Origin of the sequence: Trichocoleus desertorum AS-A10, assembly GCF_039962155.1 — a bacterium.
In the GTDB taxonomy this organism is placed as follows: Bacteria; Cyanobacteriota; Cyanobacteriia; order FACHB-46; family FACHB-46; genus Trichocoleus.
On record NZ_JAMPKN010000006.1, the window covers coordinates 57,672 to 115,342 of the forward strand.

The window sequence follows — 57,671 nt, forward strand, 5'->3', positions numbered from 1 at the left end:
AAAGCATGATTGGATCTTTTTTCTAGATGCTGATGAGGTGGTAGATACGGAGTTAGCGATCGCAATTTCAGCTTGGAAAACGGGTTTGGAGCCAACCACTAAAGCTCTCTCTGTGAAACGGGTTGGAGACTTTTTTGGCAAATGGTTGGATAGCCGAGCCGAAGCCCATGTGCGCTTGTATGACAAAACTCAATGTCGAATTAAAGATGTGCTCGTTCATGAAGGGCCTGATGTCAAAGACGACCCTGTGACGTTGTTGCCAGGAACTTTATGGCATCAAGGATTTCGAGATATGAGTGATCTAGTAATTCGATTTAATAAATATACTGATTTGGATGCTAACCAAGCTCATTTGTTAGGCAATAAATTTAGTTTAATTAGATTGCTATTAAAGCCACCTGCAAAGTTTTTGCAGCAATATCTTTGGTATGGCATGTATCGCCAAGGTTTAGCAGGTTTTACATTAGCTAGTTTGTGGAGTTATTACATTTTTCTCAAGGAAATCAAGCTCTATGAAATTGATTGGCGAGCTAAAGGGGAGACTCAACCAGAACCAAAAGAATTTGGCTTGCCTGTGACACCGACTCATCAAGTTCAAGCTTAAGTTTTTCGTACCTTTTTAGTTATTAACTACTTCACAAGCTCATGCAAATTCGCTCCTCCAGAGCAGCCACAAAAAGCTTTAACTTTGGGTTGAAACCAGCCCCTGCTTGGATGGCAATCCTGGGTTTTACCTTGTTTTCAGCCTTATGTCTGGTGGTGAAATCAGGGCTACTCAGAATTGCCTTTCCTGGGGGCGCTTTTCTGGTGGGATTGTTTCTCTATGGGCGTTATCCCTTGCTCTATCTAGGCTTTACCTGGTGGATTGCGTTTTTGTCGCCTTGGGTGCGACGCATGGTGGATTACAACAGTGGTTGGGTGGACCCAAGTACTATCTTGCTGGCTCCTTTTTTGGTCATGTTAGTGACCCTAGCAACTTTGGTGCGATCGCTGCCTAGAGCTGCACGCCAGGGAGGTTTGCCCTTTATTTTGGCTTTTGTGGGAGTCATCTACGGTTTTTTGGTGGGGCTGATCAAATACCCGCCAACGGCTGTAGTAGTCCCCATGCTGAACTGGTTCACCCCGATCCTGTTTGGGTTTCATCTATTCGTCAATTGGCGAAGTTATCCTAGTTACCGCCAAAGCTTAGAGCGCATATTTCTTTGGGGCGTTTTAGTTTCAGGGGCTTACGGCGTGTATCAATATTTGGTGGCACCGCAATGGGACCGATTTTGGCTAGTCAATTCTAAGGCTATTGCCTTTGGTACCCCAGAACCATTGGGCATCCGGGTCTTTAGCATCATGAACTCTCCTGGCCCCTTCGCCACAGTCATGCTGGCAGGCTTAATGTTGCTGCTAAGCGGCAAAGGCAAGCTGCGATTTTTTGCCTCTGGAGTGGGCTATTTGTCGTTTCTGTTGTCTCTGGTCCGCTCGGCTTGGCTTGGTTGGGGAGTCGCGATGTTGACCTTTTTGCCATCCCTGAAACCAAAGCTACAGATGCGTCTGGTAGTGACGATTGTGGTGATGGCGCTTTGCATTATTCCGCTCGCCAACCTTGATCCGTTTGCCGACACGATTGGAGCCCGTTTGCAGTCTCTCACGAATACCAAAGGAGATGTCAGCTATAGCCAGCGCAGCGAGGGCTATGCCGCGACCTTGAGTTTAGCGCTCTCCCAATTTCTCGGCCAAGGCTTAGGGTTTGTCCTGGAAGGCACCAGTTTGGGTAGTAATGACAGCGGCATTTTGAGTATGTTTTTCTCGCTCGGTTGGTTCGGGACCATTCCTTATTTAGGTGGCATTATTTTGCTGCTGTTTAGCTTATTTCAGTCTGTCGATATTCGGGCCGATACCTTTGCCAGTGCGGCTCGTGCGATCAGTTTGGGTGTATTTGCTCAAATTGGCCTAGGCAGCGTCACATTGGCTCTTTCAGGAGTTGTGTTCTGGGGGTTTGCGGGTATGGCTCTGGCTGCTAGCCAATACCATCGCTACCAGCGGTTAACAGCTTTGCAGTCAGGATGAAAAGTTTAGAAAAAGCGATCGCGACTCTCTCATTCTTGATCGCGCTGGATTTCACTTAGTTTCAGGAGAAATGAATGAAAGATGCTTCAAATTATCCTGCGACTGCAATCAGTCCAGTACAGTTAGGCACTTCAGCTAAGGTAGTAATCTCAGGTTCATCTACTAAGAAAAAGCTAGAACTAATTCAGGCTTGTCGAGGTATTGCAGCGCTGTTGGTGGTGTTGTTTCACGTCACTGAATTTAACCTGCAAAAGTTAAATCAAAACTTCCTGGCAGGGCTATTTGCTTTTGGAGGTTCAGGCGTTGATTTCTTTTTTGTGTTGAGTGGATTTATTATCTTCTTCGCTCATCAAGCTGATATTGGACAGAAGAAGAAACTTAATGCTTTCATGGTTAAACGAGTTATTCGTGTGTACCCCCTCTATTGGATCATCACCCTGGCTTTGTTGCCAATTTACTTCTTGATCCCCTCATTTGGTAAAGGCTACGAGCGGGATTTAGGTGTAATTTTGAAGTCACTTTTGTTAGTGCCTCAAGAAAATTTTCCTGTTTTAATCGTTGGCTGGACCCTAACTCACGAAATTTTCTTCTACTTTATCTTTGGTTTAGCAATTTGGCTCACACCTAAAGTTTCTCGATTTGTGCTTTGTAGTTGGCTAGGTGGAACTTTGACCTTTTTCTGGTTGACTGTCAGCGATCGCGCCTCCTCTGTACAGCCACCCCTGCTCTTGAACTTTATTTTTAATCCGCACAATCTAGAATTTGCCTTTGGTTGTTTGGCGGCTTATTGGGTAGTAGGGAAAAGAATAAAACCAGGAGCAATCTACTTAATTGCAGGAGTAGTATTATTTATCACTTCGGGGTTAGGTGATAACTACACAAACGTAGAAATTCCTGATGTGATTGCTTATGGGTTACCCTCGATGTTAGTTGTATTAGGGGCAGCCTCGATTGATTTGAATCAAGGCTGGAAAACTCCCACTTGGCTGAACGGATTAGGAGATGCTTCCTACTCGATTTATTTAGTGCATTATCCCTGTTTGGCTGCCTGTTTTAAGGTGGCGATCGCGCTAAATCTTGTCAGTTTATTTGGGAATTTCCTCACCATGAGCCTGTTGACTGTGATCGCAGTCATTGTTGGTTGGTTGACCTACTTGTATCTTGAAAAACCGTTAATTACTTGGCTACGGCGTAAGTTAGTTCCGAAGCAATCTGCTTGGGTTAATGCTCAATAACTTCAGTTGAATTCAGTGTTGATAAAAAACCAGCTTATTTAGTTCTGAATTGATTCTGGCGTTTCTAAGGATTTCTTATGAAGATTCTCTTCTTAGATCAAAGCGGCAAGCCAGGAGGGGCAGAATTATGTCTGCTGGATATTGCGAAACCCTATCGCGATCGCTGTTTAGTCGCTTTATTGGCAGATGGCCCCTTCCGGGATCTCCTAGAGCAACATCAGATTCCGGTACAGGTGCTTAGCTCTGAAGGCATCCAAGTGCGAAAAGATAGCGGTTGGCGGCAAGGCTTTGGTAGCTTGGCTCAACTCCTGCCCCTAATTACCCAAGTGGTGCAGTTGAGCCGCAACTACGACTTGATCTATGCCAATACCCAGAAAGCTCTTGTTGTGGGAGCTTTGGCTGCTTGGCTCAGTCGTCGGCCTTTGGTTTATCACTTGCATGATATTCTCTCACCCGACCACTTCAGTTCCATGAATCGGCGGCTTGCAGTCACTTTGGCAAACCGGTTTGCCTCCTTAGTGATTGCCAACTCAGAAGCGAGCCAAACCGCTTTTATTGCGGCGGGTGGTCGTGCTGAGTTAACCCAAGTCATTTATAACGGCTTTGAACCCCAAATCTATCAGTCTTCCAATGCTGAGGCTGTGCAATTGCGGCAGCAACTGGGTTTGGAGGGGCAGTTTGTAGTGGGTCATTTTAGTCGGCTTTCGCCTTGGAAGGGGCAACATGTCTTGCTGGAGGCTTTGGCGCACTGCCCACAGGATGTCATGGCTTTATTTGTCGGTGACGCTTTATTTGGAGAGCAGCAATATGTCGAACAACTGCATCAACAAGTCAACGCGCTCGGTTTACAAAAACGGGTGCGTTTTTTAGGGTTTCGTTCTGATGTCGTGACCCTGATGAAATCTTGTGACCTGATTGCTCACACGTCCACAGCTCCAGAACCGTTTGGGCGGGTAATTGTAGAAGCCATGCTCTGCGGCAAACCAGTGGTTGCTGCTAAATCGGGCGGTGCGATCGAATTAATTACGCCTGAGGTTGATGGTTGGCTAGCGACTCCTGGAAATCCTCAACAACTGGCAGCTGTGATTAATCTCTGTCGGAATCAACCAGAACGCTCCAGCGCGATCGCCCATCACGCTCAAATCCAAGCTAGTCAACGCTTTAACCTGGACATCATCAACCAAAAAATTGCTCAACTCCTAGGGCAGACCCTCGCACGAGTCCCGCAGGTTTAATTACACCTAGCCCCTTCCTCGTTATTCGCAAGTTGCCAGCTTATGAAGTTTTCCCTTGCTTATTCCATGAAACGCTACCGTTATTCCTTACTAGCCTTACTCAGTGCTCTACTACTTGCCTGTACCGCTTCCTGGTCTCCCTCGCAGGCCCAATTACAACCAGAGCAGGCTCGCAGTGCTGACTCATTCGTGAACTCGATTGGCGTGGCAACTCATCTACGCTATGTTGACACTGCCTATGGCAACTACGACACGATTATCAGGCCCAAATTGCAAGAGTTGGGAGTGCGCCATATTCGTGACGGAGGTAAGAACTCAGAGTTTTACCGCCGACTCAACGATTTAGCTACCCTGGGAATCAAATCAACTTTAGTGATGGATTCTAGAGATGGCATTACGCCTGCCAATGTTGTTGCAGAGGCGATTCAACCTGTCTTGTCCTCGATTGAAGCAGTCGAAGGGCCAAATGAGTGGGATGTGAATCCTCAAGCAACTTATAAAAACCAAGCTTTTCCGGAAGGGCTGCGGGCTTACCAAGATGAACTGTATGCCGCAGTCAAGGCAGATCCAACGACAGCCGCATTACCTGTGCTCATGCCTTCCTTGGCCATTCCCTACTATGCTCCTCGCTTAGGCTCCCTGACTTCGGCGGATCTGGGCAATATGCATAGCTATGCGGGGGGCAACTTGCCCAGCCAGGACCTAGACACAAAGTGGGTGCCTTTGACTCAGGCAGTCACGGGGGTAGCTAAGCCAATTGTGGCGACAGAATGCGGTTGGCATAATGCCACCAGCGATCTCAAAGCGTCTCAGCCAGGGATTTCGGAACTTGCAGCAGCTAAATACGTCCCTAGACTCTATCTGGAGTATTTTAATCGGGGCATCCAGCGATCGTTCCTTTACGAACTCATCAACGAGCGCCAGGGCACTACCCAAGAACAGAACTTTGGTCTGCTCCGGAACAATGGCTCTGCTAAACCTGCCTTTGACTCCCTAAAGAACTTGATTGCTTTGCTAAAAGATCCGGGTTCTGAGTTTGCTCCGCAGGCTCTGAGCTACAGCTTGAGCGGCAGCAGTGCTCCCCTAAGTCCCGCTGTGCATCATACGCTGCTGCAAAAACGGGATGGTCGATTTTATTTAGCGCTGTGGCAAGAGGTTTCTAGTTTTGATTTGCAAACGAAACTGGATGTTTACGTTCCTCAGCAGACCGTGACTGTAACTCTGGGAACGCGAGTGCGTCAGGCAACCACCTACAAACCGTTAGCGTCTGTCGCTCCTGTACAGCGATACGCCAATCCCAAGCAATTAAACTTGACTATCTCTGATCATCCGCTCGTGATTGAGCTAGTTCCAGCGTAAGTGAACCGATAACCCAAGCAACTGGAGGATTCTATGCCTGTAACCTTGCGATCGCAGCAACCATCTGTGAGCTTATTTATCCCTAACTTAGCGGGGGGCGGAGCAGAGCGAGCGATGTTGCACTTGGCTCAAGGCTTTGCGGCAAGAGGCTTAAAAACTGATCTAGTGCTGGCTCAAGGAGAAGGTGCTTATCTCGATAAGGTGCCTGCCAATGTCCGTCTGATTAACCTCAAAGCCAAGTCCCCTGTCATCGTTTCTAAAACTTGGGCGCTCAGACGCTACTTGCAGCAAGAAAAACCCGATTTCTTGCTCTCAGCTTTAGATATCGCTAGTTCCGCAACCTTGGCCCAGCGCTTAGCAGGGGTGCCAACTCGGATTGTGATGTGTGTGCAAACCAATCTCTCGCAGCAGTTTCAAGATAGGCATGGAGGGACTGGCAACGTTCGGCCTTTTTTAGTGCGGCAGTTTTATCCTTGGGCCGATGCGATCGTGGCTGCTTCTCAAGGAACAGCGAGAGATGTGGCGCAGATGGCAGGCTTGCCTGAGGATAAGGTGCAAGTCATCTACAATCCAGTCGTGATGCCAAATTTGGTCGAGAAAATTAAAGCACCGATTGATCATCCCTGGTTTGCGGCTGGAGAACCTCCGGTAGTTTTGGGGGTGGGGCGGTTAGTCAAGCAGAAAGATTTTCTCACCTTAGTCCGCGCTTTTGATTTGGTGCGACAACGCCATCCCGCCCGATTGATGATTTTGGGAGAAGCCGATCCACGCGAGCCTCTGGTGAAGCCAGAGTTGGAAGCTTTGATTCAAGAGTTAGGCTTGCAAGATAATATAGCGTTGCCTGGCTTTGTCGAAAACCCTTATGCCTACATGGCACAGTCAGCCGTGTTTGTGCTCTCCTCGATCTATGAAGGATTCGGCAATGTGGTGGCAGAAGCCTTGGCCGCAGGTACTTCTGTCGTTTCGACAGATTGCGAAAGTGGCCCCGCAGAGATCTTGAGCAATGGCAAATATGGTCGCTTGGCTCCTGTTGGTGACTTTAAAGCTTTGGCAGATGGAATTATTGCCGCGCTAGAGCAACCAACCGATGCTGAAGTGTTACAGCAGCGGGCCAATGCTTTTGCTATGGACAATATCGTGGGGCAATATCTGGATGTGCTGGAGAACCTCAGCCGCCAAGATGCTCTTCAAGCTAGCTAATCTACAAGACAGCTAAGTCGTTGAGCAGAGAACGTGATGCGAATTCTCCATATCCTGAATGATGTCCGAGAACTCGGAAACGGCATTATCAATGTGGCGATCGATCTGGCCTGTTTGCAAGCCAAAGCGGGGCTTGAGGTAGCCGTAGCCTCTGATGGTGGCGAGTACGAAACCCTTTTAGCAGACTGCGGTGTCACACATTTCCCCTTGAATCAGCAGCGGCAACTGGGGAATTTCCTCCGAGCTACCAAGGAATACCGAGCGATCGCCCAAACGTTCCAACCGGATATTGTACATGCCCACATGATGACTGGAGTGGTTTTGGCGCGCTGCTTACGCAGATTTGGCAACTATAAGCTAGTTTCTACCGTTCATAACGAGTTTCAGCGCAGCGCTACTTTAATGGGCGTGGCTGATCGCGTGATTGCAGTGAGCCAAGCGGTGGCTGATTCAATGGTGCGCCGAGGCATTCCGCAGAGGAAGCTGCGAGTAATTCGCAATGGCACTTTGGGTAGTCCTCGCCAGCGTTCTTCTTCTCTCCCTGCGATCTCTCTCCAGCATCCCGCGATCGCTACCGTGGCAGGAATGTATCAGCGCAAAGGCATTACAGAATTGATTACGGCTTTTGCTCAAATTGCCGCAGATTTCCCGGAGGCACATCTGTATTTAATTGGCGAGGGGCCTGACCGCCAGATGTTTGAAGCCCAAGCTCAGGCTACGCCAGTATCAGAGCGCATCCATTTTCTAGGGTTTCAACCCCAACCCCAAAGATATTTGCAAGCCACGGATATTTTTGTGTTGGCTTCTCATCAAGAACCATTTGGCTTGGTGCTGTCGGAGGCGCGGGAAGCGGGATGCGCCATCATCGCCAGCAATGTAGATGGTATCCCAGAAGCATTAGATCAAGGGGCCGCAGGTTTATTAGTTCACCCTAAAGATAGTGCAGCGATCGCGGCAGCTTTATTAGAATTGCTTCAGTGTTCTCAGCAGTTGCAAGCCTGGAAGGAACAGGCCCAACGCAACTTAGCTTGGTTGAGTGTGTCACGTGTGCATCAAGAAATTTTAGCAGTCTACCAAGAGCTGATAGCAGAACGCGATCGCTCTAAAGCATTTACCAGCTTTGAATTGTAATATTTGCTGTTTCCTTCGTTGAATTCAGGCACTGGCTTGAAGGCGGGTCTCTATCTAGTCAAGTAGAACAACTCGTTAAACCAGACATCCTATGTAGACCTGTCCCCCGTCTCCTCTCCTTCAGGAGAGGGGTGCTGTAGGCGGGGTGAGGTTGGCATGGACAAATCTCACTCATCCAGTACTTCAGCCATAACCCATGAGTTTTCAGTCTCCGCTTGTTTCAGTGATTATCCCTGCATATAACACTGAACTCTATATTGGCCCAGCTTTGGAATCAGTTCTGTCACAAACGTATCAAAACATTGAAGTTTTGGTAGTAGATGATGGATCGCAAGATCGAACTGCCGAAATTGTTGAATCTTTTGTGCAAAGAGATCCGCGCGTGCAGCTACTGAGGCAGAAGAATGCTGGAGTGGCAGCGGCTCGGAACCTAGCGATCGCCCACTCTCAAGGAGAATACATTGCCCCGATCGATGCCGATGATATTTGGTATCCCGAAAAGCTAGAAAAACAAGTGCAATGTATGTTGCGATCGGGTCCAGAAGTAGGGCTCGTGTATACCTGGTCGGTGCACATTGATGAAGCAGGATTAATCATTGGTAAATATAACTTGGAACGAGCTTATAAACCGGAAGGCTCTATCTATCCCATCCTGGTTTATTCCAACTTTTTGGATAATGCTAGTAACCCACTGATCCGTCGCACTTGCCTAGATCGAGTGGGAGGATTTAATCCAGAATTGCGGGCGCAAAATGCTCAAGGCTGCGAAGATTGGGAGTTGTATTTACGCATCGCTGATGCTTATGAATTTCGCGTTGTGCCTGAGTTTTTAGTTGGGTATCGTCAGTTGTTAGGAAGCATGGCCAGCAATTGTCGAGCGATGGCTAAATCTTATCAGTTGGTCATAGCGGAAGTACAAGCTCACCACCCAGAGATTCCACAGACAATTTATCGCTGGTCTAGGGGATGTTTCTATCACTATTTGATGGGTAAAAGCTATAAATCTGGAGCGCACTGGCACACATTAGAGTGGCTGGCTCTGACGCTCAAGGATGATCTGAGCTTGCTACTGCGTCCTGGCTTGTATCCGATGATCCTGACCTGCTTACTCAAAATTGCCGCTAAACCAGTTACCTCCTTGATTTGGCCTGATCATCGTTCCTGGCTAGAATTTAGACAGCGTTTTAGATTACCGCCGCGTCCGCTAACGATTGAAGAGATTAACAATCAGGAGACAAAGCCTCTGCCAATTCTGAAACCCTACGATTGGGTACTTTTATGGCGTTGGACAAAAGCAATGAAAATTTGTCAACAGCTTGCCTCTATCAAATCAAAAAAATTACAAGAATTGCTGCTTTCGCATTAAACTTTTAGCAAAATAGGAATTTATGAAAGAGGCGAAAGCAATCAGAAAATTGTTTCCTTTATTGAAGCTGTATCCTTGGGCAATCCCAGTTATTGTAGTCTTGGGAATTTTAGCTTCTCTCTCTGAAGGATTAGGAATTAGTTTATTTATTCCTTTATTGCAAAGTTTTGATGCTGGCACGGCTCAAACTACTCAGAGTAATGTCTTGATTGCTTTTTTTGATCGAATTTTTGCTCAAATTCCGATTCAAAACCGTTTACCCATTACTGCTGGATTTATCTTTGGCAGCGTTTTGCTGAAAAATGCTTTGTTATATGGCAATACTCTCCTATTTTCCTGGTTGAATTGGCGGATTAGCTATCAGTTGCGTTCGGGTATTTTTAGACAGCTATTAAGTGTTAGCTATAGCTTTTTGGAGCGTTATCCATCGGGTAAGTTTCTCAGTACTTTAGATAACGAAACCTGGCGCACTAGTCAAGCGCTATCTGTACTGGTGGGTCTCATTATTAGTAGCTGCACAGTCGTTATGTTTACAATTTTGCTGCTGCTCATTTCCTGGAAGCTGACGCTTTTGGTAGCAGCGGTCATGCTACTAATTTCCAGCATGATTCAATTTATGACTCGCCAAGTTAAGCAGTTGGGCAAGCAGGCTGAGAAGGCAAACGCCGTCTTTGTGCAACGGGTGTGGGAAGGATTGCTAGGGATGCGAGTGATTCGGGAGTTTGGCCGCGAATCCTATGAACAAGCTCGCTTCGATCAAGCTTCTCGGCAAGTTTGTCACTCCTTTATGGAACTCGATCGCATTTCTGGAGCAGTCTATCCACTCTCTGAAGTGCTTTCAACTGGCTTGCTAGCTGGCATTCTAGTAATCGCTTTGCAGCAACAAGTGAATCTGCCCACTTTGCTGACCTTTGTATTTATGCTCTATCGGCTGCAACCCCAGATGCGGCATGTAGATGGAGCGCGAGTCAATTTGATGTCGCTCACCACGGCGATCGATGATGTGATGTCTCTGCTCGATCGCAGTGATAAGCCTTATATCCGCTCTGGCAAAACTCGGTTTACAGGGTTGCGTCAGGCGATCGCATTTCGAGCCGTAGATTTTTGTTATGGAGCGGGCGAAAAGACAGCGCTACAAAATATCTCGATCTGTATCCCTAAAGGTAAAACAACGGCGATTGTGGGGCCTTCTGGAGCGGGTAAATCTACTTTGATCAGCCTGATTTGTCGGTTTTATGACCCCACTAGTGGCGAAATTGAGATTGATGGTCAGCCTTTGCCACAGCTCAATCTGGCCGACTGGCGCGATCGCATTGCAGTGGTCAGTCAGAGCGTGCATATCTTTAGCACCACGATCTATGAGAACATTGCCTACGGTCGGCCCGAGGCAACAGAGGCGGAAGTGGTCGCGGTTGCTAAACAAGCCAATGCTCATGAATTTATCAGCCAACTACCTCAGGGATATCAAACTCAGGTAGGCGATCAGGGAGTGCGGCTGTCAGGTGGTCAACGCCAACGCCTGGCTCTAGCTCGCGCCATTATTCGGAACCCCGAAATCTTGATTCTAGATGAAGCCACCAATGCCCTCGACAGTATCTCTGAGCATTTGATCCAGGAAGCCATCAATGCTCTGAGCCAGCGTTGCACCTTGATTGTGATTGCCCATCGTCTCTCGACAATTGAGCAAGCCGACCAGATTATTGTGATTGAGGAGGGACAGGTGACAGAGCAAGGAACAATGATGGAACTGCTCAAGCGCGATCGCTTATTCGCCCAGTTATATCGCTTGCAATATCGCAATGCTCAGCTCTAGGAATGGTGCTATACCAATTCTCTAAACTCAAATTACAGATTATTGTAGGGGCGAACGGCCGTTCGCCCCTATTCTTACAACGGATTAAATCAGTGAGTTTATGTATCTCTATCGCTGTGTGACAACACCCGATTCACGCCGCTGAGAATGGCTAACAATGATGCAGTGACGATGTTGGAATGAATGCCCACGCCATGCAACGAACCAGAGATGCGATCGCTCGTGACTTCGACATAGGCGATCGCTGCTGAGTCACTGCCTTGGTTGAGGGAATGCTCCTCGTAATGATCAACGCGGATGTCCAGGTTCAAAGCCTGGAGGAAGGCATCGATTGGACCATTGCCTTGCCCTTGTAGTGTGGCTGGCTGGCCATCCCTCTCCAATGTCACGCTGATCATCTGTTGTGAATCCACTTCTGCGAGGTGATGAGCGAGATATTTGAGGGGTGAAACAGCTTGCAAATATTCCTGCTCAAACAACTTCCAGAGATCTGCTGCGCCCATCTCCTGACCATGTGTATCTACGGCTTGCTGCACAATACGGCTGAACTCGATCTGTAAGCGTCGAGGCAACACCAAGTTATAGTCTCGCTCTAACAAGAAGGCAATTCCACCTTTGCCAGACTGGCTATTCACTCGAATTACAGATTCATAAGTGCGTCCGACATCGGCTGGATCAAGTGGTAAGTAAGGAATTTCCCAGATATCCTCCGATGACTGTGCTGCGAATCCTTTTTTGATCGCATCTTGATGAGAACCGGAGAAGGCTGTGAAAACTAAATCACCGACATAGGGATGGCGAGGATGAATGGGGAGTTGCGTGCAGTCTTCAACCAGCCTGGCGACTTGATTAATTTGGGAGAACTCTAGACCTGGATCAACGCCTTGGGTGTAGAGATTGAGGGCGAGCGTCACCAAATCTACGTTACCTGTACGTTCACCGTTGCCGAATAGACAGCCTTCGACGCGATCGGCCCCTGCCATTTGGGCCAACTCTGCTGCCGCGATCGCACAACCCCGGTCATTATGAGGATGCACACTCAAAATCACGTTGTCTCGCATGGTTAGATGACGATGTATCCACTCCACCTGATCTGCAAAGATATTGGGAGTTGACACTTCCACCGTGGCAGGGAGATTGATGATAGCTTTGCGTTCGGGAGTGGGTTGCCAAACTTCTAGCACCGCATTACAGATCTCCTTGGCAAAGTCCAACTCTGTCGAGGTAAAGACTTCAGGAGAATATTGGAATTGCCAGTTGGTGTCTGCTTGCTCGGCAGCGAGTTCGTTAAAGAGTTGGGCGGCGGTGACTGCGAGGTCAATAGTACCGGGGCGATCGAGTCCAAACACAACGCGACGGAAAACGGGAGCGGTGGCGTTGTAGAGATGCACGATCGCGCGTTTGGCACCACGTAGAGACTCAAAAGTTCGACGGATCAAACTTTCGCGGGCAGGCGTCAAAACCTGAATCGTGACATCATCGGGAATCAAGTTTTGCTCAATTAGGTGGCGCACAAAGTCGAAGTCAGTTTGTGAGGCGGAGGGGAACGCAACTTCGATTTCTTTGAAGCCAATCTGCACCAGCAAATTGAACATCTGTAATTTTTGCTCTCCGTTCATCGGCTCAATCAGCGCTTGATTACCATCGCGCAAGTCGGTGCTGAGCCAGATGGGAGGTTGGGAAATGATATTGTCGGGCCAGGTACGATCGCGTAAGGCGACTGGGGGAAAGGAGCGGTATTTGTTAGCAGGCTGTTTCAACATGAGCGACAAATCCTTAATTTTTGCGGTTGATGAGGTGTTGTGGCGGTGGTAATTAAAAGATTGGGGTTGTCAGATTGCAATGTAGGTTGCCACTCAGTCCGAGCCTGACAACCCACCCACAGTCGCAGTAATGCCTCAAATGTTTGTTGCAGTTGCATTGAGAGATCTCCAGTCACGTTAAGACAATGGATAGCTAAATATTCTGAAACTCTAAAACCAAGTGCTTGGGGGCACCTGCCCCCAAACCCCCGTTGAGGGACGCAGCCGTCCCTCAGACCCCCTGCAGAAGGATGGTTAGATTGGAAAAAAAACTAGATTCAGCTCACAGAATTATTTGCGCGCAAGGCGCAGCAGCAGTCCCAGCCCTAAGAGTAGGGTTGAGGGCTGGCGTAGCGATCGCTGCTGTGTGCGCATAAGACAAAGTTGGTATGACTGCTTGTATCCTAACGGCAAGCGATCGCTGGGTCAAGAGATGATGGTTGAGCCAGAAGTTAGAGCCCTAGCAACCTAAAGAGGCCAAAGACATTACTTAGAGGTGATAGAACGTTCCCTACGGTATCGGAGATACCTGCTAGAGAGGAGCGACCAATAATGACTGTGTCGTTATTGCGGAGGGGTGGGTTGCTATTGTTATTCAAGCCTTGTGCCAGGTTAACTGAAATGACTCGCTTGGACACGGTACCGTCAGGATTGAGGCGAATCAGAGTCACGGCACTTTGCTTGGCGCGACGTTTGTTGAAACCACCTGCTGCTAAGACTGCTTGGTTGAGTGGGGTATTGGGTGGTACTTCTACGGCTCCTGGTTTGACCACTTCACCTACGATATTGACGGTGATCTTATCGGGGGAGAAGCTGGCGGCAGCGAGTTCGGTGGCTTCCTTGGCACTCATGGCGGTGGCAGTTGGAATCACAATCGTGTCGCCATCTTGTAGGGGGAGATCTTGCCGCAGATCGCCTCCTGCTAAAAGTTGCCAGAAGTCAATTTTGGTAACTTGAGCAGGGCCAGAATTGGTGCGACGACGCAGTTCAATATTACGAATATCGGCAGTTTGGGTGATGCCGCCAGCGACCTGAATCGCCTTAGTAATGGTCGGAATTTTTTGTTGAGTATTGGTGTTGATGCCAGTCTCATTATCAGTTGCGCCACTAATAATATAAGGGCCTGGACGCTGCACCTGGCCCACAATGGCAACTTTGAGGGGACGAGTTTCAGTCGTAGAAAAACTCGCAGAGGCTAACTGCGATGCTTCATCTAAATTGATGCTTTCAGAGGCGGGAATGAAGATACTGTCGCCATCCCGCAAGGCAACATCTTGATTGATATCCCCTGTTTTTAAGAGCTGCCACAGGTCAACATTGAGCACAGCAGCACCAGTACTGCCAGGTCTAGCTCGGCGAATTTGTACACGACGCACATCTGCCGCTTGGGTAATGCCACCTGCAAGTTCGATCATCCTTGTGACTGAAGTTGCGCCAATGTCGGTAGCTGAGGCTTCTGGCTTGGTAGCGTAAGAACCAGGACGATTGACTTCACCCGCGATCGCGACTTTGATGGGGCGAGCTGCTAATAAACTAATCGTAACTAGAGGCTGTCTGAGATAAGGCGCAAATTTAGCGCCAATGTCGTTAGAAGCTTGCTTTAAGGTTTTGCCTTGCACCGAGACGGCACCCACTTGGGGTAGGTTTACAGTGCCACTCGGCAAGACAAGAAACTCGCCGCTGTACTCTGGGACTTCAAAGAAATCAACTCGAATGCGATCGCCCGCTCCCAAAATGTACCCAGCGTCTCCGGTTGTTGCTGCACTCGGTTGTAGATTGGGGACTGTCTGGGCAAATTGCGCCACACCGGGAGCAGGCCAGGCAATCAAGCCCACCAGCGCCAATAATACTAGCTGCTTTGCGGCTTTGACCCGTTGCTGGGGTCGTCCAGATTGTTGAGTTGGTCCCAGCGCTATGGCTTGGAGATACCACCGGATTGGGGATTCTAAGCTTGAGCGATTCATTGACACCTCCACAAATGGCTAGTTAAGAGTTGGGCTTACGACTAAAAGCTGGCACCCTAAGCACTGCCATCAAGACAAACAAAATGGAGAACTTTCGTAGCAATTTAGTTTGTCCAGTCTCCCCTAGGTTTGAAGAATTCGAGGTTCTAAAGTTCCCAAAACGCAGTAACTCGCGATGTGGGGATCGTAGGTTAGAGAAGCGATTACCTAAGTTAATCCTATAGAGGGGTGGCTATAAATCTTATTTCTATTTAGATCAGATATAGGCTTTCATCTACAGATCATGGATGACTTTAAGGTTGATATAGTACTCTTTCTCATTCGCAGCGGCTTCGAGTTTGGCGAAGACTTCTCTATGGATGCGAATGGTGACTTGATCATCGGCAATCCAGATACTTTTTCAGCTTTAACAGAGTTATTAGATTCTTTGAAGGATTAATTGCTAGGGCAAACGAGTGAAGGGATGCAGCGGTTCTCTCGTTGGTGGCATGAGCAAGTTTTGGTGTAGCTCCGCAGGCAACTAAAGCCAGTCAGTGATCCTAGAAATGCAGGTTTAACCAAACTGCGCGCAATGAGTAAAGTGGCAGTATTGCGGAGCTAATTTAGGCCAAATAACTGAATAGAAGTAAACCAGAAATACCTAAGCTGAGCTTATGAGTTGAGCCAGGTAGGCTTTGGTGTAGAGCTATGTTGCTTCCAGTTATTCCTGAATTAACAATTCATCGTTTTAAATTTCTAGGGGTTCAAGGTGACTTGCAAGATGGGATGCGGCACCGCTCGGAGCTTTATCGCCACGTCGCTTCCTTTGAAATTGAGCAACATCGTCAGGCATACGCTTTAGGAATTGACTTGGCTCAACATGGGGGTAAAACGGTTTTAACCCGTTCTCAAGGTAGTTGTGCCGTCTGGGTTAGCCTACGATCGCGCTGCGGTATGACCAAATAGCTCACATTCGTATCATCCTGACTAGCTAGCGAGACCCTGCTGGGCTACGACGGCCAGGAATCCTTCGGGACCTAACGGCGTAGAAGGACATAGTGACGGGAGGCTGAGGGGTAGGATTAGCTTCAGGAGCAGCGGCTGGTGGCTCTGGGTTGGATTCTGAGTTGGACTTGACCCAAGGGAAGAAGCTGAGAACTGTCTGCTTGAAGTTCATGGAGTTGACCTCACTGATGCACGTTGAACTTGGTGGAAGTTCTATAGCTTGAGTAAATCTCGCTAGCAGCAAGTGAGGTGCGGTGGTTGATCCAGAACTTCAATTGGCTGATTCAGGATGGCGATCGCAGGCCTAAACTCTGGGTTTTGCTGAAGTGGAACTGTGACAGTTGGCAAATTGGTAAGGTTGGCTGATTTTGAGAAGTTGGTTGCCTCCTTTTTGAAACTCGTAAGAAACTAGCTGGATTTCTGTCTGGTTGCCTTGTTGCTGGAAATGATCCAGTACGGGTTGGAGATGGGGAGAGGTTGCACCAGAAATATCTAAAATTGGGAAGATACGAACTTCGGTGGCAACTCGACAAAGTTCTGCGATCGCTTGGATGTGAAACTCGGTTGAGAGCTGATCGGAGTAGGTGAATAGCAGGTGGGAGCAGAGGGCTAGGTCAAACTGCTGGTTTGAAAAAGGGAGATGGGGGAGCTCGGCGGTGAGGTAGCGTCCTGCCGCAAAGCCCATTGGAAAATCTTGGAGAAATTGGTTCATCGCAGCCATGCGGACTTCTCCTAGTTTTTCGGGAGAGGCGATCGCGTTCCAGATGTAGCTGTCCCGGTTGGCTGTAACACCATTGATGATTTGCGGGTAGGTTTCCTGAATGCGTTGGGAGATTTCCTCGGTACTGAATTGATAAATCGGGTCGCAGGAGATGACGGCATAACCTTGGCAGGTCATTTCAGCATTGAAGCTAGCGGGGCCACTGCCACAGTCTAAGATTTTGCGGCTGAGGTCTGTGGCGGTCAGATTAAACATAGCGATGTATTCGCTTAGCGATCGCCCCCAAGGCACAATAGTTTCTAATTTAATGCCCACTTGCTACACCTCCCTTTTCACTCTTCTCTCCCTATTGAATCAGTTCCCCTTTCAAGACAGTAACCGCTTGCCCAGCAATGGCAACGCGATCGCCTTGGCAATGAACTCGCAATACCCCACCACGGGGAGAAGCTTGGTAAGCCAAAAACTCATCTTTTTTGAGGCATTCTTGCCAATAGGGGCCAAGGCAGCAATGGGCGGAACCTGTTACTGGATCTTCGTCAATACCTGATTGGGGGGCAAAGAAACGGGAGACAAAATCGTACTCTCCAGCATCAGCTCGGCTAGTGACAATGATGCCTCGGACAGGAAATGTTTTGAGTAAAGTCAGATTGGGTTGGAGATCGCGGACTACTACCTCTGACTCTAGTTCGACTAAATAATCAATTTGGTTGCTACCGACATAAAGTAAATTTGTGACACCGAGAGCAGCAGCTAGATCTGGTGGAGGCGCGATCGCGGTGGCGGGTTGAGCGGGAAAGTTGAGCACAATCCAGTCTCCTTGGCGCTGGGCGGTGAGGAGTCCGCTGCGAGTATGAAATTGTGCTTCTTGGTCAGGTTTTAGATATCCCAATTCCCACAACGCATGAGCGCTAGCTAGAGTAGCATGACCGCACAGATCAACTTCAACGGTAGGGGTGAACCAACGGAGATTAAAGCCATCTTCCTGTTGCAGCAGAAAAGCGGTTTCCGATAAGTTCATTTCTCTGGCAACGTTTTGCATCCATTGATCATCTCGTGACTCAGGTAAGACGCAAATAGCGGCAGGGTTGCCACTAAAGGGTTGATTGGTAAATGCGTCTACCTGCGTAATTGTCAGTCCCATAAATGTTCCAGTTTCTTGACCTGAATGACTCAGCAACATTTAAGAGCCTATCGGAAAACTGGGTTTATCTGTAGTAATGCTCCTCAATCCACATGCGAATTTCCGCTTCTGTGCCAAAGGAAACATAGTCGCCGTTGTTGGGGTTGTAGCCATGCCAATAGAGATTTCCCTGGCGATCGCTTTTCTGCCAAACTCGAATCTCTGTATAACGAGCAATCACTCGCCTCAATGATTGCCACAGGTTAGAGAGATATTGAGATGTTGAAGAAGTAAATCTTAAGGTTTTCATGATGAACCTCACGAAAGGTAATTCAAGTTCTTGTTAATTACTATGGATGGTGTTGTAATTGACTGAAAAGGTACAAAAATGAATCAATTTGACTAGTACAGTTTTTAATCCTAAAAATTGTTCAAGTGCAGCAATTACTTGGTAGTTTGAAGTGATTTCTGATTGGCTGTAGTAGGGAGGAAATCTGAATGTTTGTAGTGGGACTGATTCTTCTAAGCTAAGTAAACTGTTAAAGATTGACCTCGTTCAGAAGATTCATGCGATCGGGGGATGTGTGCAAGAGTAAGGTTGGGTTCTACTGAATCGTAAGCTAGGCTTTGATTTGGATTTAGCTTTGGCTATTCAGGTTTGGGTGAGGATTGTCAGAAAAGTTTGAAACTTAGAGATAGTAACTAATACAGTTGTGCAAGTCCAAAAACTGTTCTAGTAGAAACTGAGCAAAACTGTACCAGGTTAATTTGAAAAGAATCATATATATTTCGATTTGTGGCAGCTAGTAATGCTTGAATTCTGCTTAGAGCTGTTAGTAGATTTCGGCTCCAACTGTTTTTAACTGCTGCTTCTGTTACTGGAGCGAGTGATGAGAATTCCGTTAGACCGACAGTCACCAAAACCTGTTTATTTGCAAATCCGCGATCGCCTTCGTCATTTGATTCAATCAGGAGCGATGCAGCCAGGAGAACGCCTGCCGTCGATTCGGATGTTGGCTGAAAATGCTCAAGTCAACAAACTGACAGTGATTGAAGCTTATGGCGTGTTAGAGGCGGATGGTTTGGTGTCTGCTCGTCAAGGTGCGGGATATTTTGTCAACTCTTCCTCCATTCCCGCCCCTAAATTGGAGCCTACCTTTGCTCCAGCGCAGGATGTGATCATTCCGCAACAACGTAGCATCTCTTTTTTTGATGTCTACGCGGACTCGATGCTGGCGCAAACCCAAAAGGGTGTGATCAATTTGGGCTGTGGTTTCCCTCGGCCACCAGAGTCAGAGGATTTGCGGCGGATTGCTAGACGCGCGATCGCAGATATAGACACAGCTTTATTCAATTATGATTTGCCTCAAGGGCGCTTGGTGCTGCGGAAACAGATTGCCCAAATGCTGGTGTGGCAACAGGGGTTACAAGTTTCGACAGACAACATCATCATTACCAGCGGTTCCAAGCAAGGGCTGTCCTTGGTGATGCATTACTATGTGCAACCGGGAGATTGGGTGATTGTGGAGAGTCCCACCTATCATGGGGCGATCGCAGTCCTAGAGAATTTGGGTGCGAGAGTGATTGGCATCCCGATGACCGCAACCGGGATGAATTTGGAACTGCTAGAACAATATCTTGGCAGTCATCGCCCGAAGCTGATTTACACGATTAGCACGCTGCACAATCCTACTGGGATTACAACTTCCCAAGCGCATCGGCAACGGTTGTTAGAGTTAGCAGAACAGTATGCCTGCCCCATTTTGGAAGATAACGCCTATGAAGGGCTGAATTTTGAGCCTGTGCCTGCTCCGATTAAGGCGATCGATCGCCAGGATTTAGTCACTTACATTGGCACTTTTTCTAAAACACTGATGCCTGGATTACGAGTCGGCTACATGGTGGTAACGGGTAAGCATTACCGCCCGCTGGTGGAGCGCAAGTTGCTGAATGATCTGCATGTCTCTACCGTCTCCCAAGCCATCATCAGTGAATATTTAGCCTCTGGTCACTATCGGCGGCATCTCAACCATCTCCGCACCGAGAATCTACAAAGTCGCAATGCCATGTTGCAGATGCTAGAACGCTATTTCCCTCAAGAAGCCTCTTGGACTGTACCGAATGGCGGGCTGTTTCTCTGGGTGCATTTACCATCTCAATTACCAATGGAGATCATCCGCCAAGAAGCGATCGCCCAAAAAGTCGTGATGTCCTGCGGCTCTCTCTTCTTTCCTGACCAAAAGGGCTACACCGCTATGCGCTTAAATTACTCCTCTACACCCGCCGAAATTGAGCGAGGCATTTCGGTCTTAGGTCAACTACTGAAAAAGTATTTGTAATTTGCAGACGAACTGATATTCGTTAGCCAAAGTTTGGGAGAGGGCATCTTATGAAAGACGTTGCTGCAATTTCTCCAAACTCCACTCATGACATCCTCACAACCTGATCTTCTAAAACCCGCTAAGCAAGGCAACATAGAAGCGATCGCCGCTTTAATGAATCGGTTATTACAGCCTAAAAATATTACTGCCAAGGCATCTCTTAAAGACAACTGCCTGCAAGTGATGCTCGAATCAGAACAAGTCCCTAACCAGCAAGTCCTAGTTGAGTTTGTGCGAAAAAGCACAGTGGTTTTGGGATTAGAGTCTATTCAAAAGCTCCGTGTTTATGGAAGACAAATTGGTGAGGATTTTCCAGCGTGGCAACAAGAGCTAGATGTATCTCAAGCAACCCTCTCTCTAGCCTCTAGTATTGATTCTGAGCAAATTTCGCTGGAGGAAATGGCTCTAGCAATATCAGAAGTAACGTCAATCCTGAAAAGCTCACCTGAAACAGCATCCCAACCACAAAAATCAGAACAGCCGCAGCGATCGCTTTGGGGTTCAGTCTTTGGCGCAGTGACAGGTGCGGCGGGAACTGTTGGAAGTGTAGCGACTCACGCAAGTAGCGCTGTGGTTGGGACGGCAGTTGGGGCAGCGGGAGCGGTTGGAAGTGCAGCGACTCATGCGGGTGGTGCGATTGTAGGCACTGCGGTTGGCATTGGTAGTGCGGTTGGAAATACTGCTGCTCAAGCAGGTGGCGCTGTTGTAGGTACTGCCGTTGGTGCAGGTGGCGCGATTGGAAATGCTGCTGTCCAAGCGGGTGGAGCAGTGGTTGGAACGGCGGTTGGTGTTGGCGGAGCAGTGGGCAATGCTGCTTGGCATGCAACTGATGGAATTGGCTACGTCCTTGATACGATTAGCCACAGCCCACAGTTGCAGGAACTGACAAAAGCGGTAAAAGTTGACTGGCTGGTTAGGATTATTGATCAAGTTGATGTCGTTAAGGCTGAAACGCATGTCAAAAATCTTCAACGGAAATATCCTCAAGAAAAACCGAGCGATATTGCCCACCGTCTCATGCTAGAAAAAGCGCTGTATGTAGGTGGCTCCGGATTAAGCAGTAGTTTAGTACCAGGATTTGCGGCGGCTCTATTTGCAGTAGACTTAGCAGCAACCACTGCCATTCAAGCTGAGATGGGTTATCAAATTGCTTGTGCTTATGGTTTTGACCTCAACGAACCAGCCCGCAAAGGAGAGATTGTGGCCGTTTTTGGACTGGCGTTGGGTGGTAGCTATGCCCTCAAAGCTGGCCTTGGCTTCCTGCGTAATATTCCGATGGCTGGCGCTGTAATTGGTGCAAGTAGTAATGCAGCCGCTCTTTATGCCGTTGGCTATGCCGCTTGTCATTTCTATGAAGCTAAGCTCAATCCAACTAGTCCTGATGCCAAAGCAGCCGCTTCTCCCGTTGAGAGCGAAGAGTATCTAAAGCAAGTAGTGGCTCAGCAAGCTGTCATGGATCAGATCCTAGCCCACCTCATTTTGGCAGGTAATCCTAGCAAGACTTGGCAGCAGATTCTACCAGAACTGCAAACTTTAAGCTTGAGTCCAACTTCTCTAGAGGCGATCGCTGTTCATATCAAATCACCAATAGCTCTGGAAACATTGTTAAATCAGCTTGAACCTGACTTTGCAGTACCCTTAATTGCGTTAAGCCAGAAAATTGCTGAACTTGATGGTGTAACTACGCCAGAAGAAGCACAGATGATTGAACAAATAAAAACAAAGTTTCCTATTGAAGCCGCATTTTCTGAATAGTTCATCATTAGCGGCGGTCGCCTTACTTGACGCTGACAAACCGTTCTTTGGCGATCGCTCTCCGTTGCAGCAGTTCTTCGCGTCAGGAGACAGAGAGTGGGACAATACCGCGAATAACTTGCACAAGAAGTGCAGTATCCAAAGGCTGTTTGAGATACGGCGACTGGTAGAGTACAGAAATCACGACTTGTTTGATCTCGGCACTCTAAATCCTTCTGGGCTGTAACTAGTTAAAATCCTAAGGTTTGCAACCATTTGTGAGTAAGATGTGGCGACTGAGTTGGGTGGTAGCAGGGTTAGGAAGTTTGGCGATCGCCCTGCTGGTATTCGCTGGAACCCCATCTGCCCAATCTCCCACGTCGCAAACTGTGTCGCCTACCTCGCCTCAACCTCAACAGAGCTTGCCATTGCAATACAAAACTTACACCTTGGCGCATAGCGTGGTGCATACCCTGCTGATTCCGGCGCAAAGTTCATTTGTAGTAGTTCCAGCCCTGTCAGAAAGCGTTGATACTTTGGACAGTTTTGCCAAACAATATGGCGCGATCGCAGTTCTAAACGGTGGCTTCTTTGACCCAACCAATCAGAAATCAACTTCTTATGTGATCCTAGAAGGCAAATTAGCAGCCGATCCAAAACTAAATGAGCGCTTAGTCAACAACCCAGATCTATCTCCTTACCTAAGCCAAATTTTTAACCGCACCGAGTTTCGTCGCTATCAATGTGGTTCCACTTTTCGCTATGATATTGCTCCACACAACGCACCTCTCCCTGCCAACTGCCAGCTAATCGATGCTTTGGGCGGTGGCCCTCGCCTGCTCCCAGACCTGACCGCACAGCCAGAAGGATTTGTGGATACCGTCAATGGAGAAGTGATTCGAGATCCATTAGGCAGCAACCAACCCAACGCCAGAACCGCGATCGCCCTCACCCAAACAGGAGATGTGCTTTGGGTCATGGTGGCTCAAAAGTCAGAATCCCCTACTGATTCAGGCATGACCTTCACCGAATTGATCGCCTTTCTGAAAACCCTAGGCATAGAACAAGCCATGAACCTAGATGGAGGTAGCTCATCCTCCTTTTATTACAAAGGCAAAACTTGGTACGGCAAAGTTGGCACCGAAGGAGATCCCGTTCAGCGTCCAGTTAAATCTGTCTTGCTAGTGCTGCCAAATTAGCGTTGTCAAGATCGAGCGATCGCCTGATCCCCTATTGAAAACACCTTCACCACTAAACCCTTTTGGAGGGGGTCTGGGGGACGCAACCGTCCCTCAGCGGGGGGTTGGGGGCGCTCGCCCCCAAGCTCTTGGTTTTTCAAAGAATGTCATATCCAAAAGCGATCGCAAATTAGACTGCAACCCTCGATGCGATAGAGATAAAATCTGCCCGTTTATATAGACTGACAGATTTAATATCACCCACACATTAAGCCCAGAGAGAGTGATACTGCTCGCCTAGGAAAGCCAAACTAGACCAATAAAACCATTCGGAAAGCTGCCATGCGTTGGGAATTTGGTCGTAGAAGCGAAAACGTTGAAGATCGGCGTGGTTCTAGAGTTTCTGGCCCCCTCGTTGGCGGCGGTATTGGTTCCATTCTTTTAGCGCTGGTCGTGGCGTTTCTAGGCGGTGACCCCAGCGTGATTCTGGATCAAGCAGCTCCCTCAGGCGATCGCTCCTACCCCGACTCCCCCCAAACGACCAATTCCCCAACGCAAGACAAAATGGCTGACTTCGTTTCAGTCGTGCTTGCCGACACCGAAGATACCTGGAATCAAATTTTCCAGCAGGCAGGCGAAAATTACGTTGAACCTAAACTCGTGCTGTTTTCGGGGGCCGTGGAATCTGCTTGTGGCTACGCCGAAGCAGCAGTCGGGCCATTTTATTGCCCTAGAGATCAAAAAGTTTACATCGACTTGAGTTTCTACGAAGACCTGCAAAATCGTTTTGACGCACCCGGAGACTTTGCTCAGGCTTATGTCGTCGCCCATGAAGTAGGCCATCACGTCCAGAACTTGCTGGGTATCTCCGATAAAGTGCGATCGCTCCAAAGCCAAGCCAGGAGTAAAGTAGAAGTCAATCAACTCTCTGTGCGCTTAGAACTACAGGCCGATTGTTTTGCAGGCGTTTGGGCCAACCAAGCCAACCGTTCCCGCCAAGTTTTAGAAACAGGTGACATCGAGGAAGCCCTAACTGCTGCGAGTAGCATCGGTGACGATCGCTTACAAAGCCGCTCTAAAGGTTATGTAGTGCCTGAATCCTTCACACACGGGAGTGCGGCACAACGAGTCGAATGGTTTCGCCGGGGTGTTCAGAGTGGCGACCCCGATCAATGCAATACCTTCGCTGCTAATAGTCTGTAATTCGTTACGGCTCGACTACCTTGTAACTCGAAACTTTGAAACTGCGTAGGCAGCTTTTGTAAACATGGCCGCACCCTTTGGGGTAGCGGTTTTTTGCGTATTGGCTTTAGAAGTACCACTAACCCAGCTTCTAGCTGAACCTGTGATCGCCTTTCCATCGAGGCTTGAAGGCGTAGTTAAGCCATGCTTATAACTGACCCCAGAAAAATGACTAGCAGAAAATTGCAAAAGTGTTGCAATTTGTAAATAATCTGTTACATTAATTTACATAGAGCAACAAAGGGAACCAAAACATGCGCTACACCACCGACGAACACGGCGTTCTCAACAACTACGCAGTAGAGCCTGCCATGTACTACTCAGAATATCCCTCCCCAGCACAACAGCAGCGTTATCTGTTCCAAGCCGCGATCGCTGTTCTTTTGGTTGCAACTTCTGTATTTGTCGCTCTTTCGGCTAGCTAACATCGCTGCTGAACTTGTATAAAAATCGCTAGCTAGCATACGACTTCCCAGCCTCAGTCTTTGACTGGGGCTTTTAGTTTTGGACAAACATCAAAGGCTAATTAAACAAAAAAATCTCCAGCCTTACGACTGGAGAACTGTGTGAGATCGCGCTTCGGAGAAACAGGTAGTTAGTCTATGACCAATGCGGTAGTGCCCCTAACTAGACTGCTAACTAGCGAGTTAACAGCAAATCTTGGTCTGTGACGGAAGAGAAAGCAGCTTCTTTAGGCAGCTCAGTCAACAGAATTTCGGGATGCTCCAACTCCGGATGTTCTAGTAGCAAAGCATGTAGCCTCGGATTTGCTTCCAAGAAGCCACTACGCCTGTGATTGCTGGTCACAGTTAAACGCCCGGTGACGGTAGAAAGCAGTGTGGCTAGGGTTTGGTACGGCTTCATAGGCGGTTGAAGAATCCCAATTGCCATTATTATTCCGGGCGATCGCGAGCAATGTAGAATCGTAAGCTACAAAAAGCAATCGCCTTTCTTTAACTTGTGGTTCAAAATCACTCAAAAGCGCTCTCTGACTTGCTATACCAGTATTGACAGTTTTCTGGATTTTCGAGATCAACCATTAAGGAGTGTTGCGATGCCTACCTATCCAGGAATTTCGAGTGAAGCATTTCGGCATCCCCTGGATCGCCAAGCAGAACAGGCTTTACGCAATGTCCCTGGCTTTGATCTCGTGGCACGGAAGTTTGTAGAATTCCTCTACGAACGGCCCCAACTGATTTATCTCATGGGCAATGGCATTCAAGTTGGTCCCCGTCAGTACGCCTCGATTTATCACATTTTTCGCGAATGTGTCCGTGACCTAGACATCTACCCAGAACCTTCCCTGTTTGTGGTGCAAAATCCTCTGGCCAATAGTTATGCCTTGGGAGAAGAGCATCCTTATATCGTCCTTCACACAGGACTGCTGGACTTACTCACCGATGCAGAAATTCGGGTAGTGCTAGCCCATGAATTAGGTCACATCAAATGCGGTCATACCACTTTGATCCAGATGGCAAACTGGGCGATTCAGATGGTGGCGGCGATCGGAGAAATGACGATGGGTTTGGGCAATATCGTTGGTAGTGGGTTAATCTATGCCTTTTACGAATGGCGACGCAAAGCCGAACTGACCTCCGATCGCGCCGCACTCCTAGCCACCGATGACCTGACGCTAGTGATGCAAACCATGATGAAAATCGCGGGCGGCAGTAGCAAGCATCTACAAGAATGCAGCTTGAATGAATTTATTCGTCAGTCCGAAAGCTACCAAGAGCTAGACCAAGATGGTCTGAATCAGATTTACAAGTTTTTGCTCTATAACGGCAACGGTTCTCAAGGCTCGATGCTTAGCCATCCATTCCCGGTTGAGCGCATCCGCTACATCCGCGAATGGGCCAGCTCAGAAGAGTACCGTCAAATTCGCCAAGGACACTATCAACACGCCGAAGCCGCAGGGGCCGTCAATACTTCTGCCAAATCCTCCCAAGCCGAAGCAGAGGAGTTACGGCGGCAATTGGCGGAACTACAAAAAGAGATCAATCGGATTCGACGGGACAAGTAGACCAAGATAAATAGAGCGATCGCAGGTGATTTCAGTCTAGAGCGATCGCCTTTGCTAAGTCGATTCAGCCCATCAGAATCACATTGTCAATGACGTGAATAATGCCGTTATCGGCTTCGATGTCGGGAGCAACCACCGTGGCGTTTTTGACTTCAAAGCCATCGGACAGATCAAGGCGAATCGGTGAACCTTCTACCGAAGTCAGAGAGTCTACCTTAGCCAAGTCAGCTTGAGTCCATTTCCCCGACACGACATGATAAGTCAGGATTCGCGCCAGCTGCGGGATATTTTGCAACAGCGTGTGGATGGTGCCAGGAGGGAGCTTGGCGAAGGCGGCATCATTCGGCGCAAAAACGGTAAACGGTCCTGGGCTTTTAAGCGTTTCAACGAGACCAGCCGCTTGTACTGCTGCCACCAACGTATTAAAGGAGCCTGCACCTACTGCAATATCAACAATGTCTGCCATAGCGTTTGGAGTTGAAGGGATAGGAACTAAAGAACAATAGGGTTGTAGGGGTGAAGCATTCGGCTAGGTATGTGTAAAACTCCTCGAAGGAGCCTCACCCGAATGCTTCACCCGCTTTCTCGGTGAAACATTTGTGAATGAGTCTGCTTAGCGATAGGACTGGGACTGAACATCTCGCAAGCGAGCTTCTGGACGCTTAAAGCGATCGATCTGGGCTTCAAAGAATTCTCGGTTGGCTTGCAAATGCTTCGGGTTCTGATCATCTAAGGGATAAAGCAACGCTGTCCGTAGCGCTTGAATCACCGCTGAGGTGACACAATACATCGATCGCTGGAAGCTCACCCCTAGCTGGATCAGCATGTCATCTTCGCCTCGGCAATGCTTCTGGTAATAGTCCACCAAGTAAGGTGGCAGAAAGTGCAACATATCTTGCATCAGTAATGTGGGAGGAATCCCTGCTGTTCCTACCGGGTTCACATCGGCGTAAAGAATACCGTAGTGGAAATCTTTTTGCTCGGCTGGCACTTGCTCAGCTTGAGCGTTGTAGGACTTGGTGCCTCGGAAGGGGGCGGTGCGGTAAAACACAGCTTCCACATAAGGGAGCGCGGCTTCATATAGCCAGGTAAAACCGCAAGATTTGGGGATGATTTCGTAGCATTCTCCGCCGATATAAACGTGGTGGTAGATGGGTCGTCCTGCTACGGCAAAGATACCATTCACCAAGAAAGTCATTGCTTCTGGGACGCTAGTGATTTCGCCGCAATCGTAGCGATCGCTCATCTCAAAGAACACCGGAGCCATCACTTCCCAGAACAACCCTAGGTTGGCGTAGTAAGACAACTGCCGCACCTGCTCAATAAACATTTCTGGGAACAGCTTGTAGAGGCCCAGCATGGCAGGGTTGCCTTTGAAGTAAGCCTTGATGGCGCGATCGGCGGCGGCTTTATATTCGGGAGTGTCGAGATAGGGGTCAAACTTGCCACCCATGCCCCGATGCCACAACATTGCCCGCATACAAGCTTCGGCAAATTCCATGTTGACGCGATCGTGCAACAGGTGATGGAACAACTTAGGCATCTGGGTAGTTTCGCCCTTCTGCATGAATGCTAGGAGTTCTGGATGGGCGGTTGCTTCCCCTCGCCAAATCCGCAAATCGGCGTCATCTCCGGCGTAGTGATTGTGCAGGTCTAAATATTCTTGGGGTAAAAAGTACTTGAAAAAGGGCAAGGGATTGAGGAAAACCCGCTCGGCAATGTAAAGGAGATCGCGCCAGTAGAAATCCATCGGCACTGCATAGGCTTTGTAGATACCGATAATTTGCATCAGGTTTTCTGGCGTATCAGGCAGCATGGCACCACCCGCTTCTAACCGATGAATCACCTCGGCAAATTCATGGTTAGAAGGAGGCAGTTTGGTTGCGGTTGCAGTTGTCATGTTGCAGATCTCCTTTCCGGGATAGGGATTAATTCAAGAAGCTGTAGTTAAGCGATCGCGTCGTATGTTCAGGGCGTGAACTTTGCTCAGGACATCATGAGTCCACTGTTCTCTAATCGGATTGAGCGGCTGGAGGGGTGAGAGCGACCTGCTGTGGGCTATGCTCGGCCACCATTGCTACGAGCGAATTGGTGGTGTTTTGGCTCCAGCGCACTAGGGCATTTGGTTGCACCCCTAATAGAACAATTAACGCGACTAGGGCGATCGCTGGAATTTTTTCTTCCCAGGTGACTTTAGGCAGGTAGCTGAGTTTGCCTTCTAAACGACCAAACAAAGCTCGGTTAATCAAAATCACAAAATAAACTGAGGTCAGCCCTGTGCTGGCTAAGCAGAGCAGCGTTTGCGCCGAAAATCTACTGTAGCTGCCTTGGAAGCTGAGAAACTCACCGACAAATCCGACCATTCCAGGAATTCCAGCACTCGCCATTGTCCCCAGGATTAAGGCTCCACTGATCAGTGGCAATCCCCGCTTGGGGTTCAACAATCCTTGCAGTTGGGTTAACTCGCGGCTGCCCGTTTTAGCCTCAATCACACCCACTAGATAGAACAGGAGGGCCAAGATTAAGCCGTGAGCCACCATCTGGCAGACCGCACCCAAAAGGCTCAGTTCCGTAGCAGCCGCACTGGCCAGCAAAACATAGCTGAGGTGGGAGACCGAGCTGTAGGCGATCATCTTCTTCATGTCGGTTTGGGCGATTGCGACTAAAGCCCCATACAGAGCGGTGACGACAGCAGCGTTAGCCAGCCAAGGTGCCACCACATTCCAAGCATCCGGGAACAAGCTGAGGCCGAAGCGGATCAAGCCATAGGTGCCCAGTTTGGAAACAATGCCGCCTAACAAAATCGAAACAGGCGTGGAAGCTTCGACATAGGCATCCGGTAGCCAAGTATGAAACGGTACCAGCGGCATTTTGATGCCAAAGCCCAAGATTAAAATCGAGAGCAATATGAGTTGCAGTCCCATTGGTAAGGTAGAAGCCAGCGCTTCCACTTCCACCGTAAAGGTGCTGGAGCCACTCGCCCAAGCCCAAGCTAAGAATCCAACCAGCAAGACAATTCCAGAGAGCGCTTGGTAGATCAGAAACTTGGTCGCTGCATAGCCTCGGCGATCGCCACCCCAAATCACGATGAGTAAATAGATGGGAATCAGCTCTATCTCATAGAACAAGAAGAATAACAGCAAGTTCTGAGCGAGGAAGGCTCCTGCCACCGCCGCACTGAGTAGGAAGATCAGCGAATAAAACAGCCGAGGGCGGGACACTTGCTCCGGTGTACTTTGGATCGCGATCCAGATCAGCAATCCATTCATCACTACCAATGGCAGTGACAAGCCATCAACTCCGAGCCGATAATCTAAGCCCAGCGGAGCAATCCAACTAATATGTTCTTGAAATTGCAGACCTGATGCTTGAAAGTCGAACTTGAGCGCTAAGAACACCGTAACGAGGAAAGTCAGACCCGCGATCGCCCAAGCCACAAAACGCGATCGCTGCGGGCTCCAGGTTTGCGGCCAAAATCCGATTAAAGCAGCGCCCAACACAGGCAGCCAAATGATTGTACTGAGCATGACGCGATTTACTCCAGCAAGATGAATCAATTAAACGAGCGTGATCGTTCCAGCATCTAAGTCGTAGTAAGCGCCCACCACTTTCAGTTGGCCTGATGCGATCAGATCGGCTAGTACTGTGGAGGCTTTGAGCTTGCTAGCTTGCAGCGACACATTGGCCTTCACTGACTTTGCCAGCGGATCACCTGTAAACTTGTTAGCGCGACTTAGAGCAGGTTTAATCGCATCGATCAAGCTGCCAATTTGTCCTGGCACCTGGGCACCCTTCATTGTGGCTTCTACAGCTCCACATCGTTCGTGACCGATTACCATAATTACTTTGGTTCCGAGCACCGCCGCCCCAAACTCCAAACTGCCAATCTCTTCAGGAGTTGCGACATTACCTGCAACGCGGCAGACAAATAAATCGCCAAATCCCTGGTCAAAAACAATCTCAGAAGGGATGCGTGAATCCGCACAGCTTAGAACAGCAGCAAAGGGATTTTGGCCTTTAGCAACTTCCTGGATTCTGGCCCAATCTTGACGAGGCTTTTCCAGTTTGCGGGTAACAAAGCGCTTGTTGCCATCCATTAATAGTTTCAGCGCTTGATCGGGAGTGAGGTCCTTTTTGTCAACTTTGGGCTTGGCAGCAGCGGGTTGAGCGGCTGGTTTGGCAACTGCTGGCTCCTTTGCTTGGGACTTAGCACCTAAGCCCACGGCGATCGCCCCACTACCTAAAGCACCTGCTCCAAACTTCAACATGTTGCGGCGAGAAAACTGTGATTGCTGCTGAGCCATGACTGTTTATCCTTTTATGCTTACAAATGCTGTCAACGAGGAACTAAAAACGATGGGGTCTAGAAAGACCAACTGACTAGAAATCCGATCGCAATCAAACTAAAAACCACCAACAGAACATATAACTGCGACTGACCAGATGCGGTATATCGCAACGCTTGGCCACTAAACAAAGTCACAAAACCGACTGCATTCACCGCGCCATCGACCACATGGCGATCGAACCAAGCCGTTAACCGAGCGCTGTAATTCACCAAGCTCACAATGGTCAGTTGATAGAGCCGCTGAATGTAAAAGTCGTGGGCAAAGAACTCTTGCAGAGGTTGCCAGAACAACTTGACAGGCTTGGGTAATGCGTTGCCAAGATAAATTGCGCCACCTAAACTACCGCCTAACACACTCGACCAAACGATCAACGGAGCTAATTGTTTGTTCAGGTCTGCCCAGTTTGGCAATAGATTAAATTGCTCTAACACCAAAGGCAGCAACAAGGTGAAGACAGTCAGCACAGTCATGGGTAAAGCCATCGGCCAACTTACTTCTGGCGATCGCTCAGTCATTGCGGTTGGCTGGCCACCAAACGTTAGGCCAAAGACGCGCATCAAACTGAAGGTCGTCAGCCCATTCACGATTAACAACACACCTACTAACCAAGGTCGGGTTGTCCACAGAGAATCGGCTAGCTGCAACAATCCCCAAAAACCGCCGAATGGAGGGAGCGCAATCAACCCACTGCCACCGACTAGCAAAGCTAAACCGGAGATGGGTCGCCGAGACCACAAACCGCCTAGCTGGGTTAAGTCTTGGCTAATCGTGGTCCAAATCACCGCTCCTGCGGCCATAAACAACAGGGCGAACGAACAGGACTGAGTTAACAGCAGTAACTGAGCTGCCTCTGGGTGTTGAGTGCCCACTGCAATAAACACCAAGCCCATGTAAGCGCTAACCAAGTAAGACAGCGCCCGCTTGATGTCAATTTGGGCGATCGCAATTAACGAAGCTCCTAGAGCTGTCGCAGTCCCGAACACTACCAAAGCCGTTAAAGCCACGGGAGAGAGGGCTAAAACAGGTTGCAGTTTGATCAGCACATAAGCCCCTGCCCCGACTACCACTGAGTTCCGCAAAATTGAAGCGGGGATTGGCGCTTCCATCGCTTCATCTAGCCACAGTTGAAAGGGGAATTGGGCACATTTACCTAGTGGGCCTGAAATCAGCGCCAAGCCTAGTAGTGTCGCACTTAAGGGAGAAAGATTGGCAGTTGCAGCCCATTCTCCTAGCTCTGTAAAATTCCAGGTGCCTGCTAAAGGGAAAAGTGCGATTACGCCCATAAAGAGGATTAAATCGCCGACTCGCTTCGTCCAGAAGGCATCTCTGGCTCCAGTCATTACCAATGGCTGTGCGAACCAAAATCCGACTAAAAGGTAGGTTGCCAGGGTTAGCAGTTCTAGAAAAACGTAACTAAAAAACAAAGAGTTACAGAGAGCTAGACTGCATACCCCCGCTTCAAAAAAGCCCATCAGGGCAAAAAAGCGAGCCCAACCCCAGTCCATCTCCAGATAGCCGATCGCAAAGAGTTGGGTGAGTAAGTTCAGCCCAGTGACGACGGCGATCGCGCTAAGAGTCACCGGGGATACCAAGAATGCAAGATCAATTTGCAAACCTGCGGCATGTAGCCAAGGGAAAAAGATTTGTTGAGGCGCTTGTTGTCCGATCGACCAAAGGGCCAACAGACTGTGGCCAAACGCCAAAGTGGTCATTAGTAGGTTGAGATAGCCTGCGGGCCGTGGACCGACGCGGTCTAGCAAGCCTGGTGACCAAGGAATCGCCAGTACCGTGCCCACTAAGGCATAGCAAGGAATCAACCAGATGCTCTCCAAGAGAAGCTGGCTCATAGCAAGTGCCTAATTGTGAAAAAACAGCAGTTAAAACGAGTTAACTACTTGCAAGCTCAGGGGGCACCCGACAGATAGCTTGGAAGCAATCAACTAGTTCGCTCTATGAGCATCATAGAGTGACTTCGTTATAAGTAAAAGTCAATATGTCAAATATTTTCCATAGACTTAAGTCTATGGAAAACCCTTTTATTAATGCAAAATTGTGATTGCTTAAATAGTTATGCCCAAAGGCAGTAGTAAATCACGCATGTTTTAAGGATTGCAATATAGACATTGGGCTGGGTCGACAGTTGTTAAACCGTTGGGAAAGAGAACTTCTTCAGAAGAATGACATTTTTGGCATTCATATCTCACGCTGCGAGTCAACCGAGTTGGGGAGTGACAATGGGCACAAAGTAGACCTGGTAGAGCCTCTACGATCGCAAATCCAGGGCAACCGCATTGAGGACAAACCTGACGAATGTTTCTCACCAAGTCTTCAGTTGCAGCAGCGATCGCCTGCATCCGAGTGGGATTATGCATGGCTCGCATGTCGGTTTCGATATGGATTCGGCTTGAGGTGGATTGGGCCACAGCTTGCATCACGGCTTCGTAAAGTGCTGTTTCTGTCCCGATTCCCTTAAAGATTGCCGACGGATTTTTAGTGTAGCGATCGCTCATCACAATCAAGCCATGAGTCGGAAATCCCGCTTTGATAGCAAAGGCTTGAGCTTCTGCATAGCTGGTGATTGTTTGCCAGGCAAAATTAGTTTCTGTGGAAAGGGTTTGTCCCACAATTTCGATTTCTTGCCGTTGATCCAACAACAAAACAATTTCGCGATCGCAAGACACCCAAGGAATTTGTGGGTGAGGTCCAAAGGCTCCTTCACTCGCGATCGCCAGTGTTTCTCCAGTTAGAGCTAGGGCTTGCTTTGCCTTTAATCGGGCTGTTTCCAGTTGACTTCCGGGACGATTTTGCTCTCTAGTAAAAGTACCAAAGCGATCGGTATCCAAGTCGGGTGGCACTACAATTTTGAGGCCCAATTCCAACTCTAAAATTGGGGCAATCACCGTTTCTTTTTGGTGCATGCTTGCTAGGACAGCAACACGATCTTGAAATCCAAGAAGCTCTGGCATTTGACGCACGCTAATGATGAGATGACTTGGAATTAGTATTGTGAATCACCCAATAACTGATAGCTAAAGCAAAAATTGCGATCGCCAAACCAATTAAATCTAATCCTGACGTTTTGCCAAAATCTAAAATAATAATTTTACGAGCAACCGCCACAATTGAAGTGACAATAACCAACTCAACCTGAATCACATGCTTTCGGAGATAAGCCGTAATATTTTCCAGAATCTCCAAAGCAATTAAAACATTTAAGAACAGCCCAAAGATCTCAAGTAAATCTTTACCCAGGATATTATAAGGCGGTAATAGTAAATCCTTGATTAGGACAACTCCCAAATCAACGATCGCAAATAAAATAACCACTATCATCGCGATCGATAGAGCTTTGGAAGCCAGATTCTCCAGCTGTTTCACACGGATGAGAAAAGCTTCATCATCGCTCCAATCAGAAATTTGGCTTCTAATTTCTTTCCACATGTGCTTGCTCATCCACTGTTTAGAAAAACCTCTTCCCAAACCCCTCTCCCACGGGAGAGGGGCTTTAAGTCTTGTCTTAGAGAGGTTGGGGGTTAGGTTTCTAGTTATGTTTGTGGGCGATTTGTAAGGTTGCCAGGGCGATCGCGCTGGTAAGAACAAAGAGAAAACTTGTAAAGTTGAGCGTGGGAGTCGAATCTTGCGTGGCCCAATTGAGCATGAAGAGTAAGCTAGAAGTTGCCGAAGCCATGACTAGATACCTCAAAAATCAAGGAGTTAGCAGCACACTGGAGTTAAAAATAGACCTTAGGGAGAAATGACTCAACCAACGTCATCATGGGCGAAACGGTGGTAGAGAAAGTCAAGGGCTTGGTTGCGTAACTTGTAGTAGTGTGGATCTTCCATAATCCGGGCGCGATCGCGGGGGCGAGGGAAGGGAATGGTCATAATCTCACCAATATTGGCAGCAGGGCCATTGGTCATCATGACTAAGCGATCCGCTAAGAATAGCGCTTCATCGATGTCGTGGGTGATCATCAGAACCGTACAGCGATGGTCGTTCCAGATTTTGAGCAGTTCTTCTTGTAACTCTTCCTTGGTGATCGCATCCAACGCACCAAAGGGTTCATCCAAAATCAACACCTCTGGCCGAACGGCGAGGGCACGGGCGATCGCCACCCGTTGTTTCATCCCTCCAGACAGTTGTGTTGGCTTTTTGTCAGCCGCTTCCGTCAGCCCCACTAAGGCGAGATGGTCACGGGCGATCGCCATTTTTTCGGCTTTAGACTTTTGCTTATGCACCGCGTCAATGGCAATGTAGACGTTTTCCAGTGCGGTTTTCCACGGCAACAGTGCATAATTCTGAAACACGACCATGCGATCAGGGCCAGGTTGGGTGATGGGTTGCGATCGCAGCTTTACCTCCCCACGGGTGGGAGTGGCGAACCCGGATATCATGTTCAGCAGCGTTGACTTGCCACAGCCAGAGTGACCAATCACACAGATGAACTCTCCCTGCTGCACCGTCAAGTTCACGCCTTGCAAAACGGGATAAGGACCGTTAGCAGTTGGGTAGATCTTGGCGACATCTTGAATGCTGAGAAACGGTTCGGAGGAGGTAGCAACTGAGCTGCGCTGTTTGGTGCTGCTGGTCTCGGAGTTTGTATAAGCAAGGGGACGATTGTGCATCGGTGGAGCTCAACTTTTTAAGATTGGGTGGAGAAAAGCCTGAAGTTCAGCTCCCCAGGATTGGGGGGCTAGGGGGCAAAATACTAGGCAGCTGTGCGGGTGGAAGCCTGAACTGCTACATCTGCGACGCTGAAGGCACGTTTGATCTTCAAGTGATTGAGATAGGCGATTGGGTCATCGGCGTTAAATGGCACCTGATCAAACAGTTGAATCGGGGTGCGGTTGTAGTTCACTTCTAGGCCTAATTCGCGAGCAGCCGTGCTGAAGACTCCAACTCGACAGATCCGCTCCAAAATTTCCACCCAATTACGCGGAAATGGCGTGTCTCCCCAGCGGGCCAACTGAGTCATAATCCATAACTGTTCGGTGCGACTGGGGCGGTTAATCACCCCTTCTCCATAAAACTGATGGTGGGCATACTCTTGCATGGGCCGATCGAGGTCACAGATAGTGGGGTCATGCTCCTCAATCTGGATATAGGCCATGTCTGTGCTGAGATACTCGCGGCGAGCTAGAATTTCGCGAACTTCTGCGGCATTGCCGGGGTCAGCACAATATTGACCTGCTTCTAGCAACGCTTTGACTAAGGCGATATGAGTATTGGGGTAAGCGGCGGCCCACTCTTCCCGCACTCCTAGAACTTTACCCGGATGCCCTAGCCAAATTTCTAGATCCGTGGCAATGACGAAACCTGCTCCTTCTTCGGTAGCACGCATATTCCAAGGTTCGCCCACACAGTAGCCATCAATCGTCCCTGCCTGGAGGTCTGCCACCATTTGTGCGGGGGGAATTGTGGTGAGAGAGACATCTTGATCTGGGTCAATGCCTCCAGCCGCTAACCAGTACCGCAACAACAGGTTGTGCATAGAAGAGGGATGGACAATCCCCATTGTGTGTCGCTGGTGAGCGGTGCGCTGAAGATATTTCCGGAAATCCGAGAGGCTATACACGCCCGCCTCATAAAAGCGCTTGGCTAAGGTGATGGCGTTGCCATTCCGGGTCATGGTGAGGGAGGTCACTGTGGGTAGCGAGCGGTTCTCATGCCCTCCCAAGGTTAACCACATTGGCATTCCAGAGGGCATCTGCGCCGCATCCAAATATCCGCCGGATATGCCATCGACAATACCTCGCCAACTGGTTTCCCTCACCAACGTGACTTCATCTAGGCCATGCTTGGCAAAGAATCCTTTTTCTTTGGCGACCGCCAGAGGCGCACAGGCAGTCAACGGCACAAAACCAATTTCTAAATTGACTTTTTCTAAACCATGACGAGCGATCGCAGTGGTTTTTCGCGCCCGAAGCTTTTTAATGCGTTTTTGCTGGTTTAAGAAGTAAATAATTTCACTGCGTAAGCTGTAGTAACTCGGATGTTCCACCACTTCCAAGCGCTTGCGAGGTCGTGGGATATCCACCTCTAAAATCTGCCCAATTTTGGATTCTGGCCCGTTGGTGAGCATGACAATTCGATCGGAGAGCAGCACGGCTTCATCCACATCGTGCGTCACCATAATCGCTGTGACTTGGTTCTCCTCACAGATTTTCATGAGCTGTTCTTGCAAGTTGCCACGAGTCAGGGCATCCAAGGCTCCAAAGGGTTCGTCGAGCAGCAGCAGCTTGGGCCGAATTGCCAAGGCACGGGCGATCGCTACCCGCTGTTTTTGGCCTCCGGATAACATCGCGGGGGGCTTGTCGGCGTGGGGGCGTAATCCCACCATGTCGATGTGCTGTTCCACAATGGAGCGGCGCTCACTCACCGATAAATCTTTCATCACCGCGTTCACCGCCAAGGCAATGTTCTCGCGCACGGTTCGCCAAGGCAACAGGGAGTAATTCTGAAACACCACCATGCGATCGGGGCCTGGTTGGGTGATCTTTTTTCCTTCTAGCGTCACGATGCCTTCTGTCGGGAGATCTAGCCCTGCCACCATGTTCAGGAGCGTGGATTTGCCACATCCGGAGTGACCAATCAGGGAGACAAATTCTCCTTTTTTGATTTGCAGGTCAATGCCTTTCAGCGCAATATACTCTTGACCGCCGGACAGGTGAAAGACTTTATCAATTTGATCAACGGCAACAAAGGTAGACATGGTTCATCTCGGAGGTAGGGTTAACAACGCCTGCCTGTATCCTCTCAACTGGCAAAGGCGTGAGTTTGCAATTGGAGTACTGCTGGCGAATGCAATGAGTGATGGAGCGATCGCCGCTATTTCTGTTCCGCAGGGACAATTAACGATTCGACATAAGCCATTGCTTTATCTAGCAGGAGACCCACCACACCGATGTAAACCAAGGCCAAGATAATCTCGCTGATTTTGTTAGCGTTCCAGGAATCCCAGATGAAGAAGCCAATCCCCACACCCCCGACCAACATCTCTGCCGCAATAATCGCCAACCAAGATAAACCAATCCCGATTCTCAGACCTGTGAAGATGTAGGGCAAGGCAGAGGGAATCAGGATGCTGGTGAAATATTCCTGTTTCGAGAGCTGCAAGACTCTAGCGACGTTGTTGTAGTCTTGGGGGATTTGCCGAACGCCTACCGATGTATTGATCAAAATCGGCCAGATAGAAGTAATAAAGATGACGAAGATAGCCGCAGGTTCATTTTTCTGCAACGCTGCTAGGGAGAGGGGCAACCAAGCTAGGGGAGGAATGGTGCGTAACAACTGAAAGAGGGGGTCAAGGGATTTGTAGATCCCAGTATTGACTCCAATCAGGATACCGAGTCCGATGCCCACAATCGCAGAAGCTGTAAAGCCCACAGCGACGCGCTTCAAGCTAGCCAACAACTGCCAGAACAAACCAACATCGGTACCGCCGCGATCGTAAAAAGGATACAAAATCAAAATCCAAGTCTCTTGCACCACCTGAATTGGGCCAGGAAGTGTAGCTCCAGGCAGCCAGCTAAACAATTGCCAAATCGCTAAAAAGATAGCGATCGCGATCGCAGGTGACTTAACCGCCTTGAATAGGCTACCAACAGAACCAAGTAGATCAAAGCTACGACGGCGGCTTTTGAGGCTGATAGTCATTTGAAAAACTCTCCTTGATGTTGCTTCTTAGGGTTTGGAGCGGGACTAAAATGGTCTACTTACACACGTTTAATCTGGAGACTGTCGAGATAAGCTTTGGGGTTTTCCGGGTCAAATTTGATGCCATCAAAGAAGGTTTCCACACCACGGGAAGTACTTTGAGGGATATCCGCAGCAGCAACTCCTAATTCCTTGGCAGCTTCTCGCCACAAGTCTTCGCGGTTAACTGCGTCAATAATTGTTTTGGCTCTCGCTAAGGTATCCGGAGGCAAGAAATTCCAACGCACGCTCTCGGTGAGGAACCAGAGTTCATGACTCTTGAAAGGATAAGAAACGCTTCCCTTCTCGCCTTTCCAATACAGAGGAGCCATTGAGCGATCGTCAATTACGCGACCTGTGCCCATGTCGATTTTGCCCATGAAAGGATCAAGGAGGATTTTGACGGACACGTTGAGGTATTGCCGACTGGCTAGGATTTCAGACAATTCTTGGCGATTGTTGAAGTCATCGCACCACTGCTGGGCTTCCATCACGGCTTTAAGAATTGCTCTAGTAGCCTTGGGGTGTTTATCTACCCAATCAGCCCGAATCGCCAGATATTCCTCCGGGTGCTCCTTCCACATCTCAGCCGTCAAAGCTGCCATATAACCAACCTTGTCAGCCACAATCCGGTAGGGCCAAGGATCTCCGGTGCTAAAAGCTCCCATTGTGCCAGTCTTCATGTTGGAAACCGTTTGGGCTGAGGGAACTGGTAGCAGACTGATGTCATTATCTGGATCAATCCCGCCTGCGGCGAACCAATAGCGAATCCAGAAGTCTTGGTTCACATGTGGAAAAGTGTGTGCCGCCACAAACTGGGCTCCTAGAGATTTCTCTTTGCTGATTACCCCTTTTGCTTGACTGGCATTTAAGGCAAACCCAGCCTCCCGATACTTATTCGCGATCGCAATCCCATTGCCATGTGTAACGAGTTGCAATAGGTTGTACATCGGGATTTTTTTATTACCCTTCGTGATAATCCCTTCTGAAATCAGGTGAGGCATCGGCATCTGATATTGCCCTCCATGCACGCCGCCACCTTCGAAGCCCGTTTCTGTGTTGTCTCGCATGGTGCCCCAAGAAGACTGCTTATCGAGCACCACATCACTCATGCCATGCCTCGCAAAAAAGCCTTTTTCTTTGGCAATGATCAGCGGAGCAGACTCGATAATAGGGATGTAACCCAGCTTGATCGTGGTGGTTTCTGGCCTTTGCTCTGGGCTCAAGTTAGCTGCTGAGACAGGTTGTACGGCTTGAGACCTAGTAAATGAATCGGGAGGATTTCCTAAACAGCCGTGGAGAAATATGGAGCCCACCGCAGAGGCTCCAGCCGTGATCAGAAACTTGCGACGCGAAACCGAACGATCAAACGGGCTCATATCCTATCCTTAGAAACTCAGAGGTGAATAGCGCGGCTGTCCTCGAAAGAACACCAATATCAATCCTCTAGAGACAAAGAGGCTCTAGATGCAATTAAGCTGAGGCAGAGTTTCGTGAACGGATGACTAGACCCAATGCCGAATCATCAGTTTGACGGACTCTTGCTGCTGAAATAGGTAAAAGTCAGGAGGGAAAGCACAACCCCAAAGCCTGCGATTTGGGACTGTGCAACGTCTTGTGGAAGGGAATTGAACTTCTCTATAGTCAAGATAATACTCTTAGAATCCCATAAAGAAAATACAATGTTCCTGATTTATGGCATAGATTATTCTCTATGGCAGAGGCATTAAAGCTCTGGAGTATGGAAGCTGTTGGCAGCAATCGGGTGAGCGACTAATCCGTCCGCAGAGGGGTAGAAGTAGATGATGCCAAGGGGAAGTTTTCGTAGCTGTTCCAGCGCTGACCGTTATGCAGCAGTAAGGTTAGGTGCAACGCAAGGAACTCAAACTCTAAAGACCGATGTTGAAACTCTGGCCAAGCGGCGCGGAAGTTTTGCTTAGACAAGTCTCGGAACGCTACCGTCATGTGTGGGGCAAACGGACGTTGTTTTGCTTTCTGATCAACAATTCCCAGTGCTGTTTCCATATGAGCGATCAAAGCTTGGTGCAGATCGAGCAGGGCGGGAGTTCTTAAAACATTGATATAAATCACCCGTGGCACAAAGGCACTAAACCCGGATAATGAGATAGGGATAGGGGTTTGAGCGATCGCAAACTCACTCAAACTCTGCTTCAGTGTGTCAATCTCATCCATTGACCACCCGAAGGGAGCCTGTAACGTGATATGCGGCGGAGATTTTTGAGCAGCTCGACTGGCGTATTGCTCAGCGAAGTACTGCTTAATCTCGTTCGCATAGTCCTGAATTGGCTGCGGCGGCAACAAGGCAACAAAGAAGCGACGTTTTTGCTGGTTCAAAGTGCAAGCTAATCTAGACAGGCTACCTAAATTGATACACCGTTATAAGGAAGACATGCATGCCCTGGTTCGTGAAAATTGAAAAAGGTTTAGTAGATAAACCGCTTTTTGACAAATACGTCCCAGATCACAAAGCTTATGTGCAATCTCTGATTGAGAAGGGACATCAAGCCAAAACGGGTTATTGGGCACAACGAGGAGGAGGGATGTTGCTCTTTAAGGCAGAGTCAATGGATGAAGCGGCTGCAATCGTGGCTCAAGACCCACTCGTACAAAATGGCTGTGTGGATTATCAACTTTATGAGTGGCGAGTTGTAGTTGAATAAGCTGTAGTTAAATTAACTGCTGGCAGTCACAAAGTTTTTATTTTTTATTGAAGCGTAAATTATGAGTAAGGATAGTACAGGCTACAAAATCGTTAGTGATAACCGCCAAGCTCGGTTTCAGTATGAGATTCTGGAAACCTATGAAACGGGTATTGAGCTGAGGGGAACCGAAGTCAAATCTATTCGCGCCGGACAAGTCAACTTGCGAGATGGATTTGCTTTGGTGCGTGATGGAGAAGTGGTGTTGCTCAATGTCCACATCTCTCCTCACGAAACCACCAACCAAGCGTTTAACCACGACCCTCGTCGCACCCGCAAGCTACTGATGCATCGCGAAGAAATTCGCAAGCTGATTGGTAAGGTGGAGCAGCAGGGATTAACTTTAGTGCCGCTAAAAATGTATATGAAGCGGGGTTGGGTGAAAGTCGATTTGGCCCTCGTGAAAGGTAAGAAGCTGCATGACAAGCGGGAAGATCTGAAGCGTCGTGATGACAAGCGAGACATGGAACGAGCAATGAAGCGCTAATAGTCCTTACTGTTTCGCAACGGTTTGTTTCACAAGGCCAACAAGGGCGAACAGCCGTTCGCCCCTATAGTCAGATTAGGTTTGGGGTAACTCAGCAGATGAGTTTTTGTCTGCCAAAGGTTGAGGTACATAGTAACTAGCAATGATCGCGATCATCAGCCACCAAAGCGTACTGATTTGAGGCCGATACCAAACCGTATCGACAAGGCCATGCACCAACATACCGACAAGGCTGGCGATCGCAGCCATTAGCCAAAAGCCCTCTCGGCTGCCTATGTTTCGTAGGCGTTGCAGTTGCAGCCACCCTTGAGTAAACGTAGTTAATAACAACCAAGCAAAACAGGTTAGGCCAATAAGTCCCGTCTCTACTATGATTTCCAGGAGAATCGAGTAAGCGCTCAAGGCACTGTAGCGGGGCGACACCATGTAGGTGGGATAGATTTTGTTAAAGACGGTATTGCCAGGACCCACTCCCAAGATGTAGTTAGGCAACAAACGATTATCTGGATCATCTTGGATCAGCCGAATCACCCCAGCCCACACATTGATCCGAAAATTATTGCTACTGTCTCCCCTGCCTGCAAAGATACTAGCCACGCGATCGCGCAATGGCTCCACCAACAGCACGGCCAGCACTAGAAAGCCTGTGACTCCCCCTAAAACCATGGGTAGCAGCCAAGTTTGCCAGAAGCGAGGTAAGCGTGTACTCAACCAATGGGTTAAGAGCATCAACAAGACAAAACCAGCGGCCACAACCCCAATCCAGCCACCCCGACTAAAGGTCAGCATCAAGCAGCTTGTATTGACTAAGGTCATGGTCGCAGCCAACGCCTTCGCGGGCCATCGTCGCCAAGCAAAGCAGGCTGCAATACTAAAAGCGACTGCTGGAACCAAATATCCTGCAAGCAAGTTGGGATTTCCTAGATAGCTGTATACCCGCGTTGTCTTAGCCAGAGGTGATTCTGGATCAACCCAAGTAGCCAAGGCAGTCGTGCCTAGACGCCACTGCTGTAAGCCGTACACACTAACAATCAAGGACACGTGTAAATAGAGCGTAATCACCCAAGAGCGGAGTCTAGGCGATCGCAAAATACGGGCCATCAAAGCAAACAGCACGAGATAAAGTGTGAGCTTGCCCCAACCCACCAACGCGGCTTGCTTCACCGGAGATAGAGCCGTTGCAACTGTCGAAACCCCCCAGTACAACAAGACTAATAAGTGAATGGGGGTGCTAAATTTTGACTCAGCTGAGTCTGAAATTGTCAGGAGTGCCCAATAGCCCAGACAGGCAGCCAGCAGCATGCCGATCAAGCCATTAGAGACGAACGGAGCGAGGCCAAAGACAAAACTCAGCAGTAAGGCTCCAATGGGTTCCGACCATTGCATCAGCCAACTACTTTGCCGCCATGCTTGTAATGGGCCGACCAGTCGATATAAATAGCTCCCACCCCGCCACTGAGCCAGGGACAAATTGGCGAGAGTAAGCTGTTGCCACGCTGAGTTCATAGGCTGTTTTCTGTCGGTCAAAGGGAAACGGCTGTAGCTACCGCAAAGGTCATTGCCATTATCCCTAAAAACAACCCTTCAGCAAGCTCGGTCCGGAAGAATCCTGATCAGAGGACTTCCTCTAGTTCAGTCATTTGCGGCAAACTGACCACATAACGATATCCTGACTCCGGGGTCCCTTGGATCGAGACTTGCCCACCATGCATCTCTGCTAACTGGCGGCTCAAAAGCACTCCCAAACTTTCGCGAGAACCAATTTCCTGACTAGATTCTACGGCTTCTGCCGTTTCTGCGGCAGTTAGAGCACTGGTGCTTGTAGTCCCGATCGCCAAGCCATTGTCTGCATTATTATTCCAGGTCTGATGCCCAGAATAGGCTGTCTCAGAGCCATTAATTCCGGCAGGAGTAGGAGCTTGATAAGTATAGAGTTCCGTGTTGGGCAGACTATCTCCTAACCAAGGATGAGAAACCCAAATTGCAATATTCAGTCGATTTTGCTTCCGAGAAACATGAATCCGGACAATGCTTCCGGCACTTGATGCCTGGATAACACCAAACACTAAGTGATACAGAATCTGTCTGACTTTATTTTTGTCTAACAACCAAATGCGAGAACCTGGCTCAATGCTTAGGCGAATTTGTTGTTCACGCCGATTCGCAGCCTGCTCCAAAGTATTGATCGCTTGCTGGCACAACATCTCAATATCTACAGAAGCCAGGTTGAGCGTTTCAGCGCGATCGTCTAGTGTTCCTAGCTCTAGAATTTCATTCACTAACGAGAGGAGATACTGTCCGCTCTGATAGATAATGTTGAGATATTCTTTTTGCTTAGTCGTAAGCGGGCCGTAAATCTCCCGATTCAACACACTCGCCATTCCCATCACTGAGGTTAAGGGGGTGCGTAGTTCTTGAGTCAGTTGGGCCAGCAACTGAATTTTGACTGGATTGTTGAAGGGCGCTTGGACTAACGCTAATTTTTCTGCCTGACTAACATTCCGGGCTGCTTGCTCCAATGAAATGGCAAGAGCACTGGTAGAGGCGACATTGATTTCATAACCTAACTCACCTTCAACAGAGCCTGGGAGACCCTGAACGTGAGGAGCTATTTGCTGAGCTTTGACAAGACGATTGCGCTCAAACTCACTCATACTCCATCGGGCTGTGAGTTCTAAGAACTGAATCTCCCGGCTAGTGAAATTACGGGGGACTAAATCCATCACAGCTAAGGTACCTAGGCAATTGCCAGCGGAGTCTACTAAGGGAACGCCTAAGTAAGCCCGGATACGATAACGTTGTGCTAGCAAGCTAGTGGCAAAGTCTGGATCGGCACTAGTGTCATTAATCGCTAAGACTTGCTGGTTCTCAATCACCTTGCTACAGAAAGAATCACTGCGTAGCATCTGGCGAGAGGCGGCCAACTCATTCATCAGACCTAGCCGAGACAAGCCTACCGCTGACTTAATCCATTGGCGGTCTTGATCAATAACACCCAACATACAAACAGGGATGTCTAAAAAGAGGGCAGCTGTTTGTGTAGCCTCTTCAAAAACTGGAACACTTTCTGCCTCTAGCAGCCCCAAGTCTACCAACGCTAACAAGCGTTGCTGTTCTTGAGCTGAGCTTGCCAAGCTGTTGTGATGAAAAAATAGTCTGTTTTCAGGGTTCATTATTCTAACCCCTACCCCCATATGTGTTGACCATGTGACTCATCTAGCTCTTACCAAGGGTAGTCAACTATACAGAGAATGCCCTAACTCTGTGCTTGACAAACGTGGTGAAGTGAAAGATTAACGAATTGAATGATTAATGAACCAACCCTAAAATCTGCTGCACTTGGCTCACAATCGTCTCTGCCATCACTATGCCCAAACCTAAGATGCAATCAACATTCTAGAGTCCGTTGAATCAGGTATCTGGATGATGCTATGAGATGTAAATTGATGCCATACCTCAGAGAATATACTGATGCCAACCATGAAACTATCTAGAATTTGAAATAGGACATATTAGACAGGGAGAGAAATCAATTCAGGACTCCTCAATAAATAGGGCGACCCAAGACGAAGGCGTGATTTGGGCCTACAACTCTTGGCTACGCTACACTTTTCAGGTGTAGTAGAAAAATTCCCGGAAAAAGTAAAAATTTTATAAAGCCGCAGTATCAAATTAAGCTCTTAAATACAAGGTTATAGTACCTTTGGCGGGTCACATATTTTTGGGTTCAGCCAGGATTTATTCCTGCGTATGCCTTAGATTGGAGTGCTAACTGTTTGGGTGACTGAGCACACTTTTGCCAGTGCTATTTGGCGGTAGGAGCGCTAAGCCACGCAGGGTGAGCTAGGAGGGCGGCCATTACTCGCACGCCTCGTAGCTGGTTAGACAGGGGTAGATGGCCTCTAGGAGCGCTAAGGTTCCAGGTAAACCCTCGAGGATAGCGGGTCCAGTTGTTGGCAGCTTTCCAGCCAATTTTGGGCCAAAGCTTGTCCCAGTCTTTGCCAACGCTTAGCCAGATTTCTCGCTGCACAGAAAAGCCAAATTTGCCTTCGGAATGCACCAACCAGAGGCTGTTAATGGTTTGTAAATCTGTGATTGGTAGGCTACCGACTTCTGTAAAGTAGACCCATTTACGCTGGGCTGCGGCAGAACCCGCTAATTCACAGAGTTTCTCTAAGGTAAGGCGATCGGCTGCTTCTAATTCTTGTTGAGCCAGTAACTTTTGCAGTTCGCTGTAGTCAATGTTGCGCTCAGAGCGCAGAGGAACAATACCTGTAGGGAAATGGGTTTGAAGAAATTCTGTGGCTTTGGGGGAGTTGGCTGCATAAAGCGCTTGATACGCTGTGCCTTCAACGAAGCTTGAAACGGCAGCACGGCGCTCTAGCAGAAACTCCATCAATAAGGCTAGCCCGACTTCGTCTGACTGAATGATGTCTTGCAAGGCTTGCAACTGAGTCTTAGGGGAGTCAGACTTTAACTTGAGCCGGAGGTCGTCTAGGTGACTCGCGGTATGGGTTGCAGAAGAGAGATTTGAATCAGTAGTGAAACCGCTCATGTCAAGTTGCTGCAATTCATTCATGGACTGGAAGCTCTTGCCCAACGCAGGCTGGAAAAATTAGCTGGAATCTAAATGACCGCGATCGCTGCTGGATAGCCGCGCCTCAGAAAGCTCATTTTATCCGCTGGACTGCAAAATTCGATTGATGATGGCTGTGGAAGAGGTAGGTACTTCTACAGGAACAAACTCTATCTGCCCCCCACAGGCTCGGACACTGGACGCTTCTGGTAAAATCTCCAGCTGATAGTCCCCGCCTTTGACATAGACATCAGGTTTGAGGGCCGTAATTAGGGGGTCAGCGGTGGTTTCTGCAAAGACAACGACTGCATCTACAGGTTTGAGCGCTGCTAAGAGTTCGGCTCGCTGCTCTGCTGGAACAATTGGTCGGGGCGGCTGTCCTGGTGTGTTAGGTTTAATGGCGGCAACAGAAGCATCATGATTGAGACCAACCACTAGCGATCGCCCTAGAGTTTTTGCCGACTGGAGGTAGCGAATGTGCCCAACGTGGAGTAAGTCGAAGCAACCATTAGTAAATACCAAAGGTCGCCAACGGCTTGGCGCTGCGGCAATTGCTTGCTGTAGTTCAGTCAAAGTATAAACGCCAGGAATCATCAGTTAGCTTTGCTCTCAGCAGTCAATCTAATTTCCTGCGGAGATGCTCCGCCCAACCCTTATGGTACCAACAAATCACTCCGTAACTCTGCTGAGCCTGGATTCGGCTTAGTTACTCTGCCTCTTTCGCTTCTGTGCGGGGATGATAGCCTCTCTCAAAGGCAAAGCGAACGAGCTGGGAACGATTTTCTAGCTGCAACTTACTCAGGATATTGCTGAGGTGAGTTTGCACAGTGCGGGGACTGACAAATAAGCGATCGCCAATTTGCTTGTTGGTATAGCCTTGAATCACTTCCCAAAAGACTTTTTCCTCAGCGGGAGTGAGCGGTAAGGGAGTGGGACTGGCTTCAGTAGTAACGTTGGATTGCTGAATTAAGCGGATGATTTCGGCATGAGTGCGGCGCGATCGCTCTAACTGGGCCTCAATTTTGGCGACTAGTTCCCTAGGCTCAAACGGTTTAATTAAGTAGTCATCTGCGCCAATGTCATGCCCTTGAATGCGGTCTTCAACTTCTCCTCGGCTAGACAGAAAGATAAAGGGTACAAGCTGACCAGAGCGCATGGCCCGAAGACGGCGACAAAATTCGAACCCGTCCATTTCTGGCATCATGACATCCGATACAACTAAATCCGGAGAGCTTTGTTCAAAAGCTGATAGTCCTTCGACTCCAGAGCCAGCGTCTTGAACCACGTATCCACGATTTTGGAGGTAGCGTGTTAAAGCGATTCGTAAAGTAGTATCGTCATCGACGACTAAAATTCTTTTCATCCAAGCTCTCACGCACGCAGTACAAACAGCTTAACAGGCACTCAATCTATTCCTAATATGGGTTGTATATCAGTTTGCTTAAGATTGCTGAAGCAAACTAGGAATGATTTTTGTTGATATACCAGTCCTAAATAATTTATGAAATTGGCGTTGTGAAAAGCGCACCTCCGGGATACGACTCTGACAAACCATGGGAGATCGCTATAATTCTGCCTTGATTTACTAAAAATACTTCTATTGCCATTTCTATTGTAAGAATTCCCTCCTATCAGCTCACTATTTAGGTTGTGTACTTTAGGAATGTTGCTAATTCATTCAAGAATTTGGAGCCAACCAGAGCTGGTTGTGTCCTAGCAGTGCCACAAGCCTGATAGCCTACCAGAGAAATATGGAGCATGGATAGCCGCGTCAACAAAAGTAACTTGGTTCAGATTGAGTGTTTTTTTACCCGCGCGATCGCTTAGCATATTCCCCTGAACCCTTTTGCTGTGTGGTAATCAGGAGCCGCTGTTAGGTTATGTACGAAAAGCTTACGCCCCCCGAAACTGGAAGCCGCATTACGTTTGAGAACGGAGAACCCATTGTTCCTGACAACCCGATTGTGCCGTTTATTCGGGGAGATGGTACGGGAATTGATATTTGGCCAGCAGCTCAAAAGGTGTTTGATGCCGCAGTCCAAGCAGCTTATGGCGGCAAGCGCCAAATTGCTTGGTTCAAGATTTATGCTGGCGATGAAGCTTGCGAGAAGTATGGTACCTATCAGTACTTACCAGAAGACACCTTAAACGCCATCAAGGAGTATGGAGTCGCGATTAAAGGGCCGCTCACAACTCCGGTGGGTGGTGGCATTCGCTCGCTCAATGTGGCTCTACGTCAAATTCATGACCTTTATGCCTGTGTGCGTCCTTGTAAGTATTATCCAGGTACCCCTTCGCCACACAAAAGCCCAGAAAAGCTGGATGTGATTGTCTATCGGGAGAATACTGAAGACATTTACCTAGGCATTGAGTGGCGGCAGGGCAGTGAAATCGGCGATCGCTTGATTAAGTTGCTAAACACCGATTTGATTCCTGCGACTCCAGAGCACCGCAACAAACAAATTCCCTTAGATTCGGGGATTGGCATTAAGCCTATCAGTAAGACAGGCTCTCAGCGTCTCGTGCGACGAGCCATTAAACATGCGCTACGACTTCCCGCGAAAAAGCAAATGGTGACTTTAGTGCACAAAGGCAACATTATGAAGTACACCGAAGGTGCATTCCGGGATTGGGGTTATGAGTTAGCTACAACTGAGTTTCGTCATGAATGCGTGACAGAGCGAGAGTCTTGGATTTTGGGTAACAAAGAAGGCAACCCTAACCTTTCTGTAGAAGACAATGCTCGCCAAATTGAACCAGGTTACGACGCTCTGACTGAGGAAAAGCAAGCGCAGATTCGTCAAGAAGTGGAAACAGTGCTTAACGCTATTTGGGATACCCACGGCAACGGTCAGTGGAAGACCAAAGTGATGGTGAATGACCGCATTGCAGATAGCATTTTCCAGCAGATCCAGACTCGACCGGATGAATACTCGATTCTGGCCACGATGAATCTGAATGGAGACTACTTATCTGATGCGGCAGCGGCGATCGTCGGGGGCTTGGGCATGGGGCCTGGGGCCAATATTGGTGATAGTTGTGCCATCTTTGAGGCGACTCATGGCACGGCTCCTAAGCATGCTGGGCTCGATCGCATTAATCCTGGGTCGGTGATTTTATCTGGGGTGATGATGCTGGAATATATGGGCTGGCAAGAAGCAGCCGACCTGATCAAGAAGGGAATTGGTGCGGCAATTTCTCAGGGTGAAGTCACCTATGACTTGGCTCGCATGATGGAACCTCCGGTAGAACCACTAAAGTGTTCGGAATTTGCTGAAGCAATTATTCAACACTTTAATGATTAAGCGACTAGAAAGAGCAGCCTAGAAGCTAGAAGGCAGGAGCCAGAACTTTATAGTTTTCTTGGTTCCTGCCTTTCTGGTAAGGTTTGGCTCAATGATTTACGGGTTGGAGAAGGTATTAATTTGTCCGCCTCCAATGTTTCGTCCTGGAACCCGACGCGGCGTGGAGAAGGGCTGTTGATTCAGCTGGCTGGGCTGAATGCCTGCATTGCCAGAAAAGCCAGAGTTGTTGAAGCCGTTGTTGTTTTGAGATCCTGAAAAAGAAGACTGCCCGAAGTTGGAGCTTGAGTTAGTGCTCGGCACCACTGGAGCGATCGCCGGGGCATCAGGGACAACAGGCGCAATCCCGGAGGGGAGGCTGCTATCTGGCTGGGGCTGAGTCAAATAGTTAAAGGAGTTGCTAGGAGGAGCACTGCTCACACCTGGAGTGGAACTGTAGTTGATGCCGCCATTACTAAAACCAGGAGCGATCGCGTTGGGTTGAGCAGAGGGCTGAGTGGAGCTAGGCGCAGTACTGTTATTGTCCAGTCCAGTCCTTGAGCTTGATGTAGAACCGCCCGCAGCATTTTTCTGTAATTGAGCCTGCTCTATTGCGGTTTGAAGGGCACTAACAGGGGCCGAAGCAGGAGTACTAGAGGTGTTCGGCAGATTTAAACTAGGGATAGTGGAAGCTTTAGGGGTAGCTAATAAAGCACTTGGCGCTGTAGTGGGCAAGCCAGGCGCGTTAAGCCCTGTAAATCCAGGCGTTGCTCCGTCTACGGGTTGACTGGGTAAACCCCCGTTAGAACTGAGCAAGGGTGATGTAGCCGATCCGGAGGGAGCAGATAAACTGTTGCTGGGCATGCCGTTGCCGTTCTGAGTAGTGCCTGGGTTCTTAGGTTTCAGCAGCTCACTAAACAGGCTAGGCTTGGTACCTACCTTGTCCTTGCCGCCTTCCTGCAGATTTTGGGCTTGGTCAACGGGAGCGCTGTTAAGTTGGTTTAGTAGTAGCGGCAAACTGTCAATATCCGCGCCAATGGCTCCATCTTCCGATGAGACGGCAGGATTAAACCCACCCTCAACATTCGTAGCGCTCTGAGTATTTTCAAACCACTCTGGATGCAACCAATATTCCAGGGTAAATAGCACAATCAGCATCAAGATGATGCCAGGTCCCCATACCATAGGCTGCTTTAGAGCCCGTAGTCTGGCTTTTAGGTGACTAACTGGAGCAGGAAGCTGTTTCGAAAATGGCATGGCACTACGCAGCAAAGTGAATAGTCGCAGGTCGTTACAGTCAGAATAACTTCAGTTGCTCAGATATCCAAGCTTGGGATAACGAGTCTGAGTTTAACTTTAACTAAAACCTGTTTACGTTCAATCTAAGTTCAATTAGCTCCACAACGCCTCTAACGTCCGGAGCACTTCATGAAAGTTTTGATGCTGATACCAACCAACTTTACTTGAGTTGCTGCCTCAAGTGTCTTGGTGACGAAACTGAGTCCGAGCTGGGGTAGTCACAGCACCGACCGGAACTAGGTGCTTCTGTTTGATCAAATTTCGGTTTTGTAACTTTGTCTTCCATTCGCGAATAGCGATCGCGGTTCGGGTGATGGGAGACTGGTAACCATCAGCTGCTCCAGCGGTACTTGGATGCTCTGGTTCAGGGCGGTGGGGTTGTACCGTCATGCAATTGGAAAGGCTATCCAGATAGGGCTCTAGATTGAGTGCCCGGAGTAAAGCCTCGGCTGATGGGTAGCGATCGCGTGGCGCATGGTGCAACATCTTGGTGAGCACGCGACCAAAATGCTCGCTGACTTGAGCTGAGCCCTGCCAGTCAATTTCCCCTGTACTGGGGTCGTAGTCAAAATCGAAGGGGGACTTGCCTGTGAGCAGATACACGCAAGTAACGCCCAAAGCGTAAATATCACTCGCAAAGACTGGGCGCATAGACAGTTGCTCTGGCGGAGCGAAGCCAACAGTGCCAATAAAATGCGTAGTAGGGGCTCGCTGACTGGTGTCTTCCAATCGTGCAATCTGCTCCTTGACAGCACCGAAGTCAATCAAGACAAGCCGACCGTCATCTCGGCAACGAATAATATTTTGGGGTTTAATGTCTCGGTGGATGACTCGGTGGCTGTGAACGTAGCGCAGAAGCGGCAGCATCTCTACCAGAAATCGCTTTACCACTGCCTCAGATTGGGGACCGTAGCGCCGAATCTCCCGGGCGAGGGTAGAGCCACGGACGTATTCTTGCACGAGATAGAACTCGCCGTCCGCCTCAAAGTAGTCCAATAATTGAGGAATTTGCGCGTGACTGCCTAATTTGCTAAGAGTTTTGGCTTCTTGCTCAAATCGCTTCCGGGCTCGATCCAACGTCACAGGATCGTTGACTTTGGGACACAGTTGCTTAATGACACAGAGCGGGTGATATGGCAAGGAGACATCCCGCGCTAGGAAAGTGACCCCAAAGCCACCGCGACCTAGAACACGCAAAACCTTGTAGCGATCGCGAAACAACTGGATTGAACCACAAACTTGACCTGGTGCCGTTTGGTTCAGGATGTTAGCGCGAAAATTAGATAGATCTGCTAATGAAGGAGCCATCAGACTTTACTCATGACTGCTGGAATAAAAGATTCCAAGCCAGCTTCATACAAACTTTAACTGGTATGGAGCCTTAGCAATGTGATCTAGGACAGACCACCAAAGGATTTGCTTGCTATTTACAGTCTAGTCAGAGATGTCTCGATTTTGTTGAAATCTTTATACTACCTTAGTTAGAATATTGGGTTTGCTTATCAGCTAATAGTCCTACCCCAAAAGTCGGTAATGTCATAGCCTAAGTCGCTCACCATTTGTCGGAGCAGTGGCATACTCAAGCCGATCACGTTAGTATGGCATCCTTCCAGCTTCTCGACAAAAGCGCTACCTTTACCTTCCAAGGCAAAACAACCAGCACAATTTAACGGTTCACCTGTAGCTACGTATGCCTCAATTTGGCGATCGCTGACATTGGCAAAGTAGACGCGAGTCACACGGCAGCGGACTAAGGATTGGTTTCGGGTTAGGTCAATCAGGGCGTGGCCTGTGTATAAATCACCAATTTTGCCCCGCATTTGTTGCCAACGGGCGATCGCATCGGCTGCATTAGCGGGTTTGCCGTGAATTTCTCCGTCAATCGCTAAGACAGAGTCGCAGCCTAGAATCAGGGCTTCTGTAAAGTAAGGGGTGACGGTTTCAGCTTTACGCAGTGCCAGCGTTTGCACCAAGTCCGCTGGATTTGATAGCTGTACCTGAGACTCGTCAAAATTGCTCTGACTGACAAGCGGCTGAATGCCAGCGTTTTGTAGCAGGCGACGACGAGCCGGAGAAGCGGAGGCTAAAACAAACTGTGGGATACCCATCCAACCTTAATTAACTGGACTTACTGGACTTAATTAACTGAAAAAGAGTTGACGACGTTTGCAAATAAACTATGCACTTTGGGCCACCGTTGCTCGGTAGTGGAAGCGTTTAATGTATAGAGCCGACCATTGCTCACCACTACACTAGCGAGATTGTGCCGTTGTTGGTTGTTGGGCAACTGCACTGCATATTCCAAGGTGTAGTAGGTTTTGCCGTTGAACTCGCGGGAATCGGCGGTGACCAGTTCGGCTTTGCGCTTAGACCCTGTGGGAGCGATCGCACTTTTGGAGAGTTGGTAGCCAACTTCACCCGGACTGCCTAAATCCTGTAGCGTTTTCTGGTTGGGGACAGGATTGATCACAATGCTGACATTCTCAGTCGGCTCAATCAAATCATGCAGCACGACGTCTGGGCCGTTGGTGACTTTAACTTCGCTCCAACCGAGTGGATACAAGAATTGGTAGCCATCAATGCTGTCCACGTAGCTAGTCATGCCGCTGGTGGCTGAAGCGGTACAACCACAGAGGCTAAGACTTAAAACGATCAAGAGTGCTGCGATTTTTCTCAGCATTGCCATACCCTTCCCCGATGTACTAACCAAACAGTTCGTGAAGTTACCTCAAGAACTTACTGGCTCCGTGGTTTTGTGCCTTTATTGTCTCATTTAGGGGGAATTCGGCAGCAGGAAGTATTGCCAGGATAAATTGTTTAGCCACAACTGCCACAATCACCACTGCCACAGTCACCCCCGCTACAATCGCAGCTAGAGCAGTCTAGACCAGAGCCGCAATCCAGGTCAGCGCAATTGGCCTGCTCTCCCCATTTAACGTTCATGCAATCGGCGCAATCAACACAGGACAGTAACCCGTCTACTCCATAACAGTCGTTTTGTGGCTGGGAGCTGCGATCGCGCCCTTTCTCTTCCCCCTCTTGCTCGATCTTGCTGGCCGCTTGTAGTCTGCAATGGTTTCTCCGAGCTTGCAAAATCTGGTTAGCAACCTTGCATTCAGCGAAGCGCGATCGCGTGGCTGGAATGGCAGTCCACAAGCCTTGCTCTAGAATCACCCGCTTCACATATTGTGAGCAGGATTCACCTCCATGCAGCACCCGATGGGCACAGGAGAAGCCTTTGCGGGGGGAGAGATGTTTTTGGTACCCAGCGATCGCACTGGCCGCTGCTTGACGAAGCCAAAGATCAGGGATTGACGTTTCCATTGCAGGCGAATTCCAACTCAGAAGCTCAAGGAATTGATACAGGCAGCAGTGTCAGCCTATACCAGGACTATGAAATAGCTACTGTAGAATTCATCAGAGTTGTGCAGGGTTCCAGGCAGACTTGCGAATCTTTATCGCAGCTTCTGCGCCGTGCGGAGAATTTGCCCTGCCAGAACTGCTGCGCCGAAACCATTGTCAATATTCACCACACCAATCCCAGCGGCACAGGAGTTGAGCATGGTGAGCAAAGCAGCTAAGCCATTGAAACTAGCGCCATAGCCAATACTGGTAGGCACAGCAATCACGGGGCAGTCGGTCAAACCTCCGACCACGCTGGGTAGGGCTCCTTCCATGCCTGCCACCACAATCAACACGTCTGCTTCTGCGATCGCCTGACGGTTACTGAGTAAACGGTGAATCCCTGCGACTCCCACATCCCAAAACCGCTTGACTTGAAAACCAGACAGTTCGGCCGTGATAGCGGCTTCTTCGGCTACAGGCAGATCGGCTGTACCCGCTGACAGCAAACCAATCGTTCCAGAATGACGAGGTTCTAAATGAGCAGGCACTAAGGCGCAAATCCGAGCCAGGGCGTAGTAACGCAATTCTGGAATCTGCTCTCGCAATTGAGCGTACACATTAGGTTCGATCCGAGTCGCCATGACGACTGGATTGCGATCGCGCATCACCTTGATAATTTCAATAATTTGCTCTGGGGTTTTGCCCGGACCCCAAATCACCTCAGGGAAGCCTGTCCGCAGGGTGCGGTGGTGATCAATGCGAGCAAAATCCTCAACAGGTTCAAAATCAAAATGCTTGAGTTTTTCTAGGGCTGAGTCAGGGCTGACTTCACCGTGGGCTACAGCTTGCAGGAGGAGACGGATGGCTTCGGGTTGGGTCACAGGATTCAGGATTAGTTAATCTTTGTTGTCTTCAATTTTAAGTTCTGCGATATTCCACAATCCCCAACTGGGTAAACCTGTGTACTGAATTCCCTGGATGCGATCGCGCACCGCTACGATGGCAATTTCATTCACCAGGTAAATCACGGGCAATTGCTCCTGCACAATCCGCTGAAAATCGCCGTAAATCGCTTTGCGCTTAGTTTCATCTAGCTCTCTGGCACCAGCAGTATACAGGCGATCGATTTCTAACTCCCAATCTTTCGGTTGCCAACCTTGGATCGGTGGTTGTCCTGGCTGTTGCTTCAGGTTTAAGGAATGCGACCCACCACTACTCAGCCACAGATTCGCCGCTCCGTGGGGTTCAATGCCGCCCGTAAACCCGATCATGTGGGCTTCCCAATCCCGCGAGCTAGAAACTTTATCCAGCAAAGTGTTGAAGCTAATTGGAGTGAAATCAACTTGAATGCCAATAGCCCCTAAGTCTTGCTTGATCTGCGCTCCCATTGCGACTCGCTGACGATTTTCTGCGTTAGTGAGCAATGTAAAGCGGACTGGATGATTCTCTGCATCAAGCAACTGACTTTGGGCGTTGTACTTAAAGCCTGCGCTTTCCAAGAGCTGTCGCGCTTTTTGCAGGTTGTAATCGTAGGTTTTGAGTCCTTCTTGGGGTGAGAGATAGTAAGGGCTTTGCACCGAAATGGGCGAATCCTGTAACTCGCTAATACCCCGAAACAGGTTGTTGTTCATGCGGGGGCGATCGATGGCGTGAGCGATCGCTTGCCGAAAGGCCAAGGTGTTGAACCACTTAGACTTAATCGGGTCCACAAAGGGCCGATTATTTTTATCTCTCGCTTCCGTCAGGTTAAACGTCAAATAGGTAGTGCCTGACCAAGGGCCACCATTGTAGAGCTTAAATTTGCCCCGCTTTTCTTCCCGTTTTAACAACGAAAAATACTCTGGGCGTAGAGGTCGCACATCGCCCATCACATCCAAATCGCCAGAGCGAAATCGGAGCAGTTGAGTGTCGGTGTTTTCGATAAATTGCCAAACAATCCGCTCAATGTAGGGTAGGGCTTGGCCTTGAGCATCGCGTCGCCAGTAGTAAGGGTTGTGACGAAACACAATCCGCTGTCCCGAAACGTAACTTTCGACTTGGTAGGGACCGTTGACGACTAGTTGCTTGGGATTGGTGGCTGTACTCCAAGTGGAAATGAACTGGGGATTGCCATCGGAACTGAGTGTCTGCACCGATCGCTCTAAAGCATGTTTAGGCAAAATCGGCGCACCATCATGCCCCGCCAGCGATCGCAGCAATGGCGCAAACGGTTCGGGCAAAATAAATTCCACCCGGCGATCGTCTAGTTGCTGTACCTGGGGGAAAGCTCGGTTAACACCAATCCGTAAGCTATCAGCGTAATCCGTGGGAATTTCTGGGTTGAAGATGACCTGCTGAAAGGTAAAGACGACATCTGCCGCCGTCAGCGGTTGACCATCCGACCATTGCAGATTTGGCCTTAAGTTGAAGATTACCTGCTGTTTATTAGCTGAAATGCTCCAAGATTCTGCCAGAGCAGGTTCTACCTCACCCGTCACCCCGTTTTCTCGAAGCAGATGCTCCTCGGTAAAGAGAAATACATTGGGAAATTCTTGGTTAAAGGTGGGATTAAACGTTTTGGGATCGCTCAAGGATGTCAGAACTAACTGCGGCACTTGGGCAGCGGCAGTGCGGAACTCCGTTGGACGACATCCAGTTAGGAGTAAAGAGGGCGCGATCGCCAAACTCAATACCAGCAGGACAGAGAGCCAACGACGGAGCAATTTCATCCCAAAAGAACTAGCGGTCATGGAGACGTTGCAAAGCTTTTCCGCATCATAAACCGCTATGTTGTTTGTGTCCGAATGATGGCTAATTCTGAACAAATTACTCGCTTAACTTGAGTTCGTAAATGTTCCAGAGGGAGCCACCCAAAGCCGTGAATTTCACCCCTTCAACGCGATCGCGTACTGCCGACAATGAAAGCGGATTAACTAGGTAAATTACGGGTACTTGCTCCTGAGTAATCTGCTGCGTTTTGGCATAAATAGCTTTGCGCTTGGCCTCGTCTAGCTCTTGAGCACCTTGGATATAAAGGCGATCGATTTCTTTTTCCCACTCCGTTATTTCCCAACCCTGAATGGGAGGTTGTCCCGGCGATGGACCTTGATTGAAGCTGTGTAATCCGCCTTGGCTTAGCCACACGTTCGCGCCATCGTTAGGTTCGACCCCTCCGGTTAAGCCCAAAAGATAGCAGTCCCAATCTCTGGTCGTGGAGAGTTTTTCCACCAACGTGTTGAAGTTAATCGGATTAAAATCCACTTGAATGCCAATCTTCTGGAGGTCTTGCTTTACCTGTGCCCCCATTGCCTCCCGAATTTTGTTGCCAGAGTTAGTAATCAAAGTGAACCGCACCGGATGGCCTTCGGCATCTTGCAACTGTCCCTGGGCGCT

55 protein-coding genes (2 of these 55 cut by a window edge) are annotated in these 57,671 nt (G+C 48.9%); 21 read left to right on the top strand and 34 right to left on the bottom strand.

Features of this window, described 5'->3' with window-relative positions:
- The 9 genes from NDA01_RS11000 to NDA01_RS11040 form a co-directional block, all read left to right on the top strand.
- Positions 1 to 604, top strand: the 3' portion of a protein-coding gene (locus NDA01_RS11000; RefSeq protein WP_348227972.1) for a glycosyltransferase family 2 protein. 233 nt of this gene lie to the left of the window's left edge; the window shows 604 of its 837 coding nt (coding positions 234–837); the start codon falls outside the window, past its left edge; the stop codon is at positions 602 to 604.
- 41 nt (positions 605 to 645) lie between these two features.
- A complete protein-coding gene (locus tag NDA01_RS11005; protein WP_348227973.1) occupies positions 646 to 2,058 on the top strand; it encodes an O-antigen ligase domain-containing protein in 1,413 nt (470 codons plus the stop codon).
- Positions 2,059 to 2,132: 74 nt separating this feature from the next.
- Positions 2,133 to 3,293, top strand: a complete 1,161-nt coding sequence (locus NDA01_RS11010) for an acyltransferase family protein (RefSeq protein WP_348227974.1) — start codon at positions 2,133 to 2,135, stop codon at positions 3,291 to 3,293.
- 77 nt (positions 3,294 to 3,370) lie between these two features.
- Positions 3,371 to 4,528, top strand: coding sequence for a glycosyltransferase (locus NDA01_RS11015; protein WP_348227975.1), 1,158 nt, complete (start codon positions 3,371 to 3,373; stop codon positions 4,526 to 4,528).
- A 42-nt stretch (positions 4,529 to 4,570) separates the two neighbouring features.
- On the top strand, positions 4,571 to 5,887 hold the full coding sequence (locus NDA01_RS11020; RefSeq protein WP_348227976.1) for a hypothetical protein: 1,317 nt from the start codon (positions 4,571 to 4,573) through the stop codon (positions 5,885 to 5,887).
- A gap of 33 nt (positions 5,888 to 5,920) precedes the next feature.
- Positions 5,921 to 7,087, top strand: coding sequence for a glycosyltransferase (locus tag NDA01_RS11025; RefSeq protein ID WP_348227977.1), 1,167 nt, complete (start codon positions 5,921 to 5,923; stop codon positions 7,085 to 7,087).
- A gap of 36 nt (positions 7,088 to 7,123) precedes the next feature.
- On the top strand, positions 7,124 to 8,218 hold the full coding sequence (locus NDA01_RS11030) for a glycosyltransferase family 4 protein (protein WP_348227978.1): 1,095 nt from the start codon (positions 7,124 to 7,126) through the stop codon (positions 8,216 to 8,218).
- Positions 8,219 to 8,414: 196 nt separating this feature from the next.
- The gene (locus NDA01_RS11035; RefSeq protein WP_348227979.1) at positions 8,415 to 9,584 is read left to right on the top strand and encodes a glycosyltransferase family 2 protein; all 1,170 of its coding nucleotides are present in this window, start codon (positions 8,415 to 8,417) and stop codon (positions 9,582 to 9,584) included.
- A 22-nt stretch (positions 9,585 to 9,606) separates the two neighbouring features.
- Positions 9,607 to 11,397, top strand: a complete 1,791-nt coding sequence (locus NDA01_RS11040; RefSeq protein WP_348227980.1) for an ABC transporter ATP-binding protein — start codon at positions 9,607 to 9,609, stop codon at positions 11,395 to 11,397.
- Between the two features lie 98 nt (positions 11,398 to 11,495).
- Here NDA01_RS11040 and leuA read toward each other — a convergent pair whose 3' ends face one another.
- From leuA to NDA01_RS11055, 3 genes are all read right to left on the bottom strand, one after another.
- Positions 11,496 to 13,160, bottom strand: a complete 1,665-nt coding sequence (gene leuA, locus NDA01_RS11045; protein WP_348227981.1) for a 2-isopropylmalate synthase — start codon at positions 13,158 to 13,160, stop codon at positions 11,496 to 11,498.
- A complete protein-coding gene (locus NDA01_RS11050; RefSeq protein WP_348227982.1) occupies positions 13,154 to 13,318 on the bottom strand; it encodes a hypothetical protein in 165 nt (54 codons plus the stop codon). The genes leuA and NDA01_RS11050 overlap by 7 nt, the downstream gene beginning before the upstream one ends.
- Before the next feature lie 333 nt (positions 13,319 to 13,651).
- Positions 13,652 to 15,163: an SLBB domain-containing protein gene (locus NDA01_RS11055; protein ID WP_348227983.1), complete on the bottom strand. Its 1,512-nt coding sequence runs from the start codon at positions 15,161 to 15,163 to the stop codon at positions 13,652 to 13,654.
- 283 nt (positions 15,164 to 15,446) lie between these two features.
- Between NDA01_RS11055 and NDA01_RS11060 the strand changes: the two genes are divergently transcribed.
- A complete protein-coding gene (locus NDA01_RS11060) occupies positions 15,447 to 15,602 on the top strand; it encodes a hypothetical protein (protein WP_190439507.1) in 156 nt (51 codons plus the stop codon).
- A 248-nt stretch (positions 15,603 to 15,850) separates the two neighbouring features.
- The gene (locus NDA01_RS11065) at positions 15,851 to 16,108 is read left to right on the top strand and encodes a hypothetical protein (RefSeq protein ID WP_190552259.1); all 258 of its coding nucleotides are present in this window, start codon (positions 15,851 to 15,853) and stop codon (positions 16,106 to 16,108) included.
- A 25-nt stretch (positions 16,109 to 16,133) separates the two neighbouring features.
- Here NDA01_RS11065 and NDA01_RS11070 read toward each other — a convergent pair whose 3' ends face one another.
- The 4 genes from NDA01_RS11070 to NDA01_RS11085 form a co-directional block, all read right to left on the bottom strand.
- Entirely contained in the window at positions 16,134 to 16,319 is a 186-nt protein-coding gene (locus tag NDA01_RS11070) for a hypothetical protein (protein WP_190552258.1), read from the bottom strand.
- Positions 16,320 to 16,451: 132 nt separating this feature from the next.
- A complete protein-coding gene (locus NDA01_RS11075; protein ID WP_348227984.1) occupies positions 16,452 to 17,183 on the bottom strand; it encodes an SAM-dependent methyltransferase in 732 nt (243 codons plus the stop codon).
- Positions 17,184 to 17,214: 31 nt separating this feature from the next.
- On the bottom strand, positions 17,215 to 18,009 hold the full coding sequence (locus NDA01_RS11080; protein WP_348227985.1) for a PhzF family phenazine biosynthesis protein: 795 nt from the start codon (positions 18,007 to 18,009) through the stop codon (positions 17,215 to 17,217).
- Positions 18,010 to 18,073: 64 nt separating this feature from the next.
- The gene (locus NDA01_RS11085) at positions 18,074 to 18,298 is read right to left on the bottom strand and encodes a hypothetical protein (protein ID WP_190439494.1); all 225 of its coding nucleotides are present in this window, start codon (positions 18,296 to 18,298) and stop codon (positions 18,074 to 18,076) included.
- Positions 18,299 to 18,878: 580 nt separating this feature from the next.
- Here NDA01_RS11085 and NDA01_RS11090 point away from each other — a divergent pair.
- The 6 genes from NDA01_RS11090 (at position 18,879) to psb34 (ending at position 24,948) form a co-directional block, all read left to right on the top strand.
- Positions 18,879 to 20,327, top strand: coding sequence for an aminotransferase-like domain-containing protein (locus NDA01_RS11090; RefSeq protein WP_348227986.1), 1,449 nt, complete (start codon positions 18,879 to 18,881; stop codon positions 20,325 to 20,327).
- A gap of 87 nt (positions 20,328 to 20,414) precedes the next feature.
- Positions 20,415 to 22,124: a hypothetical protein gene (locus NDA01_RS11095; RefSeq protein WP_348227987.1), complete on the top strand. Its 1,710-nt coding sequence runs from the start codon at positions 20,415 to 20,417 to the stop codon at positions 22,122 to 22,124.
- Positions 22,102 to 22,350, top strand: a complete 249-nt coding sequence (locus NDA01_RS11100) for a hypothetical protein (RefSeq protein ID WP_190439487.1) — start codon at positions 22,102 to 22,104, stop codon at positions 22,348 to 22,350. The genes NDA01_RS11095 and NDA01_RS11100 overlap by 23 nt, the downstream gene beginning before the upstream one ends.
- Positions 22,351 to 22,390: 40 nt before the next feature.
- Positions 22,391 to 23,302 carry a phosphodiester glycosidase family protein gene (locus NDA01_RS11105; RefSeq protein ID WP_348228094.1) on the top strand — a complete coding sequence of 304 codons (912 nt, stop codon included), beginning with the start codon at positions 22,391 to 22,393 and terminating at the stop codon, positions 23,300 to 23,302.
- 321 nt (positions 23,303 to 23,623) lie between these two features.
- Entirely contained in the window at positions 23,624 to 24,484 is an 861-nt protein-coding gene (ypfJ, locus tag NDA01_RS11110) for a KPN_02809 family neutral zinc metallopeptidase (protein WP_190439485.1), read from the top strand.
- Between the two features lie 293 nt (positions 24,485 to 24,777).
- Positions 24,778 to 24,948 (top strand): photosystem II assembly protein Psb34, encoded by a 171-nt coding sequence (gene psb34 / locus NDA01_RS11115; RefSeq protein ID WP_190439482.1) that lies wholly within the window; start codon positions 24,778 to 24,780, stop codon positions 24,946 to 24,948.
- Positions 24,949 to 25,162: 214 nt separating this feature from the next.
- Here psb34 and NDA01_RS11120 read toward each other — a convergent pair whose 3' ends face one another.
- The gene (locus tag NDA01_RS11120; RefSeq protein ID WP_190439479.1) at positions 25,163 to 25,387 is read right to left on the bottom strand and encodes a hypothetical protein; all 225 of its coding nucleotides are present in this window, start codon (positions 25,385 to 25,387) and stop codon (positions 25,163 to 25,165) included.
- Between the two features lie 190 nt (positions 25,388 to 25,577).
- Here NDA01_RS11120 and NDA01_RS11125 point away from each other — a divergent pair, with 190 nt between their 5' ends.
- Positions 25,578 to 26,546 carry a M48 family metallopeptidase gene (locus NDA01_RS11125; RefSeq protein WP_190439476.1) on the top strand — a complete coding sequence of 323 codons (969 nt, stop codon included), beginning with the start codon at positions 25,578 to 25,580 and terminating at the stop codon, positions 26,544 to 26,546.
- Between the two features lie 64 nt (positions 26,547 to 26,610).
- Here NDA01_RS11125 and NDA01_RS11130 read toward each other — a convergent pair whose 3' ends face one another.
- The 13 genes from NDA01_RS11130 to NDA01_RS11190 form a co-directional block, all read right to left on the bottom strand.
- Positions 26,611 to 27,012: a fasciclin domain-containing protein gene (locus tag NDA01_RS11130; protein WP_190439473.1), complete on the bottom strand. Its 402-nt coding sequence runs from the start codon at positions 27,010 to 27,012 to the stop codon at positions 26,611 to 26,613.
- A 147-nt stretch (positions 27,013 to 27,159) separates the two neighbouring features.
- Positions 27,160 to 28,446: a CO2 hydration protein gene (locus NDA01_RS11135; protein WP_348227988.1), complete on the bottom strand. Its 1,287-nt coding sequence runs from the start codon at positions 28,444 to 28,446 to the stop codon at positions 27,160 to 27,162.
- Positions 28,447 to 28,558: 112 nt separating this feature from the next.
- Positions 28,559 to 30,073, bottom strand: coding sequence for an NADH-quinone oxidoreductase subunit M (locus NDA01_RS11140; RefSeq protein ID WP_190552248.1), 1,515 nt, complete (start codon positions 30,071 to 30,073; stop codon positions 28,559 to 28,561).
- A 30-nt stretch (positions 30,074 to 30,103) separates the two neighbouring features.
- Positions 30,104 to 30,850: a carbonic anhydrase gene (locus tag NDA01_RS11145; protein WP_348227989.1), complete on the bottom strand. Its 747-nt coding sequence runs from the start codon at positions 30,848 to 30,850 to the stop codon at positions 30,104 to 30,106.
- A 59-nt stretch (positions 30,851 to 30,909) separates the two neighbouring features.
- Entirely contained in the window at positions 30,910 to 32,742 is a 1,833-nt protein-coding gene (locus NDA01_RS11150; protein WP_348227990.1) for an NAD(P)H-quinone oxidoreductase subunit F, read from the bottom strand.
- A 255-nt stretch (positions 32,743 to 32,997) separates the two neighbouring features.
- Positions 32,998 to 33,813 (bottom strand): DUF6671 family protein, encoded by an 816-nt coding sequence (locus NDA01_RS11155; RefSeq protein ID WP_348227991.1) that lies wholly within the window; start codon positions 33,811 to 33,813, stop codon positions 32,998 to 33,000.
- 58 nt (positions 33,814 to 33,871) lie between these two features.
- A complete protein-coding gene (locus NDA01_RS11160; protein ID WP_348227992.1) occupies positions 33,872 to 34,336 on the bottom strand; it encodes a phosphate-starvation-inducible PsiE family protein in 465 nt (154 codons plus the stop codon).
- 100 nt (positions 34,337 to 34,436) lie between these two features.
- On the bottom strand, positions 34,437 to 34,583 hold the full coding sequence (locus tag NDA01_RS11165; protein WP_190560896.1) for a hypothetical protein: 147 nt from the start codon (positions 34,581 to 34,583) through the stop codon (positions 34,437 to 34,439).
- 71 nt (positions 34,584 to 34,654) lie between these two features.
- Complete coding sequence (locus tag NDA01_RS11170; RefSeq protein ID WP_348227993.1) at positions 34,655 to 35,521, bottom strand: nitrate ABC transporter ATP-binding protein; 867 nt, start codon at positions 35,519 to 35,521, stop codon at positions 34,655 to 34,657.
- 83 nt (positions 35,522 to 35,604) lie between these two features.
- Positions 35,605 to 37,608, bottom strand: a complete 2,004-nt coding sequence (locus NDA01_RS11175) for an ABC transporter ATP-binding/substrate-binding protein (RefSeq protein ID WP_348227994.1) — start codon at positions 37,606 to 37,608, stop codon at positions 35,605 to 35,607.
- A gap of 116 nt (positions 37,609 to 37,724) precedes the next feature.
- On the bottom strand, positions 37,725 to 38,552 hold the full coding sequence (gene ntrB / locus NDA01_RS11180) for a nitrate ABC transporter permease (RefSeq protein WP_348227995.1): 828 nt from the start codon (positions 38,550 to 38,552) through the stop codon (positions 37,725 to 37,727).
- 59 nt (positions 38,553 to 38,611) lie between these two features.
- Positions 38,612 to 39,970: a CmpA/NrtA family ABC transporter substrate-binding protein gene (locus tag NDA01_RS11185; RefSeq protein ID WP_348227996.1), complete on the bottom strand. Its 1,359-nt coding sequence runs from the start codon at positions 39,968 to 39,970 to the stop codon at positions 38,612 to 38,614.
- A gap of 394 nt (positions 39,971 to 40,364) precedes the next feature.
- On the bottom strand, positions 40,365 to 40,946 hold the full coding sequence (locus NDA01_RS11190) for a 2'-5' RNA ligase family protein (protein WP_348227997.1): 582 nt from the start codon (positions 40,944 to 40,946) through the stop codon (positions 40,365 to 40,367).
- Positions 40,947 to 41,005: 59 nt separating this feature from the next.
- Here NDA01_RS11190 and NDA01_RS11195 point away from each other — a divergent pair, with 59 nt between their 5' ends.
- Positions 41,006 to 41,272 carry a YciI family protein gene (locus NDA01_RS11195; RefSeq protein WP_190439423.1) on the top strand — a complete coding sequence of 89 codons (267 nt, stop codon included), beginning with the start codon at positions 41,006 to 41,008 and terminating at the stop codon, positions 41,270 to 41,272.
- Positions 41,273 to 41,333: 61 nt separating this feature from the next.
- A complete protein-coding gene (smpB, locus tag NDA01_RS11200) occupies positions 41,334 to 41,798 on the top strand; it encodes an SsrA-binding protein SmpB (protein WP_190439420.1) in 465 nt (154 codons plus the stop codon).
- Positions 41,799 to 41,873: 75 nt separating this feature from the next.
- Here smpB and NDA01_RS11205 read toward each other — a convergent pair whose 3' ends face one another.
- From NDA01_RS11205 to NDA01_RS11225, 5 genes are all read right to left on the bottom strand, one after another.
- Positions 41,874 to 43,304: an IctB family putative bicarbonate transporter gene (locus NDA01_RS11205; RefSeq protein WP_348227998.1), complete on the bottom strand. Its 1,431-nt coding sequence runs from the start codon at positions 43,302 to 43,304 to the stop codon at positions 41,874 to 41,876.
- Positions 43,305 to 43,411: 107 nt separating this feature from the next.
- The gene (locus NDA01_RS11210) at positions 43,412 to 44,971 is read right to left on the bottom strand and encodes a GAF domain-containing sensor histidine kinase (RefSeq protein WP_348227999.1); all 1,560 of its coding nucleotides are present in this window, start codon (positions 44,969 to 44,971) and stop codon (positions 43,412 to 43,414) included.
- A gap of 632 nt (positions 44,972 to 45,603) precedes the next feature.
- On the bottom strand, positions 45,604 to 46,377 hold the full coding sequence (locus NDA01_RS11215) for a GUN4 N-terminal ARM-like repeat domain-containing protein (protein ID WP_431193378.1): 774 nt from the start codon (positions 46,375 to 46,377) through the stop codon (positions 45,604 to 45,606).
- Positions 46,378 to 46,473: 96 nt separating this feature from the next.
- Positions 46,474 to 46,968 (bottom strand): adenylyltransferase/cytidyltransferase family protein, encoded by a 495-nt coding sequence (locus NDA01_RS11220; protein ID WP_348228000.1) that lies wholly within the window; start codon positions 46,966 to 46,968, stop codon positions 46,474 to 46,476.
- Positions 46,969 to 47,080: 112 nt separating this feature from the next.
- Positions 47,081 to 47,737 (bottom strand): response regulator transcription factor, encoded by a 657-nt coding sequence (locus tag NDA01_RS11225; RefSeq protein ID WP_348228001.1) that lies wholly within the window; start codon positions 47,735 to 47,737, stop codon positions 47,081 to 47,083.
- 517 nt (positions 47,738 to 48,254) lie between these two features.
- Between NDA01_RS11225 and NDA01_RS11230 the strand changes: the two genes are divergently transcribed.
- The gene (locus tag NDA01_RS11230; RefSeq protein ID WP_348228002.1) at positions 48,255 to 49,679 is read left to right on the top strand and encodes an NADP-dependent isocitrate dehydrogenase; all 1,425 of its coding nucleotides are present in this window, start codon (positions 48,255 to 48,257) and stop codon (positions 49,677 to 49,679) included.
- Between the two features lie 96 nt (positions 49,680 to 49,775).
- Here NDA01_RS11230 and NDA01_RS11235 read toward each other — a convergent pair whose 3' ends face one another.
- The 8 genes from NDA01_RS11235 to NDA01_RS11270 form a co-directional block, all read right to left on the bottom strand.
- A complete protein-coding gene (locus tag NDA01_RS11235; protein ID WP_348228003.1) occupies positions 49,776 to 50,912 on the bottom strand; it encodes a hypothetical protein in 1,137 nt (378 codons plus the stop codon).
- Between the two features lie 219 nt (positions 50,913 to 51,131).
- Positions 51,132 to 52,262, bottom strand: coding sequence for a protein kinase domain-containing protein (locus NDA01_RS11240; protein ID WP_348228004.1), 1,131 nt, complete (start codon positions 52,260 to 52,262; stop codon positions 51,132 to 51,134).
- Between the two features lie 194 nt (positions 52,263 to 52,456).
- Positions 52,457 to 53,062, bottom strand: a complete 606-nt coding sequence (locus NDA01_RS11245) for a Maf family protein (RefSeq protein ID WP_348228005.1) — start codon at positions 53,060 to 53,062, stop codon at positions 52,457 to 52,459.
- 29 nt (positions 53,063 to 53,091) lie between these two features.
- Complete coding sequence (psbP, locus tag NDA01_RS11250) at positions 53,092 to 53,634, bottom strand: photosystem II reaction center PsbP (RefSeq protein WP_348228006.1); 543 nt, start codon at positions 53,632 to 53,634, stop codon at positions 53,092 to 53,094.
- A gap of 137 nt (positions 53,635 to 53,771) precedes the next feature.
- Positions 53,772 to 54,278, bottom strand: a complete 507-nt coding sequence (yidD, locus tag NDA01_RS11255; RefSeq protein WP_348228007.1) for a membrane protein insertion efficiency factor YidD — start codon at positions 54,276 to 54,278, stop codon at positions 53,772 to 53,774.
- 131 nt (positions 54,279 to 54,409) lie between these two features.
- Complete coding sequence (larB, locus tag NDA01_RS11260) at positions 54,410 to 55,180, bottom strand: nickel pincer cofactor biosynthesis protein LarB (protein WP_348228008.1); 771 nt, start codon at positions 55,178 to 55,180, stop codon at positions 54,410 to 54,412.
- 15 nt (positions 55,181 to 55,195) lie between these two features.
- The gene (locus tag NDA01_RS11265; protein WP_348228009.1) at positions 55,196 to 57,028 is read right to left on the bottom strand and encodes an ABC transporter substrate-binding protein; all 1,833 of its coding nucleotides are present in this window, start codon (positions 57,026 to 57,028) and stop codon (positions 55,196 to 55,198) included.
- Positions 57,029 to 57,104: 76 nt separating this feature from the next.
- On the bottom strand, positions 57,105 to 57,671 hold the end of the coding sequence (locus NDA01_RS11270) for an ABC transporter substrate-binding protein (RefSeq protein ID WP_348228010.1). The gene runs 1,215 nt beyond the window's last position; the window shows 567 of its 1,782 coding nt (coding positions 1,216–1,782); its start codon lies off the right edge, out of view; it ends in the stop codon at positions 57,105 to 57,107.

Bases quoted from the DNA above. Each gene is read 5' to 3' on its own strand.
- NDA01_RS11070 (WP_190552258.1), bottom strand. From the start codon at position 16,319: ATGAACTTCAAGCAGACAGTTCTCAGCTTCTTCCCTTGGGTCAAGTCC.
- NDA01_RS11005 (WP_348227973.1), top strand. From the start codon at position 646: ATGCAAATTCGCTCCTCCAGAGCAGCCACAAAAAGCTTTAACTTTGGG.
- ypfJ (WP_190439485.1), top strand. From the start codon at position 23,624: ATGCGTTGGGAATTTGGTCGTAGAAGCGAAAACGTTGAAGATCGGCGT.
- NDA01_RS11030 (WP_348227978.1), top strand. From the start codon at position 7,124: ATGCGAATTCTCCATATCCTGAATGATGTCCGAGAACTCGGAAACGGC.
- NDA01_RS11085 (WP_190439494.1), bottom strand. From the start codon at position 18,298: ATGAAAACCTTAAGATTTACTTCTTCAACATCTCAATATCTCTCTAAC.
- NDA01_RS11095 (WP_348227987.1), top strand. From the start codon at position 20,415: ATGACATCCTCACAACCTGATCTTCTAAAACCCGCTAAGCAAGGCAAC.
- NDA01_RS11020 (WP_348227976.1), top strand. From the start codon at position 4,571: ATGAAGTTTTCCCTTGCTTATTCCATGAAACGCTACCGTTATTCCTTA.
- NDA01_RS11105 (WP_348228094.1), top strand. From the start codon at position 22,391: ATGTGGCGACTGAGTTGGGTGGTAGCAGGGTTAGGAAGTTTGGCGATC.
- NDA01_RS11170 (WP_348227993.1), bottom strand. From the start codon at position 35,521: ATGCACAATCGTCCCCTTGCTTATACAAACTCCGAGACCAGCAGCACC.
- NDA01_RS11195 (WP_190439423.1), top strand. From the start codon at position 41,006: ATGCCCTGGTTCGTGAAAATTGAAAAAGGTTTAGTAGATAAACCGCTT.
- smpB (WP_190439420.1), top strand. From the start codon at position 41,334: ATGAGTAAGGATAGTACAGGCTACAAAATCGTTAGTGATAACCGCCAA.
- NDA01_RS11065 (WP_190552259.1), top strand. From the start codon at position 15,851: ATGTTGCTTCCAGTTATTCCTGAATTAACAATTCATCGTTTTAAATTT.
- NDA01_RS11205 (WP_348227998.1), bottom strand. From the start codon at position 43,304: ATGAACTCAGCGTGGCAACAGCTTACTCTCGCCAATTTGTCCCTGGCT.
- NDA01_RS11160 (WP_348227992.1), bottom strand. From the start codon at position 34,336: ATGTGGAAAGAAATTAGAAGCCAAATTTCTGATTGGAGCGATGATGAA.
- NDA01_RS11240 (WP_348228004.1), bottom strand. From the start codon at position 52,262: ATGGCTCCTTCATTAGCAGATCTATCTAATTTTCGCGCTAACATCCTG.
- NDA01_RS11265 (WP_348228009.1), bottom strand. From the start codon at position 57,028: ATGACCGCTAGTTCTTTTGGGATGAAATTGCTCCGTCGTTGGCTCTCT.
- NDA01_RS11155 (WP_348227991.1), bottom strand. From the start codon at position 33,813: ATGCACCAAAAAGAAACGGTGATTGCCCCAATTTTAGAGTTGGAATTG.
- NDA01_RS11080 (WP_348227985.1), bottom strand. From the start codon at position 18,009: ATGGGACTGACAATTACGCAGGTAGACGCATTTACCAATCAACCCTTT.
- NDA01_RS11010 (WP_348227974.1), top strand. From the start codon at position 2,133: ATGAAAGATGCTTCAAATTATCCTGCGACTGCAATCAGTCCAGTACAG.
- NDA01_RS11185 (WP_348227996.1), bottom strand. From the start codon at position 39,970: ATGAGCCCGTTTGATCGTTCGGTTTCGCGTCGCAAGTTTCTGATCACG.
- NDA01_RS11245 (WP_348228005.1), bottom strand. From the start codon at position 53,062: ATGGGTATCCCACAGTTTGTTTTAGCCTCCGCTTCTCCGGCTCGTCGT.
- NDA01_RS11125 (WP_190439476.1), top strand. From the start codon at position 25,578: ATGCCTACCTATCCAGGAATTTCGAGTGAAGCATTTCGGCATCCCCTG.
- yidD (WP_348228007.1), bottom strand. From the start codon at position 54,278: ATGGAAACGTCAATCCCTGATCTTTGGCTTCGTCAAGCAGCGGCCAGT.
- NDA01_RS11220 (WP_348228000.1), bottom strand. From the start codon at position 46,968: ATGATTCCTGGCGTTTATACTTTGACTGAACTACAGCAAGCAATTGCC.
- NDA01_RS11050 (WP_348227982.1), bottom strand. From the start codon at position 13,318: ATGCAACTGCAACAAACATTTGAGGCATTACTGCGACTGTGGGTGGGT.
- NDA01_RS11230 (WP_348228002.1), top strand. From the start codon at position 48,255: ATGTACGAAAAGCTTACGCCCCCCGAAACTGGAAGCCGCATTACGTTT.
- NDA01_RS11145 (WP_348227989.1), bottom strand. From the start codon at position 30,850: ATGGCTCAGCAGCAATCACAGTTTTCTCGCCGCAACATGTTGAAGTTT.
- NDA01_RS11090 (WP_348227986.1), top strand. From the start codon at position 18,879: ATGAGAATTCCGTTAGACCGACAGTCACCAAAACCTGTTTATTTGCAA.
- NDA01_RS11150 (WP_348227990.1), bottom strand. From the start codon at position 32,742: ATGAGCCAGCTTCTCTTGGAGAGCATCTGGTTGATTCCTTGCTATGCC.
- NDA01_RS11025 (WP_348227977.1), top strand. From the start codon at position 5,921: ATGCCTGTAACCTTGCGATCGCAGCAACCATCTGTGAGCTTATTTATC.
- NDA01_RS11130 (WP_190439473.1), bottom strand. From the start codon at position 27,012: ATGGCAGACATTGTTGATATTGCAGTAGGTGCAGGCTCCTTTAATACG.
- NDA01_RS11165 (WP_190560896.1), bottom strand. From the start codon at position 34,583: ATGGCTTCGGCAACTTCTAGCTTACTCTTCATGCTCAATTGGGCCACG.
- NDA01_RS11210 (WP_348227999.1), bottom strand. From the start codon at position 44,971: ATGAACCCTGAAAACAGACTATTTTTTCATCACAACAGCTTGGCAAGC.
- leuA (WP_348227981.1), bottom strand. From the start codon at position 13,160: ATGTTGAAACAGCCTGCTAACAAATACCGCTCCTTTCCCCCAGTCGCC.
- NDA01_RS11035 (WP_348227979.1), top strand. From the start codon at position 8,415: ATGAGTTTTCAGTCTCCGCTTGTTTCAGTGATTATCCCTGCATATAAC.
- NDA01_RS11175 (WP_348227994.1), bottom strand. From the start codon at position 37,608: ATGTCTACCTTTGTTGCCGTTGATCAAATTGATAAAGTCTTTCACCTG.
- NDA01_RS11060 (WP_190439507.1), top strand. From the start codon at position 15,447: ATGGATGACTTTAAGGTTGATATAGTACTCTTTCTCATTCGCAGCGGC.
- NDA01_RS11135 (WP_348227988.1), bottom strand. From the start codon at position 28,446: ATGACAACTGCAACCGCAACCAAACTGCCTCCTTCTAACCATGAATTT.
- NDA01_RS11055 (WP_348227983.1), bottom strand. From the start codon at position 15,163: ATGAATCGCTCAAGCTTAGAATCCCCAATCCGGTGGTATCTCCAAGCC.
- NDA01_RS11225 (WP_348228001.1), bottom strand. From the start codon at position 47,737: ATGAAAAGAATTTTAGTCGTCGATGACGATACTACTTTACGAATCGCT.
- NDA01_RS11235 (WP_348228003.1), bottom strand. From the start codon at position 50,912: ATGCCATTTTCGAAACAGCTTCCTGCTCCAGTTAGTCACCTAAAAGCC.
- NDA01_RS11215 (WP_431193378.1), bottom strand. From the start codon at position 46,377: ATGAATGAATTGCAGCAACTTGACATGAGCGGTTTCACTACTGATTCA.
- psb34 (WP_190439482.1), top strand. From the start codon at position 24,778: ATGCGCTACACCACCGACGAACACGGCGTTCTCAACAACTACGCAGTA.
- NDA01_RS11140 (WP_190552248.1), bottom strand. From the start codon at position 30,073: ATGCTCAGTACAATCATTTGGCTGCCTGTGTTGGGCGCTGCTTTAATC.
- psbP (WP_348228006.1), bottom strand. From the start codon at position 53,634: ATGCTGAGAAAAATCGCAGCACTCTTGATCGTTTTAAGTCTTAGCCTC.
- NDA01_RS11015 (WP_348227975.1), top strand. From the start codon at position 3,371: ATGAAGATTCTCTTCTTAGATCAAAGCGGCAAGCCAGGAGGGGCAGAA.
- NDA01_RS11040 (WP_348227980.1), top strand. From the start codon at position 9,607: ATGAAAGAGGCGAAAGCAATCAGAAAATTGTTTCCTTTATTGAAGCTG.
- ntrB (WP_348227995.1), bottom strand. From the start codon at position 38,552: ATGACTATCAGCCTCAAAAGCCGCCGTCGTAGCTTTGATCTACTTGGT.
- NDA01_RS11120 (WP_190439479.1), bottom strand. From the start codon at position 25,387: ATGAAGCCGTACCAAACCCTAGCCACACTGCTTTCTACCGTCACCGGG.